The sequence below is a fragment of the Candidatus Viridilinea mediisalina genome, assembly GCF_002532535.1.
GTDB classification, from domain to species: Bacteria; Chloroflexota; Chloroflexia; order Chloroflexales; family Chloroflexaceae; genus Viridilinea; species Viridilinea mediisalina.
On sequence record NZ_NQWI01000024.1, the window covers coordinates 1 to 57,671 of the forward strand.

Genomic DNA, 57,671 nt, shown 5'->3' on the forward strand with positions numbered 1-57,671 from the left:
GGAGTGCCGACTTATGGTGTTCCAGAAATTAATCCGGTGTCGCGGCACGGGCTAGACCTGATAGATATGCCAGATTTGCGAGGTCTGGTTAGCGGATTATTTACTGGAACACCATAAGTCGGCACTCCGTCGGTAAAGCTGGAAGCGCATTTTAGTAACCGTCCCTTACTCTAGTTTATCATGAGGTATCAATGGCAGCAGGAACAACATCCGATTTCCGTAATGGTATGGTCATTCGTTACAACGACGATCTCTTTCAGGTGGTTGAGTTTCAGCATGTTGCCCCGGGCAACTGGCGGGCCTTTGTGCGCGTCAAGCTGAAGAATCTGCGCAACGAGAAGGTGATTGAGGATCGCTTCCGCGCCGGGGCTGATATTGATATTGTGCGGATTGAGCGTCGCACCATGCAGTTCCTCTACCGTGAGGGTGTGGATTTTGTCTTTATGGATCCCAATACCTTCGATCAGATTCAGGTCAGTGAAGCCATGGTTGGTGATGCAGCAAAGTTTCTCAAAGAGAACGACAATGCAGATCTCGTCTATGATGATGAGCGTGAGGAACTGCTCAGTGTTGAGTTACCCATCTTTGTCATCCTTGAAGTTACCGAGACGACCATCGCGGTACGGGGCGACACAGCGACCAACGTTACCAAGCCGGCCACGCTCGAGACTGGTGCGGTCATTCAGGTACCTGGTTTTGTCAATGAGGGTGATAAGCTGAAGATTGATACGCGCACAGGCACCTATATCGAGCGCGCCTAGCTTGGGTGGTAGGGGAGGCTTGGCTTCCCTTGAAGAATTTTGTTCTTTTTGGTAAATGCAAACAAACACCGTATATATACAGTATATATGCGGTGTTTATTTATTGCTTGTTGCATCAAAAGAATCTAGGGCTACGTCAACGTTGTTGGGGCTTCGCCCCCGCCCCCCACCGGATGTAACGTTGACGTAGCCCGATGCAGACAGCATCTGTGTAATCATGAAGCTTCGCCCCATGCCAAAAGCTGTTCCAATCTGCGTTGAAAATTCATGCCTAGTAGTAATACCGAAGCTAAGATCAGCCTTGATATGGCCTAGAATGGGTATTTTAATGATTTCTTACCCTGTTTTCGTGTAATTTCTTGCTATACTTGGGGGGTGCTGTCCAATTGGCATCTAGGGTTGTTGCTCTACAATCCGCTGGCGGGGCAAAGGCTTCCTGCCGGGTGCGAGTGTTGCGTTCCATGCTTGCCAGCGACACCAATGACAGTGTACAATTGACTACTATGATCGGCAAATCGGCGTCATGAAAGGGCGTGCGGTCGGCCTAGCCTCCTATGGAACAAATACTGATTATTGATGATAGTGAGCAGATCACGAGTCTTTTGGCCGACTATGTGTTGCCAGAATTGGGCTATAGCCCGTTGGTGGCCCATACCGGACGGCAAGGGCTCCAGCGCCTACGCTCTGGCTTGCCCGACCTGATCTTGCTCGATCTCCAACTGCCCGATATTAGCGGTCTTGACCTGTTGCGTCTGATCGCGCAAGAGGGCTACGATGTGCCGGTTATTCTAATGACGGCCCATGGCTCTGAGGGGATCGCGGTTGAAGCTTTTCGCTTGGGGGCGCGCAACTACCTGATCAAGCCCTTTTCCGATACCGAAGCCCGCGCGGTGATCGATCAGGCGTTGCGTGAACGGCGTTTGCGCCGCGATAAAGAGCGCTTGACCAACTCGTTGCAGCAGCGTGTCCAAGAGTTGACGGTACTCTACCGCATTGGCAAGTCGGTCACTGGGCTGATGGGCCAAGAGAAACTGCTTGAACGCATTGTTGAGGCGGGGGTCTATATTACGCAGGCGGAAGAGGGCTTCCTGTTGCTGCACGATGCCCAGCAGCACGAACTCTACCTGCGTGCCGCCAAGAATTTGGGCGAGCAGCGTGCCCAAAGTCTGCGCCTGCCGGTTGAAGATTCACTTGCTGGCCAGGTGGTGCGTACCGGCAAGCCGGTGCGCCTCGATCAGGTGCGTTCGGGCGTGGCGCTGAAGGTTAAGACTGGTTTCTTGGTGCGTGCGTTGCTGCAAGTACCGCTGCTGCTTGGTGATCAGGTGATTGGCGTGTTGGCGGTTGATAATCGCCAATCGGATCGCCCCTTTACCGAGAATGACCAGTATCTGCTTGCGGCGCTGGCCGATTATGCGGCTATTGCAATTGAGAATGCGCGGCTCTACGATCAGATCAAACTCTCGGAACAACGCTACCGCGATCTCTTTGCAAATGCCTATGATCTCATCTTTGCCCTCGATGCAGAACTGCGGATTACGAGTATCAATAAGGTTGGCCCCCAATTGACTGGCTATAGCCATGATCAACTGCTCGGTCAGCCCTTGCACCGCTTTGCGACCGAACCCTCGTGGCAGGTTGTGGAACCTTCGTTGCGCGAGTTGCTGTTGGGGCATAGTATGCCCCCCTTTGAGCTTGAGTTGAAGCGCCAAGATGATGAATTGGTCTATCTGGAAGTCTCGGCTCAGGTGATGAACAATGGCTCTGGCTTCAAGGGTGTGCATTGCATCGCCCGTAATTTGACCGAACGACGAAAGCTGGAGCAGAAGTTGATCCATTCTGAGAAGCTTTCGGCGATTGGCCAGTTGGTTGCGGGCGTGGCCCACGAGTTGAACAATCCGCTCACCAGCGTGAGTGGCTATGCCCAGTTGATGTTACGCGACAAGGGGCTGGGTGTTGAGACACGCCAAGATATTGAACAGATCCATACCCAGGCTGAACGGGCCGCAAAAATTGTTCAGAATTTGCTCATCTTTGCCCGTGAACATGAACCCGAACGCCAAATGGTATCGCTCAATGAGGTCTTGCGGAGCGCCTTGGCGCTGCAAAACTATCAGCTTAAAGTTGATAACATTAGTGTTATCCTTGAACTTGATCCTGAACTGCCGTATACTAGCGCCGATCCTCATCAACTTCAGCAGGTCTTTCTCAATCTGATTACCAATGCGCGCCACGCAATGGTGGAACATGGGCGCCCAGGCAAGCTCGTTATCCGTTCAAGTCTCTTCAATGATACCCAATTGGGGCCCACGATTAAGCTCGAGGTGCAAGATTCAGGCAAAGGTATCCCGGAAAAAGATCTTGAGAAGATTTTTAACCCTTTTTATACCACCAAGCCGGTGGGCCAGGGTACGGGTTTGGGTCTCTCGATCTGTTTTGGTATCATCGAAGAGCATGAAGGCCAGATTTGGGCCGAGAGTCAGCTCGGAGCGGGCACACAGGTCTTTGTGACCTTGCCGGTGCGTACCGTGGAACCAAGCGAGAGCGCGAGTAGTGCCACCCCACTGCCGATGGACACCATGGGGGTTGCGCTCAACATCCTCGTGGTGGACGATGAGGAACCCGTGGTGCGGCTGATGGCACGCTTGCTGCGCGATCTTGGCCACCAAGCAACCGTCGTGACCAGTGGCGAGGCGGCGCTGCAAAGCTTAGGACGTGAGATTTTTGATATGATTCTCTGCGATGTGAAGATGCCAGGACTCAATGGCTTTGAATTGGTCGCAGCGATCCGCGAGCGTTCGCCCAAGCTTGCCGAGCGGGTGATCTTTATTACGGGCGATACACTGAGCCCGGTTACGCGAACTGCACTTGAACAGAGTGGCAATCTCTATCTCTCTAAGCCCTTCTCGATTGAGCAACTTCAAGAAGCCTTGCAAAGCCTTGTACAACGCCGTTCCCTTGGAGCGCCGAAATAGGAGGTAGGAAAGTGAGGAAATAGGAAATAGGAAAGGAGAAAATAGTTTTGTTGCATTTATGACACATTGAATACACCCAAATTGTATTTACTGCCTACTACTTACTGCCTACTACTTACTGCCTACTACCTACTGCCTACTATGGATAAACTGACTGCACAGAAACTAGCTGCCATCGTTGATGATAATGTTGCAGGCGCGGTTGAGATTGCCGAGCAGAGTGCCAAGCTGTTGCTGCAAGTGGCTCAAGCCAACGCGATGTTGCCGCGTGAGGATTTGCGCGAAGCGTTGCTTGCGGTGGGTTGGACGCTGATCCGGGCCCACCCCACCATGGCCCCTCTGGTCAATCTGATCAATGGCATGCTGTGGAAGCTTGATGATGCTCATCAGCAGCGCAATGCCTGTCAAGCGGCCATGGAGGCGATTGGTGAATTTCAGCGGCGCTTGCATGTCCACGAGGCGGCAATTGCTGAAACGACCCTACGCCTGATCCCTGAGCATAGCCTGATTGTGACCATCGGGCGTAGCATTACCGTCCGGGCGGCGCTGCGCCATGCCTTGCGGGCGGGTCGGCACCTCAGGGTCATCTGTGCTGAGGGACGCCCCGCCTGCGAAGGGCGCAGTATGGCAGCCGAATTGGCTGAAGCGGGCTTGGCGGTAACCCTGGTGATTGATGCGTTGGCGTTGAGTTTTGTCGCTGAGGCCCGTCTGGTACTGGTTGGGGCCGACCACCTCACAAGCCGTGGTTTGGTCAACAAGGTTGGCACCTACGGCCTTGCGTTGGCTGCCGGGGCTGCGGGCGTCCCGATCTATGCGCTCTGCGGCAGCGAAAAGTTCTTGCCCCCCGGCTACACCCCGCCCGCCCAGGCCCAATGGCCCGCCGAGCAGGTCTGGGCTAATGCCCCAACCAACCTCAAGATTACCAATCTCTACTTTGATACAACACCGCTCAACGCCCTGGCGGGCATTGTCACCGAGCAGGGCGTGCAGCCAACCGTAGGCATCGAAGCATGGCTCGCCGCAACGCACCTGCATCCGGCGTTGCGGCGGTAGAAGAAGGTGGCACTACTCAACCGTGACACTCTTGGCGAGGTTGCGCGGCTGATCTACGTCGCAGCCACGCCGCAGGGCGACATAGTAGGCGAAGAGTTGCAGTGGAATGACGGTGAGGATGGGTTGGAGTAGCGGTAGGGTGGCGGGGATGCTAATGACATGATCGGCTTTGCTGGCGAGCAGTTGGTCGCCGCTGGTGCCGATGGCGATCACCTGGCCATGGCGGGCGCGTACCTGTTCGATATTGCTGATCATCTTGGGGTAGATTTCGTCCTGGGGGGCAATGCAGATGACCGGCATGGTTTCGTCAATCAACGCGATGGGGCCATGCTTCATCTCGCCAGCCGGGTAGCCTTCGGCGTGGATGTAGCTGATCTCTTTGAGCTTGAGGGCACCTTCAAGGGCGATGGGGTAGTTGGCCTGGCGCCCTAAGTAGAGCGCATTCTCAACGCGGTGGTAGTGTTCGGCCAACTCGGCACAGATGGGCATGCTCGCTTCGATCACGCTAGCCGCTTTGCCGGGGAGTTCGATCAGCGCCTGTAGGTGGGGCTGCATCTGGGCTGCGTTGAGCGTGCCGCGCGCTTGGGCGAGACGCAATGCAAAGAGGTAGGCGACTACCAGCATGGAGGTGAAGGCTTTGGTTGAGGCTACACCAATCTCAGGGCCGGCATGCAGGTAGAGTGGGCCGCCGTCGGCAACGCGGGCGGCCTGGCTGCCAATGGCATTGACAATCGCCAGTGAGAAAACCTTCTGATCACGCGCCTCTTCCATGGCCGCGAGGGTATCCACCGTCTCGCCACTCTGGGTAAAGGCGAGCAGTAGCGCATCACCGCCCAGCACCGGCTCGCGGTAGCGAAACTCGCTGGCGTAGTCCACCTCGACGCGCACGCGAGCGAGGCGTTCGATCATGAACTTTGCGACCAGCGCGGCGTGCCAAGCGGTGCCGCAGGCGGTGGCATAGATGCGATCCACTTGGCGCAAGGCGGCATCATCGAGGCGCATGTCTTCAAAATGCACCATGCCAGCCTCTTGGTCAACGCGGCCCCGTAGGGCATCCATCAGCGCCCGTGGCTGCTCGTGGATCTCCTTCTCCATGAAGTGCTTGTAGTCGCCCCGCGCAGCCGCCACCGGATCCCATGGAATACTGATAGGCCGACGCTCAACCGCGTCACCCGCAAGAGTCGTAATGCGAATACCCGCACTGGTAATCACGGCCAACTCGCGGTCTTCAAGGAAGATGAGGTCGCGGGTATAGTCGAGGATCGCGGGCACATCGGAGGCAACAAAGTACTCGCCTTCACCCAGGCCAAGCACAACGCCACCAGCATTACCGAGGCGCGCCGCCACAATCTGGTCGGGCTCGTTGACACAAATGGCAACCACCGCATTACCACCGCGCAACTCGCCGAGCGTTTGGCGCATAGCGGTTGCAAGGCTGCCGCTCTCGGCATAGTAGAGACCGACAAGGTGCGCGATGACCTCCGTATCGGTTTGTGAAACGAAGGTAATCCCTTGTTCAACCAAGCGGGCCTTGAGTTCGAGATAGTTTTCAACAATCCCATTCTGGATGACCACAACCTGGCCACTGGCATCACGGTGGGGGTGGGCATTGATCTCAGTGACCCCGCCGTGGGTAGCCCAACGGGTATGCCCGATACCCAAGTGGCCGCGTGCAGGTTCAAGGTGCAGGCGCGCAATCAGACCAATCAGCTTGCCAACACTGCGGCGCAGTTGCAAACCCTCCTTGGGATCGTAGATTGCGATCCCCGCCGAATCATAACCGCGATACTCAAGCCGTTGTAAACCACCAACAACTACATCGGTTGCGACCCGTGGGCCAAGATAGCCAACAATACCGCACATGAAGACTCCTTCATAAACGAATAAAGACCCCCAATAGATAGAAGCCCGCAATGTTCACCAGCACTATCACGACGGCGCTGATCGTAGCCAAGCGGCGGGCGTGAGCAGCGATGGCAGGCGCACCAGCAAGGGCGTAGTTGCCCAGCATGATCGCGATGATGCTAAAGGCAACGAGGGCGAGAAAGGGGATTTTAATAAAAGACCAGGGGCCAGTGAGGATGGGCGTGAGGTAGTCGAAACTACATGGCACACTGCCGAGACAGGGGGAAGGCGGGAGTACCTTGAGAACTTCGAGGTAGTGGTAGAGTGAAACAGCAATGCCAGCAAGGGCGAGGGGCAGCCCATAGAGGTGGACTCTCCGGTCATCAATGATAATCCCCACAAACAGGATCAGCGCCAGAGGGTACATCAGGATGCGCTGATGCCAGCAGAGCTCGCAGGGAATCCAACGCAGCACTTCGCTAAAAAAGAGGCTACCACAGGTGGCAAGCATAGCAGTGAAGAGCGCAATATGGCGGGTCGAAGCGGTCAGACGGTCAAGCAGATTCATAGGCGTAGATGGGCTAGAGAATTTTCGGCTGAAGCATTCTACCATGCATGAACATCAGGTATACTGTAGGCTATTACCCTTGGAGGGCGTATGTTGAGGCAACCACCATTTCCAGGGATGGACCCCTACCTTGAGCAGCCGAGTCTCTGGCCGGATGTGCATCATCGGCTGATCTCCACCATTGGCGATCAGCTTCAGGCCAAGCTCTCGTCGGGCTATCGGGCGGTGATTACGCCCTATGTGAGCTTTGAGAGTATTGAGATTGCGCCGGTGCGCCGTGTGGTGCCTGATGTGGCGGTGGTGGATCGCGGGCCGTTTGCTGCGCTAAGTGGTGGTGCGGTGGCAGTTGCCCCTGAGCTAACGGAGGCACCGTTGCGTCTGCCAGCCTTCATGACGGTGCCGGTGGAGTATGCACGGATTGAGATCCGCACGGTACGCGACCAGGTGCTGGTGACGGCACTGGAATTGCTCTCTCCAGCCAATAAGCGCCCCGGGGCGGATGGGGCGGATGCCTATGAGCAGAAGCGCCAGGAGATCTTTCGTAGTACGGCGCACCTGATTGAACTCGATCTGCTCCGTGGTGGACGCCGCCCACAGGTGGCGCGCCCGTTGCCTGATGCCCCCTACTTTATCTTTTTGAGCCGCATGGAGGCCCGTCCGCAGCTTGAGATTTGGCCGCTGGCCCTCGCTGCCCCCATTCCGGTGGTGCCGGTGCCGCTGCGCTACCCCGATGCTCCGATTACGCTTGAGTTGGGGCGTGCGATCCACGATGCCTACCAGCGCGCCCGCTACGACCTAGAACTTGACTACTGCGAACCGCCCCCGCCCCCCGACTTGAGCGCGGCTGAAGCGGCGTGGCTCGATAGCCATCTGCGGGCGCAGGGGGTGAGGCGTTGACGAGTAGAGGTACAGAGTCATTCACCACAGAGGCACCGAGGGCACAGAGCGTTTGTATCGAGGGAGTTCCAGTACGGTGAGCTTGCCTTGCTATAAACCTCTCTGTGTTCTCTGTGTCTCTGTGGTGCAATGCTCTGTATCTCTTCAACATTGACGATAAGAAAGTATCTGTATGGCTAACAAACCAAACCAAGGTCTTCCTTGGGATTCAATCAGCCCTACGCTATTGGTGTTGGGCATTCGGAGCTGGCTCTACTTGGGGATTGCGGCCTGCGTTCTTGGTTTGCTGTTCTTCCTGAGTACGGTGACCAGCCTGCTGGTGCCGCTGATCATTGCTACCGTGATTGCGATGCTCTTCTACCCGGTGGTGGATTGGCTCGATGAGCGCGGCGTACCACGCTTGGTAGGGGCCATCGGTGTGATGATCGGGCTGCTGCTGGTGATTGTGGGCGCATTGTGGCTCACCATCTATGGCATTCTGGGCCAGCGTGAACAGATTTTTAAGCTGATCGAGTCGGGCATCAACGCGATGGATGAGTGGTCATCGGCCCTGAGTTTGCCCTTGGGTGTCTTTGATACGATGCTGGAGAATGCGCTCAATACGCTACCCCAGGTGGCAGCGGGGATTGGCAATTTCTTCAGTTCCGGTTTTTCCAGTGCGATAGCACTCTTTGTCGGTCTCTTCCTCAGCACCTTCTTGCTCTACTACCTGCTCACCGATTGGCACGGGATTGTCCATTGGCTGGCGCGCAACAGCAGCTTGGAGACGGAAGTGGGCGAGACGGTGATTGATAACACGACCCGGGCAGTGCGGCGCTACTTCTATGTCTTGACGCTCTCGAGCTTCGTGGTCTCGGTGTTGATTGGCAGCACGATGGCGCTCTTGGGTCTGCCATTGGCCTTTACGATTGGCCTTGTGACCATGGTCACTTCCTATGTGCCCTATTTAGGCGCTGTGGTTGCGGGCATCTTTGCCTGCTTAGTTGCGCTCGGTTCTGGCGGGATCGGTATCGCACTGGTGGTGCTGGTGGTGGTGCTATTGATGCAGAATATTATCCAGACCATCATCCAGAACAAGCTAGCCAGCAACCATTTGCAGTTGCACCCCCTAGCCACCTTCATGGTGACCATTTTAGGTGGTCTGCTGGCCGGAGTGATGGGCGCAATGTTGGCCACGCCTGCCACCGCCGCCGTGCTACGCGCCCGCGAGAGCATCGCCAAGCTACAGGCAGGCAAGGAGCTAGAGACGCCGCCGGTGCAAAAACTGGAGCTTCGCTTGCAGCAATCGGGAGGCGAGCAAGCCAAGGAGGAGTAGTGTGGAGGTACGCGACGTGCTTGAGGATGTCTTCCAAATGCTTCAGAAGCGGAGCGACGAAAAATACAATTGCTTATACAGTTTATGCTTCAGAATACAACTGTATCCCCTGTACAATCACTTCAGCAACTCATGGATGATATGAGTTCTGAAGCACAAGCGCGGGGATTAACCCCTGAGATTCTTGAACAGATCTTGAATGATGATGCATGATCGCTTCGCAGGGAGCGCAGGCGATCTGCCCGCGCTCCCTGCGGAGTGGTTTTGACCAACAGTGCCCCCGCTACCCCTCTTTGAGTGCATTCATAATATCCAAGGCCCCCTTCTTCGCGTCTGCAAAGAGCATGAGGGTGTTCTCGGCGGCGAAGAGTGGGTTGGGGATCCCGGCGAAGCCAGCGCTGAGGCTGCGTTTGATCACAATCACGCTGCGCGCTTTGTCTACATTGAGGATGGGCATGCCCGCAATGGGGCTGCTTGGATTGGTACGCGCCATCGGGTTGACCACATCGTTGGCCCCGATCACAATCGCAACGTCGGTCTGCTCAAATAAAGGATTGATCTCGTCCATCTCCTTCATCTGATCGTAGGGAATGTCCGCTTCGGCTAACAGGACGTTCATGTGGCCAGGCATGCGCCCGGCGACCGGATGGATTGCGAAGCTGACTTCAACCCCCCGCGACTCCAGTTCATGCACGAGGTCGCGTACTGCATGTTGGGCCTGCGAGACCGCCATGCCATAGCCGGGTACAATCACCACGCTGCGGGCGGTCTCCATCATCATGGCCAACTCATCGGCATGGGCCGATTTCACCTTGCCCGCATAGACCTCATCGTCACTGGCGGCCCCTTCATCAACGGGCGCACCGATGCCGAAGAGCACGTTGGGTAGCGAGCGGTTCATGGCCTTACACATGATGCTGGTAAGAATAAGGCCCGACGCACCCACGAGCGAGCCGGTGATAATGAGGGCGTTATTGCTCAACACAAAGCCAGCGGCGGCGGCAGCAACGCCCGAATAGGAGTTGAGCAGCGAGATCACCACTGGCATATCGGCACCGCCAATCGGGAAGACCAACGAGAGACCCAGTAGGCTCGCGGCCCCAATCAGGCCCCAGTAGGCCCAATTGGCCGTGGGGTCAATTGCCAACCAGACGCCAAAAGCAAGCGCAATGGTCAGCAGTGTGGCATTGAGCGGCAGCGCCCCACGGAAACGAATGTCACCAATCAGCCCTTGCAGCTTACCAAAGGCCACGAGGCTCCCCCAGAAGGTGACGGCCCCCACGAGGCCCGAAGCCGCACCCGAAATGGTGAACTGCAACGCGACATTCGCACCATCAAGGGCCACCGCCGTCAGCAGCGCGGCGCCCGCAACGAGGCTCGAAGAGATTCCACCAAAACCATTGAGCAAGGCGACCATCTGGGGCATATCGGTCATCTGAACCCGCGTCGCCATAATAGCCCCGATCGCGCCACCGACAATGATCCCAGCAATGATCCACTCGTAACTCAGCACTTGCCGATCCAGCATAGCGGCCACAACGGCAATCAGCATACCGAGCGCACCCAAACGGTTACCACGAACAGCAGTGCGCGGGTGGGTTAGCCCCTTGATGCCAACAATGAAGAGGATCGCGGCGATCAAGTAGGCTAAGTTGATAAACCAATCGGGCAGCATACATTAGTCCTTCCGGCGGAACATGCCGAGCATGCGATTGGTGACCATGAAGCCGCCAACCACGTTGATCGTTGCAAAGACGATAGCCGTAAAACCAAGGATCGTTGTGAGCAGCGGGGTTGGCGACCCAGTGGCAATGATCGCCCCTACCAGCGTAATACCCGAAATGGCGTTCGATCCCGACATGAGCGGGGTGTGCAGCGTGGGCGGCACTTTGGTGATGATCTCTACACCAACAAAGATCGCCAGCACAAAGACCGTGAGGGCAAGAATGAGCGCTTCCATAATCTATCCTTGTACAACACTACGACGTCGTTACCGCACTCTTCGCTTCCAACAATTCTTGGACGCGCGCATTGCACACTTCGCCCGCGTGCGCAACCATTGACTCGCGTATAATCTCATCGTCGGTGGTCAGATTGAGTTTGCCATCTTTAACCGCAAGCCGAATAATGTTGATAAGGTTGCGGCTATAGAGTTGGCTGGCATGATTGGGCACGGTAGCGGCAAGATTGGTTGGCCCCAGAATCGTCACGCCATGCACCTGTACAAGCTCATCGGCGCGGGTCAATTCACAGTTACCCCCATGTTCGGCGGCGAGGTCAACCACCACCGAGCCGGGCTGCATACCCTGCACCATCTCGCCGGTAACCAAGACAGGCGAGCGTTTACCGGGGATCGCAGCGGTGGTAATCACCACATCGTTGCGGGCAACCACTTCGCCCATAAGCTGACGCTGGCGACGGTAGAAATCTTCACCCTGGGCCTTGGCATAGCCCCCTTTATCTTCGCTATCGCCAGTCTCAAGGGGCAATTCCACAAACTTAGCCCCAACGCTTTCAACCTGCTCTTTGACGGCAACACGCACATCATAGGCTTCAACGCGGGCACCCATCCGCTTGGCTTGGGCACACGCTTGCAGCCCGGCGACCCCCGCGCCAATCACAAAGATACGGGCGGGCGTAATCGTCCCAGCGGCGGTCATGAGCATCGGAAAGATGCGCGGGAGGTGCATCGCAGCCAAGAGCGTCGCCTTATAGCCAACAATCGTAGCCATAGACGAGAGCGCGTCCATACTTTGGGCGCGGCTAATACGGGGCACCAACTCAAGCGCAATAGCGTTCACGCCACGTTGCGCCAGGGCCGCAATCCACTGCGGCTGCCAAAAGGGATCGAGAAAACCGATCACCAATTGACCAGAGCGTAACAATGCGAGATCAGCATCACCTTGGGCCGCACCCGTGGCGCGTACCTGGAAGAGCATATCGGCAGCGGCAAAGAGTCCTTGGCGCGAGGCGGCCACCGTCACCCCTCGCTCCACATAGAAGGCATCAGGGAAGCCTGCGGCCACACCTGCCCCCGCTTCAATCTGCACCTCTAGGCCCAACTTTTGCAAAAATGACACATCATTAGGCACAAGGGCCACACGCTGCTCACCAGGAGCCGTCTCTCTTGGAACGCCAACAATCATTGGGAAAGCCCCCCATGTTCCGTGGTTTTCGCAAGGGAAAACCTTGCGTTTAGGTATGGTACTACTATGCTGCGTTTTAGCGGCGCAGCCGCGCATTAGTATAACATGATCTGGTTACATGGTAGGGGGGGGCTCCAATTCTCCTTCTTTCTGTCGTGTTGGCGGCGAAGCCGCCAACACGACAGAAAGTTCTTCGGGGGAGGCTTCGCCGACCCCGAACATCCACTGGTTTAAGGGCGGACAGAAAATGTGTTCATTATGTTCGGCAATCTACAATCTACAATCTGCAATCTACAATCTACAATCTGCAATCCACAATCTACAATACCCAATCGCTCAGGCTGTCCCAGAGGCGGGCGTTTGACCAGTAGGCCGAGTGGGCGTTGGGGAAGGGTTGGCGGTTGTCTACCTGATGATCTTCGATCCGGTTAGGGAAGATGGCAGCCCCTACGAAGCTGAGGAGATCGCGCTGATCGAAGAAGTTGAGCCAGGGCGGGAAATGCTCTGGCAGTGGTTTGCCGAAGGGCAATCCGGCCAATACGTCCATTTCGTAGAGCAGTGGCGCTTGAGAGCCAGCGGTAATCAAGCCGGCCACATGCCCGCTCAAGTCCTCAAGGCAGAGGAGATCAAAGCAGATGACCCCACCGAGACTGTGGGCGAGGATGTAGACCGGCGCGGCGGCGGTGGTGATGGTGTCACGAATGAATTGGCGGATCGGAGCGCCGTTGCGTTGGTAGCGCAGAATGTCGCCCGAAAAAGGGAAGGCGAAGTGGGTCGCAACAGAGACATCGCGGCGCAGATACCAGGTTGCGCTGTGGCTCAATGCTTGGCTGAGCGACCGCCGCATCCATGCACCAACCCCCCGGTCGGCCCGTACCTCCAGCAACTCTTGGCTAAAACGGGTAAGCAGGCTGTCACGGAGCATGCTGTCGGAGGCGACGCGCACGGGCGTTGCACCAGCTTGAGCTATGGCCTCCGCAACGACGGCCCGCGCCAAGGCACTCGCTAGGAACTCCGGCTCAAGCATGCCATGGGCAACGAGTTGATCCAACGCGGGCGTGGTCGCAACCGCTCGTACTGCTGCGGAAAAGAGGCTTGCGATACCTGCGCTCGTGAGCAGGGTGGTCAGTTCGTTACTGGGGGTAAAGCGGGCCAAGCGCATCTGCATGCGTGCAAGCTCTGCCGTAAAGCTGCCCGGCGCACGCGCTACTTCCGCCTCACCCTCTGGTGGCAGCAGGGTCAAGAGGCGCAGTTCATAGCTGGCATCAGCATAGAGATTGCTCCAGAGCGCAATCTCCAGATCGGCATCACTCGTATCACCGCGCCCGAAGCGCCCAGCGGGCAACGAGGCGCCCTGCTTGCCAAGTTCGGCCCGCAGCCCTTGTTCAGGCGCAGCCCAGTGGCAGGGTGCAACACGATACGTTGGCAGCCGTCTGCCAAGCTCTTCGCGGATCAGCGCAATATCCTCATCAAAACCTTGGCGTACACCCGTACCGTGGACAAACAGGATGGTAGCCATGTGGTGCAATCCTCTGCATCTCTTCAAAAACTCTAGAAACCCTCTGGTTGCCCCCCAACCTGCACACGAACATTGGGATGGGCGTAGAGACTGTAGGCCAGCCATGTCGGATCGCTCGGTCGCTGCTGCTTGATCGCTTGGCGCGCTGCCCAAACCGCCGCCGCTGCCGTCTGCCCCTCGTCGAAGAGTTGGGTGTAGAACGTGGTGGCAAAACTGGCAGCCAGATCGTCGCTCACGGTCCAAGCCGGGGCGAGGAAGAGCCCCGCGCCACGCCCAACCAACTGGCTGGCCCAGCCATTCACGCCACTCAGGGTCGCGCCCTCGCGTCCCAAGTGGCAGGCGTTGAAGACGAAGCCGGGGCGCTGCTGTGCGAGATGGCTGATGATCTCTTGGCCGGTGATCTCCTCACTCGAAAGACTCACCTGGTCTTCGAGCCAGAGGACGCTACTGGTACTGGGGGTGTCGGGTAGGAAATTGCCGTGCGAAACGGCATGCAGCCAGTCGTACTCGCCTGCTTCAAGCAGATCGCGCACGGCATGGAGTGTGGCCCGACGAGGACTCTGGTTCTGCAGATCGTGGCGGGCAATCAGGGCTTCGAGCAGTGCCCGCTCTTGCTTGATCTCCGTCAATTCGCGGTAGCTCTCCGGGGCCAAGAGTGCAACCCGCGTAGCAATGATACGCGTTGCCGGGGTGAACTGTTGCGCCACATTGGGGTGGCGCGGCAGCCAACGGGCAAAGTGGAATGTCTCGCACCAGAAGGACTCCTGCCACTCCTGCCCAAACGGGCGCACCATCTCCCACGGGATGCTGGCCTCATCGGAGATCAGCAGCATGCTGAGGGGGGTTGGGGCATTACGCCAAGCCTGCCGCTCGCGGGCATAGACCTCTTTGAGCCCCGCTGGGATCAACTTTTCCCACAGGCGGCTACCGATACGCCTCAAGGTGCGTTCCAGATCATGCTCACTGAGAAACTGCGCTCCTCGCCCATCAACCTGGACACTATCACGCTCTCGCCGCAGCAGATCGAGATCGCGGTAGAGGCTTGCGGTATAGGCGGCGGGGCCGGGTTCAGCAAACGACGCGCTATACTCCTCGTGGATCACCAGCCCCTCACGCCAAAGCGCAAAGAGCACCCGCGTTGCTTGAGCATCATAGTAGACCCGCAGGGTCAAATCGGGCGCAGCGATGGCGCGGGCCAGGGTCGGATCAACCTGTGCTGGGGCATAGGGCGCAGCCACAAAGGCGACCTCGTGGGCCACTACTTCAATCTGCAGGGCCACAGGCGGGGCAACCAACTGGCCCTCTTGTCGAAACTCCAGCGTAAGCTCAGCCTGACCAAGTTCCTGCGGGAGCAACTGAAAGACCACAGGCGGACTATCGGCCTCAGAGAGGACATTGAGGCGCTGTTCAGCGGGGGTCAACAGGGTCATACGCGGCGCAACCAGCCGCACCTGCACGGCATCGAGGCGCAGATCAAGCGCCTGGGCTACCCGGCTATGCTCCAGCGCCTCCCGCGTGAGCCCCACCGTCACCGTAACCCGCTCGTTGAGCTGGGCGCGCTGCGGGCAAGCGATGTCGGTATAGCGCCGCACAACCGTCTTAGGCACAAGGTTCGCCTCAAAGTTCGCACCGAGCGGCACAGAGGGCACCAACGCCTTCGCAAGCTCTTGGCGCAGCCACGTCTGTGAGGGGGCACCACGCAACGAAAGAACTTGTGAATTGGGCTGTTCAAGCTGCTCAATAAGCTGCAGCAACTCTACATAGAGCGATGGTGCCTCGTGTTGCAGCAGACGCCGCACCTGGCGCGCAACATCACCCTGAGCATCTTCACTATCCAATTCACGATACTGCTGCATCAGCGCCTGGATCTGCGCTTCCAGAGCCACCCACTCAGGCGTATCCTTAGCCGTTTGCCTCAGCATCAACAGCGCCGCAAGGGTTGTTTCACCCGCCATGGGGGATCTCCAAGCTATAGTGGGCCAAGCTACCGTTCATCATACCAGTTATGGGCGACAAGTGACGAGTGACAAGTAGGGTATATCACATAGCACTCCCAGGGGAAGGATGGCGACGCGCTCACCACATTACTGTTACGCTGTTGCGCTAATTGGTATCACACCGCCGCTGCTCCAGATTGAGGTGCAGCGGCAATGGCACATTGTAGCGTTCAATCTCCTGCTGCGTTAGCGGACGCCCGATGCGGCAGGCCGCCGTTGCCAACAGATCCTCCGGTGCGACGAAGTACTGGCGGGCCGTACCATCAGTCGAAGCGGTGAGGATGCGTCGCCCATCGGGCGAGAAGACTACACTCCTGACCGGGCCACTGTGGCCCGTCAGGGTGGCGAGGGGTTTGCCTTGCGCATCCCAAAGGCGAGCAGTCCCATCTTCTGAAGCAGTGACAATGCGTGATCCGTCGGGGGAGAAGAGCGCATGCCAAACCGTATCGGTATGACCAACCAACGTAGTGAGGTATTGGCCGTGCGTGTTCCAGAGATATGCTTTGCCATCCCACGAGGCGGTGAGGATGTGTGAGCTGTCGGGGGAGAAGGCTACGCTAATAGTCGAAGAGGTACGTTTCTCTAGCATGGTAAGGAACTGGCCGTCTGCATCCCAAAGACCGGCGGTTCCATTCAATGAGCCGACGAGGATGTGTGTGCCATCGGGGGAGAAGATCGCGTTGTAGAGGTTAGTAACAGTATCGCTCTCTAGCATGGCTAGATGTTGACCGTTAGCCCACCACAAACGAGCAGTGCCATCCCGCGAGGCAGTGAGGATACGCGCGCCGTCGGGGGAGAAGCGTGCGCTCCAAATCGCATCAGTATGGCCCTCTAGGCGAGCAAGGGATTGACCACTTGTATCCCAGAGGCGGGCCGTACCATCACTTGATTTGGTGAGAATACGCGAGCCGTCGGGGGAGAAGCGTGCGCTCCAAAACGCATTGGTATGGCCCTCTATGGTAGCAAGGGGTTGACCATTTGTATCCCAGAGGCGGGCCGTGCCATCCCACGAGGCAGTGAGAATACGCGAGCCGTCGGGCGAGAATACTGCGCTCGAAACCGCTTCGGTATGGCCCTCTATGGTAGCAAAGGGTTGACCATTTGCATCCCAGAGGCGGGCCGTACCATCACTTGATGCGGTGAGAATACGCGAGCCGTCGGGCGAGAATACTGCGCTCGAAACCGCATCGGTATGGCCCTCTAGGGTAGCAAGGGGCTGTTCCACCGCCTGCCACAGCCGAGCGGTGCGATCAGCCGAAGTAGTGAGGATGCGTGTACCATCGGGAGAAAAGATGGCGCTGTTGATCCAACCCATATGACCTACTAGGGTAGCAAGATGCTGACCATCCGCATCCCAGATCTGGGCAGTGCGATCAAACGACACTGTGAGGATGCGTCTGCCATCGGGCGAAAAGACGGCGCTGTTGAGCTTATCTGTATGGCCTGTCAGGGTAGCATGCGGCTGGCCCTCCATATCCCACAGACGGGCGGAGCCGTCTTGTGATGTAGTGAGAATGTGCGTGCCATCGGGCGAAAAGACGGCGCTGTTGAGCTTATCTGTATGGCCTGTCAGGGTAGCATGTGGTTGGCCCTCTGCATCCCACAACCGAGCAGTGCCATCGTGTGATGCGGTGAGGATGTGTGTACCGTCAGGTGAAAAGACGGCGCTTACCACCGTATCGGTATGGCCCATCAGCATGGCAAGAGGTTGTCCATCTGTATCCCACAACCGGGCAGTGCTATCCGATGAGATGGTGAGAATACGTTGTCCATCGGGGAGGAAGATGGCGCTGTTGACCCAACCCACATGACCTACTAGGGTAGCAAGGAGTTGCCCCTCCACATCCCACAGCCGAGCGGTGCGATCAGCCGAAGCAGTGAGGATGCGTGTGCCGTCGGGCGAAAAGACGGCGCTGTTGACCCAACCCATATGACCTACTAGGGTAGCGAGACGCTGACCATTCGCATTCCAGAGCAAGACGATTCCGTCCTTTGAGGCGGTAATGATGCGCTGTCCATCGGGCGAGAAGCCTGCGCTTATGACTGCATCTGTATGACCCATCAGGGTAGCAAGAGGTTGACCGTCTAAGCCCCAAAGCCGGGCGGTGCGATCATCCGAACTGGTAAGGATGCGCGTGCCATCAGGAGAAAAGATGGCATTGTTAACACCTTCGGTGTGGTCTACGAGACTCGTAACCTGCCAAGGGTGCTGATTTATTCGTTCGCGCAGAATAGACTCAGTGGCGATATTTTGATCAATGGCATATGCTTCGTAGGCCAATTGAAGTGCTGGCTCGACTGGCAATGATTGCGTTATAAAAGCGAGATAATGCGCGTTGGTGATCCGCAACTGATTTGCTGCGTCAGCCTCCGCCGTCCTTGCCATACTCGATTCGCGTGTCGCCACACCCGTCTGCACCCAAGCAACTCCGGCCAGGATCAAGGCTAAGACGAAGCCTACCATTGCCGCTGTCGAAAGTATCTGTTTGACCTTTGCGGCATCACGGGCTTTGCGACATGCCGCAAGAAAATCCCGCTCAACCTCGTTCAACGCTTCACTCTCCGCCTCGGCTTGGCGCAGGGCTGTGCCGCGCAGCAGCAGTCCCTCCGCACGGCGCTGGCTCGCCCAGAGATCGGCTTGGCGCTGCAAGGGGCTCAGGTTGGCTTTGCGCCACGCGGCATTACTGTTGCGTACGGGTACGATGAGGCGGTCGTGGGCTAGTTCGTACCAGATGGCACCGCGCCGCTCTTCGGCCCTTAGCAGGTGGGCATCTACTAGCACCTGAATGGCCGCATTGGGCATCCCGGCGGTCGTTTCGGCTTGTCGCAGCACTTGGCCACGCATGCCATCGCTGCTGATCAACTCTTGCTCAAGCCAGGCGCGTACGCTGCGTTCGTTCGTGGTCGCCACTTGGCCCGCCGCTGCTACCCGCTCGGCGTAGTAGCTCGCCAGTGCCTCGTCTACACTGCCCGCAGCCTCGAGGTCGGTTAGATCAATGTGGATACTTTGGATGGCAGGTGGCGCTGGATAATCCTCAGCCCCCGGCCCTCTCTCCCACGTTGTGTGCGAGGGAGGTAAGATCGTTTGGCTGCTGGGGTCTCCTTCTGGCTCTTGTGCAGAGACGCTGCCCGCTTCCTGCTGCCCGCTTCCTGCACTTGCACTTTTTCTTTCCCACAGTCGAAAACAGACCACCTGAAGCTGCACAGGTTCAATGGCGTTGCCTAGGATAGTTTCACTCGTACCGTCGGGGCGCTGTACCGTCGTCTGGCGCAAGTCGTCTACAAGGCGTTGGGCTGCTGCAGTGCTGAAGTCGCCACCGCCGAGCTGTGCGGGTGCTTGGATGGCCTGTAGCGCCTGATTGGGGGTGAGCAGGTCGAGACGGTAGGTGGCGGCGAGGCGTGTGGGAATCGGCAACAGGTAGGGACGCAGCGCACCCAAATAGTCTTCGCGGATGGCGAAGAGCGCCCAACGGTGCGGGGCTTCGAGGGCGCTGCCGAGTTGGGCGAGGAAAGCCAGTTTTGCTTCGCGGTCGGTCGGATCAATCGTCAACAACTCCTCAAACTGGTCGAAGATCAGCACCATATCTTGCTCGACCACGTCGCGCCGTGTGGCCAGATAGTCGTTCAGGCTGAGTTGAGCCAGTTCGTCGGGCGTGCGCTGCAACTCAGGGGCCACCTCATCATTGAGGGTGGCAAGGGTGGCAAAGAGGTAGCGGTTGGGCACAGTGCCATCGTTTGCCAGCGGCGGGCGGGCATTGACACGAATGGGCCGATGGACAAAAAAGCCCTCGGCGCGCAAACGGGGCATGAGGCGTGCTTGCACGAGCGACGTTTTGCCCGCCCCCGAAGGCGCGTGGAAGAGTACCAGGCGTCGGGCGATCAGCAGATTGAGCAACTTTGCTACTTCGCGCTCGCGCCCGAAGAAGCGGTCGCCCTCAGTCTCCTCGAAGGCCCGTGGGCCGACGTAGGGATTTGTGGGGAGTGTTTGCTGCGTCATGGTTTTTCAGTGCCTCACTACTCTGTGGGGCTTCGACAAGCTCAGCCACCGCACCGATGGCTGAGCTTGTCGAAGCCAAGCGGTGCGACCCAGGACTTCTTCGCGCTAACAAGAGTCTTTCAGAGAAGGATTCGCCTACCCCAAACCTCCACCGGAAAGGTTTTTTTCGGAAGCCATGCTCTCGATCCCCCGCCCGAGGGTGGCTTCGCCGCCAAAGGGAACTTATACCATTTACGATTGTAGATTGCAGATTGCCGAACATGGCGTCCCAATGGGCTTTCGCGTTCTTGCTAATGCGGCATGTTCAAGGGTAATCGGTATTAGTTCCCTCACTCTACCGTACTCCGCGTCACACGCAACGACAACTCGCGTAGAAAATCTTCAGCACTGCCCCAATAGACGCTAATATTCGCTTGGTAACTCTGGACTGCCGCTGGACCAAAGTAGTCTTTGAGGTATTGGCGGGCCGCTTGTGGATTCAGGGTGGTCTCTTCCTGCGGATCGATCTGTACGGCGACGTGAGCGTACTGGTTGCGCCGTTGCCCGCCCGAGATGCGTAGCATGCTCTGCAACAAGGCGCGGAAACTCCAGTCGTCGAAGCGAAAGCCGACAAAGAGCAGTGCGGTATCGGCGAGGGCGCGTTGCACTTCGGGCGGGATCAATCCAACATTGGCTCGCACGCCGATCAGGTAGCGGAAGTAGTCATCTTCGGTAATCACCAGCGAGTCGGGATCGGCGAAGCTACCGAGCAGATGGAAGACGAGGGGTGCTTCGTCTGTGGGTGCTTCAATCTCACTCTCGGTGGCGTACTTCTCTTCAAGATGCCACGGGCAGACGATCACCTGGGGGGTGCGCTGCGCCTCTTCCAGTGCCTCCGCTAGCAGCGGATCGGAGTTGGCCGTTAGGTAGATGGGTAGCCGCAGCGATGCAAGGATCCGGTGGGGTTCGTCTGCATGGGTGGCACGTCGTGCAGCACCGACGGCGCTGAGCAGTTTGGCAAGCGGAGTGCGCAGCGGCACTTGAGCGACCGTGGCGGGATCGCGTTCGCTCATGGCTGCACGCAACGTCTCTTCCACCTCATCGCGCATAAAATCCACCGCCTGGTTGACCGCGAGGTATTGGGCCACCTGGGGCAGATCATCGCGGGCGTTGGGGGCGAGCGGAAAGTGATGTTTTTCAGCGAGGCGCTGCGCCATATCGCGGGTGGAACCGAGCAGACCCTCAAGCAGGCCCGGGCCGAGGATGGGCGTACATTTGCCCCGCTCAATACTGCGTATCAGTGCTGGCCACTTGGCAAAATCGTTGGGATCAAAGCCCGGCTCGTACCAGATGCGCCCGCTGCGTAGGCGTGTAAAGAGCGCAGGTTGCCACCAATCGTTCTGTTGGCTCAACTCCTGCCGCGCCGCAGCCAGTGCACGATCAACCCGTCCGTCGCGCTGCAACTCGCGGAAGAAGGCGGGCGTAAAGCGTGCATTGGTGTCCATTGCCAACAAGCCCTGCATCGCCAATACCGCCGGAATACCCGCCAGCGCCAAACGCGGGCCAAGGGCAGCCAACGCCGCAGGCGTGCCAGCACCAGCACTCTGACAACTTGCCAGCAGCACCAGTCGGGGGCGGGCAGGCAGATCGGCCATGCGCTCACTCAACTCCCGCCCCGCCACCCGCGTCACCTCACCCTGCTCATCAGCCAAGAAGAGATAGGGCTCATCATCCACCAGCAGTCCGTGGGCAATGATGTAGCAGATGTCGTAGCCCTCGCGTAACTGCGCGATCATCAAATTCAGCGTTGCCTGCGTCGCCTCTGCCAACACCGTCGTTGTGATGCCAGCCAAGCCACGCAGCGCCACTTCACGCTCCTGCGCCACATCAAGTGGTACCAAGTTGTAGGTAGTAAGGCCAACGGGGTTGGCAATCACCACCAAGGCGCGCAACGTCCCTTTCGCACGCAACTTTACTGGCTGCCAATCGGTACTCGCCAGTGAGCGCGTCAGCAACACCTGCTCACTCAGTGCCAATACCTGATCGTATTGCGGATCGTGCAGCGTCTCCCAGTGTAAGGCATGCAACTCCGACGCATCGGCAGCAATAGCAAGCCGCAGACGTAGCGAGCAACCCTGACTCTGCGCGGCAGCGCGGGCTGCCGCAAAGGCGCTCACCAGCGACGCATCGGCAAAGAGCATCTGTGTGAGCGCCTGCCCATAGGCCACCGGATCGGGCATCTGTGCGAGCAACGTCTGTGGATCAAACGCCACACTCACCACATGCTGTCCCAACGGACGCACCTCCGCCTCACTGCCGGGCAGGTTCAAACGCAATTCCACCCCGTAACGCAGGGCGTCTTTGCGACGTAACACTAATTCAAGATCAGCAGGTTCATGCATTGGCCTATAGTTTTCGTGAGGTACACAAGCAACGTGATAATGATCTAATGCTACAATTATAACATGCTTTGGGGCGCAAAACCAATTGAATACTACTATGAATAGGATGTTTTAAAAGCCTGAATTTCTGTGATTTTTTCTAATGCTGACTGGGCATCGTCAACATAATGAACTAAATGGTTAGGACAAGAATCTGGTAATGTTAGATCGGGCCAGTCTAGTATAATTACATGCTTTCCAGCTTTTAGTGCTAGAGCAATCTCGGACAGGGTGCCTGCGCCACCACATAGCGCAACCACAACATCTGAAGACGTAACATTTATGACATTTCTGGCATCTCCCATTCCAGTAAAGATTGGGATATGGACGTAAGGATTAGGGTAACGGCCTTGAATGAATTTGGGATCTGTCTCATGCTCAGAAGGTAGAATGCCCACGACTAAGCCACCCGCATCGTGGGCCCCTTGCGAGGCTAGATGCATTACTCCAGCCCCTCCGCCTGTTAAGAGGACAAAGCCTGCGAGTGCGATTAAAGTTCCTAGTTCGTAGGCATGAGGATTATAGCCGTGAACTTGTCCATCTCCCATAACGCCGATAATTGTCATTCTATGCTTGGGATTGACAGACTGCGCATCCATGCTGGCCTTGATTCTTCTGAGACCATTTACGATTGTAGATTGCAGATTGTAGATTGTAGATTGCCGAACATGGCTTCCCAATGGGCTTTCGTGTTCTTGATCATGCGGCATGTTCAAGGGTAATTGGTATGAAGCAGAGGGCTTTCAGAAGGGCACAGAGATGCTAACGGAAGGAGTGCCAATCTACAATGGTGGTTGGCACTTCCTCCTCGGTGTTCTCTGTGCCTCTGTGGTGCAACCCTCTGTATCTCTGCAAAAACTCTGTACCTGAAAGGAACCCTACGCCCCCAACGGCTCGGCGGGGGATTTGCTCTCGATGGCAATCACACCACCTCGGTGAAAGACCAGTTCGCCCTGTTCGAGGTCAACTTCAATCGTATCACCGGCTTTGAAGCCACCCCGCAGCAATTCGCGTGAGATCGGGGTTTCAATTAGGCGTTGCACGGTGCGGCGCAACGGGCGCGCCCCGTAGACCGGGTTGAACCCCTCGATCACCAGATGCTCTTTGGCGGCTTGGGTTAGGCTGAGGGTGATCTTTTGCTCGTGCAGCCGCAGCACCAACTCACCTACCTGGAGATCGATGATGCGCGTCAGATCCTCCATGCTGAGCGGGTGGAAGAGGACGATGTCATCAATGCGGTTGAGGAATTCGGGCCGGAAGGCTTGCTTGAGCGCATCGTCCACTTTGCGCCGCGCTTCCTTCAGGTCAACCTGTTTGGCATCGCTGGGCTTTAGTTTGGTGGCAAAACCAATGCCGCCCCCTTGGAGGTGTTCCGTGCCCGCATTGCTGGTCATAATGATCACCGCATTGCGGAAGTCCACCGTGCGCCCGTGGCCATCGGTGAGCCGTCCGTCGTCGAGTACCTGGAGCAGCGCGTTGAAGACATCGGCGTGTGCCTTTTCGATCTCGTCGAAGAGGACGACCTGGTAGGGACGGCGGCGGATGCTCTCGGTGAGCTGGCCGCCCTCGTCGTAGCCAACATAGCCCGGCGGGGCGCCAATCAGGCGGCTGACGGTATGACGCTCCTGGAATTCACTCATGTCCACGCGGGTCATGGCCTCTTCGCTATCGAACATGAACTCGGCGAGCGCTTTGGCCAGTTCCGTCTTGCCAACCCCGGTTGGCCCCACGAAGATAAAGCTGCCAATGGGCCGCCGTGGATCGCGCAGACCGCTGCGGGCGCGGCGGATGGCGTCGGAGAGGGCTACAACCGCTTCGTGCTGACCAATCACCCGCTCGTGGAGCCGCTCTTCCATTTGTACCAGTTTTTCGCGCTCGGTTTCGAGCATGCGACTGACTGGCACCCCCGTCCAACTTGAGACAATCTGGGCGACATCTTCATCATCTACAATTTCGTCGAGGTTGGCTGAAGTGAGCCACGCCGTGCGCTCCTGCTCGAAGGCGGTCTGAAGCGCAAGGAAGCGCGAGCGCAGCATCGCGGCGCGTTCATACTCGCGGCGCGCCCCGGCCTCCTCCTCTTCGTGTTGCAGTTGACGCAACTCGGCCTCTTTAGCCTTCAGGGCTGGCGGCATCGCAAAGATGTCAATCCGCAGCTTGGCGCTCGCCTCATCAATCAGGTCAATTGCCTTATCGGGCAGGAAGCGGTCGTTGATATAGCGGCTCGACAGTTGCACCGCAGCACTGAGCGCATCATCGCTAATCGTCAACTGGTGGTGATCTTCATAGCGTTTACGCAAGCCACGCAGCATCTCAATCGTCGTATCTTGATCAGGTTCTTCAACAAAGACCGGACTAAAGCGTCGTTCGAGGGCGGCATCTTTTTCAATATGCTTACGGTATTCATCGATAGTTGTAGCGCCAACCACCTGAATCTCACCGCGGCTCAGGGCCGGCTTGAGCATATTGCTGGCATCAATGCTGCCAGCGGCGGCACCCGCACCAACCACGGTATGAAGTTCATCAATGAAAAGGATGACCTTGCCCTTCGCATTGCGTACTTCATCCATCACCGCCTTGAGGCGCTCCTCAAATTCGCCCCGGAACTTCGAGCCAGCAACCATACCAGCGAGATCAAGCGCCAGCAACTTGCGGTCGCGCAGCGTCGGCGGCACATCGCCGGTCGTGAGCCGTTGGGCCAAACCTTCAGCCACCGCCGTCTTCCCGACACCCGTCTCGCCAACGAGCACAGGATTATTCTTAGTACGGCGCGAGAGAATCCGAATCACACGTATAATCTCCGACTCACGCCCAATCACCGGATCGAGTGCGCCATCCTGAGCCAACTGGGTCAGATCGGTCGAATACTTCTCCAGAATCTCATAGCGGCTCTCGGCCCCAGGATCATCAGAGCGCTGCGAGCCACGGATTTCGAGAAGCGCCTGATAGAGCCGTTCTTGGTCAACATGGAAACTATGCAGAATCCGGGCCGAAGCCCCCTCACGCTCACCACTCAACGCAATCAGCAGGTGGTCAATGCCCACATACTTATCATCAAGCCGATTAGCCTCATCTTCAGCCCGTTTCACCAAGCGCTGGGTGCGCGGCGTAACATAGACCTGATTACTGAAACCATACTGGCCATAGACCTTCGGCGACTTTTCAAGCTCACGTTCAACCCGTTGAGCAATCAACTCCGGGTCAACATTCAGGCGCATCAAAGCCCGCGCAGTAACGCCATCACGTTGGCGCAACATCGCCAGAAAGACATGCTCCACATCCAACTGAGTGTGATGCTGCTCTTGCATAATCTCCTGGGCGTTCTGAAACGCATCCTGCGCCTTCTCGGTAAAGCGCTCAAGTCTCATCTGCATCCCTCATTTCTGGCGTAACGGCCAGCCCATGGTAGTTTCGTATTGGTGCGGCAACATTGCCGCGTTGCACATAGCTACCCTTATTGTAGCACAGGGCTTGGTACGTGCAGAGGATGATTTAGTATCAAAGCCAAAAACACGATAATTTTCTCTTCTTACCACGGTGCGTGCTATAATTGAGCGACTCATGATCTGGCCCGTTGCAGCTACGAGGAGATGTGGTATGACGAATAGTTTTGGGGCCCGTGCGACCCTCCAGGTCGGTGAACGTGCGTACGAGATTTTCCGTTTGGATGCCTTAATTCAGCATGGCGTTAATTTGAGCCGTTTGCCCTATTCGTTGCGAATTTTGCTTGAAAATTTGTTGCGGAACGAAAATGGGCGCTCGGTGACGGCTGATGATATTCGGGCGTTGGCCAATTGGGATGCTCAGGCTGAACCGGATAAGGAGGTTGCGTTTACGCCCGCGCGGGTGATTCTGCAAGATTTTACCGGCGTGCCATGTGTGGTTGACCTCGCCGCAATGCGTGATGCGATGGCTACGATGGGTGGCGACCCCGCGCTCATTAATCCCCTCCAGCCTGTTGAGTTGGTGATTGACCATTCGGTGCAGGTGGATGCCTTTGGCTCCGCTACGGCCCTGTTGATCAATAAGGAATTGGAGTTTGAACGTAATAAAGAGCGCTATGCCTTTTTGCGTTGGGGCCAGACCGCTTTCCAGAATTTTAAGGTTGTTCCCCCTGGTAATGGGATTGTGCATCAGGTCAACCTTGAATATTTGGCCCGCGTGGTCTTTACGAGCGATGAGAATCCTCGTGCTACTGGCTCGGTTCAAGCCTACCCCGATACGCTTGTGGGTACCGATAGCCATACGACTATGATTAATGGTGTTGGTGTTCTCGGTTGGGGTGTCGGTGGGATTGAGGCTGAGGCCGCTATGCTTGGCCAGCCGGTTTCGATGCTGATTCCGCAAGTGGTGGGCTTTAAGCTCTTTGGGACGTTGCCCGAAGGTACCACTGCGACCGATCTGGTGCTGACTGTCACCGAGCAACTGCGTAAGTTTGGCGTTGTTGGCAAGTTTGTTGAGTTCTTTGGCCCGGGCCTCGCTGCTCTGCCTCTGGCCGACCGCGCCACGATTGCTAATATGGCCCCTGAGTATGGTGCGACCTGTGGTATCTTCCCGGTGGACGAAGAGACTCTGCGCTATTTGCGTTTCTCGGGTCGCAGTGAGGAGCGGATTGCGCTTGTGGAAGCCTATATGAAGACCCAAGGGCTTTTCCATGATGCCGATACGCCTCAAGCGGAGTATAGCGCCATCTTAGAGCTTGATCTGAGTACGGTTGAACCTAGTGTCGCTGGGCCGCGCCGTCCGCAGGATCGCATTACCCTTGGTAATGTTGCGCCAGTCTTTGGCTCGGCCCTGCCCGCGATCCTGAGCCCCAAGGGCAGCCCTGAACCCGCTGCGCTCCAGTCCACCGCAACGCTCACGTTGGAGCAGGAGGAGCATGAGTTGCACCACGGTTCGGTTGTGATTGCGGCGATTACCAGTTGTACCAATACCTCCAACCCCTCGGTGATGCTCGCCGCTGGCCTTGTGGCCAAGAAGGCGGTTGAGGCGGGCCTCCAGACCCAAGCCTGGGTCAAGCCTTCGCTTGCGCCTGGCTCGAAGGTGGTGACGGAGTATCTCGATCAGGCTGGCTTGACGCCCTACCTCGATAAGCTGCGTTTCAATACGGTGGGCTATGGCTGTACGACTTGTATCGGCAATTCTGGCCCGTTGCCGGTGGAGGTGAGTGCGGCGATTGAGCAGGGCAACCTTGTGGTTGCTTCGGTGCTTTCGGGTAATCGCAACTTCGAGGGGCGCGTCCAGAGCGAAGTGAAGGCCAATTTCCTCATGAGTCCCCCGCTGGTGGTGGCCTATGCCCTGGCCGGACGGGTGGATATTGATTTGCATAACGAGCCATTGGGCACTGGGGCCAATGGTCAGCCCATCTTCCTGCGCGACATCTGGCCGAGCCAGGCTGAGGTGCAGCAGGTGATGAGTACGGCCATTAAGTCCGAGATGTTCCAGCGTAGCTATGCTTCGGTCTTTGAGGGCGATGAACAGTGGCAGCAGATTGCGGTGCCCGCCGGCGACCGCTTCGCTTGGGATGGGGCGAGTACCTATGTGCGTCGTCCGCCCTATTTCGAGGGGATGAGCGCTGAGGCACCCACGGCGGTTGCTGAGATCCAGGGGGCGCGTGTGCTGGCCGTCTTGGGCGATAGTATCACCACCGACCATATCAGCCCGGCTGGGAGCATCAAGGCTAGTTCGCCCGCAGGCAAGTATCTGTTGGAACGCAGCGTTGAGACGAAGGACTTCAACAGCTATGGGTCGCGGCGCGGCAACGATGAGGTCATGGTGCGCGGCACCTTTGCCAACGTGCGCCTACGCAACAAGCTGGCCCCGGGCACCGAAGGCGGCTTTGCGCCCTACTTGCCCACCGGCGAAGTGCTGCCGCTCTACGATGCGGCTATGCGCTACAAGGCCGACGGTACCCCCCTGCTGATCATCGCGGGCAAAGAGTATGGCTCTGGCTCCTCGCGTGACTGGGCCGCCAAAGGGCCATACCTCCAAGGCATCAAGGCGGTTATCGCCGAGAGCTACGAGCGCATCCATCGCTCCAACTTGGTTGGTATGGGCATCCTGCCGCTCCAGTTCCTACCCGGTCAGAGCGCCGAGAGCCTGGGGCTGAGTGGCACCGAGATCTACAACATCGTCGGGCTTGCCGATGCGATTGCCAGCGGCTTCGCCACCGGGCGCACCCTCACCATTCACACGACTGCCAGCGACGGTAGCACCAAAGCGTTCCAAGCGCTGGCTCGCATTGATACCCCCCAGGAGATCCAGTACTACATCCACGGCGGGATCTTGCAGTACGTGTTGCGCCAGTTGCTGGCAGAGAATCGGTAGGAAGAACAGAGGAACAGAGAACAGGGAACAGGGAACAGAGGAACAGGGAACAGAGGAACAGGGAACGATGCCGCAAAAGAGCGTAAAGGAACGCAAGAAAACTGCGGTGCCTTCGCCCCTCTCCCACCACGTGGGAGAGGGGTAGGGGGTGAGGGCCATCCAGGGCATCCCAAAGCTCTATTCGTGGCTTTAGGAGCAAATGTTTTGTTTGCCCATGAACCGCATTTGAGGGTGTGGGAGAACCGGGTTCTCCTACCGCACCCTCTGCTTGAGGGCGTGGCAGAACCGGGTTCTCCCACCGCACTCTCTGTTCAAGATTTGGAGGGTGTGGGAGAACCGGGTTCTCCCACCGCACCCTCTGCTTGAGGGCGTGGCAGAACTGAGTTCTCCCACCGCCCCTCCAATAGAGTAACATAGAAGGAGTATTTCATGAAACGCTTTGTTTCACTCATGACCCTCATGGCGCTGGTTGCGCTGCTGCTGGCTGCCTGTGGTGGCCAGACGCCGCCGCCGGTGGTTGATGTCCCGCCAACCACCGAACCTGATGCGCCAGATGCCGAGACCCCCGCAGATGCAGATGCTTCCTCGGAGGATGCGACGCCAGAGCAGCCTACCCCAGCGCCGCCAACGGCAGTCCCCGATCCGGTGACGATTACGATTTGGCACAATTGGGAGGGCGAATACTACACTACGATTGAAGCGCTCTTCAATGAGTATGGTGCAGCTAACAATGCCGAGATTGAGTTCGTGCGTGTGGCAGACGACATGCATGAGGCCTTGCTGGCCGCAGTGCCGGATGATCAGGGGCCGGACATTGTTGCCTGGACGAACGACCAGATTGGGAAGAATGTGTTGGCCATGTTGATTCAGCCGGTCAATCGTCGGGGTATTGATGATGACTACTTGCGGGCGAATTTTAGCCCGGTGGCGGTGAATGGCTTGAGCTTTGAGGCTCAGACCTGGGGCGTGCCTGAGTCACTCCAGACGCTGACCTTGATTTACAACCGTGATCTGATCAGCACAGAGGAGTTGCCCCAGGATACCGATGAATTGATCGCCCTGGCCCGCGAGTTCAACACCGACGAGCGTTACCTCTTTGTCTACAATGGGCGCGGCGATGTTCACGCCTCGGCAGCCTGGTGGCAAGGGGCGGGGGTGAGCTTGGTGAACCCCAATGGAACCACGGGCATCAATAGCCCTGAAGGGCTCGCGGCGGGCCAACTGATTGCCGAATTGAGTACGATTATGCCCCAAGAGCTTGATGCCACCATGGCCGACACGCTCTTCCGGGAGGGCAATGCGGCGATCATTCTGCAAGACCTCGCGGCTGTTGAGGAGTATGTGGCCGCCGGGATTGATGTGGGCCTAGCGACCATTCCGGTCGTGAGCAGTTCCGGCCAGCCGGGTGCGCCCTTTGTGCAGGTCAACATGCTCATGCTCGCCCATAATGCCCACGAGCCTGCGGCAGCCGTCGAACTGATGAAGTTCTACGGCACGCCTGAAGTCCAACTGCGCTTGGCTGAGGTCAATCGGCAGGTACCGGCCAACCTTGAGGCCCAAGCCCAAATGGCCGATGACCCGATCATTGCTGGCTTCCTTGCCCAAACTGAACAGGGAAAGCCGCTACCCAACAATGAATTCATTGCAGCCATGTGGGAGTCGGTGAGCCAAGCGGTTGAAGCCATCTGGACGGGTAGCGCGACTCCAGAGGATGCTATTGAACAGGCGGAGGCGCTCTTTAATGAGAAGGCGTTGGAATTGCGCTAAGCGGCTGTCTGAAAAGTCTATGAACTGGCGTTGGAGTGCCGGCTTCAGCCGGCTAAAGCCGGCACTCCAACGCGTGCCAACTAGCTTTCCAGATAGCTTCTAAATTGGCAGCAATGCTCCACCCCTTCCCTAAGCCTAGAGTGAAAAACTTCACTTGACAAGCTTATTGAGGCACCGCTATACTCCCTCGCAAGGTAGGGGAGTAGCCACTCGCTCACGAGCGAGACGCGGTATCGTCATTACGGGGCTTGTGCCCCCGGTGCCGCGAACGTGCCCTGGTATGGTACGCATGGCGAGACCACCACGACCGAGGCCGTGGTGGTCTCTTTGTTTGCCTATTGCACGTTGTTAGTTCGGGTTGGCGGTGAAGGTGCTAACCCGAACCAACAACGCGCTTCGGGAAAGTAAGGAAGCAAACAAACCTATGGATCCGGTAACCATTGGACTCCTCATTGCTGGGCTGGTACTGCTGACGCTGGGGGGCGAATTGCTGGTACGTGGTTCTTCGGCGCTCGCAGCGATTGCCGGTATTTCGCCCCTGGTGATTGGCCTGACCGTTGTGGCCTTTGGGACAAGCGCCCCCGAGTTGGCTGTGAGTGTCCAAGCCGGGCTCACTGGTGCCTCTGATCTTGCCATTGGGAATGTAGTCGGCAGCAATATTTTCAATATCCTCTTTGTTTTGGGCACGTGCGCCCTCGTTGCCCCGCTGATCGTCTCGATCCAACTGGTACGCCGCGAAGTACCCATCCTGATAGTCGTCTCGTTCATGATGTTCTTTATGGCTCTCGATGGCACGATTGGGATCATTGATGGGCTCATCCTGACCCTTGGGATCATTATCTATGTTGCATGGTCGGTGATCAGTAGCCTGCGTGAGACCGCCGCCGCTGAGGCTGAGGCGGGGGGCCGCGATCCAACGACTGATCGCAGCCTGCGTACCCTCATGCTCAACCTGACCCTGCTTGTGGGTGGCTTGGGCCTCTTGGTTCTCGGCTCACGTTGGCTTGTGGATGGTGCGGTTGGCCTTGCGCGTGCCCTCGGTGTGAGCGATGTCATCATTGGCCTTACCATTGTCGCCGCAGGTACCTCACTGCCCGAAGTGGTCACCTCGGTGGTTGCCACCCTACGCAACGAACGGGACATCGCCATTGGTAATGCGATTGGCAGCAGTATCTTCAATGTTCTCTGCATTGTCGGCATCGCCTCGCTCGTCACCCCCGGCGGCTTGAATGTGCCAACCTCGGTGATCAACTTTGACATGCCCGTCATGCTGGCCGCCACGATTGCATGTTTGCCCATCTTCTTCAGCGGCATGACCATTGCCCGTTGGGAGGGGGCGCTCTTCTTTGGCTACTATATCGCCTATACGACCTACCTCGTGCTGGCCGCCACCCAACATGACGCCCTGCCCGCCTACAGCACCGCCATGATTACCTTTGTTATTCCGCTCACCGTGATCACACTCGTGGTAACGGGAGGGCAAGCTTTGCTGCGCCACCGCCGTGGCGAGAATGGATGCTAGGGAAAGGTTCGTAGCCGCTTTACAGCTTGCGAGGATGCGAGGACGCGAGGACGCGAGGACGCGAAGCCCTCGCCTCTTCGCCTCACGCATCCTCGCAAGAGGACGCGAGGACGCGAAGCCCTCGCCTCTTCGCCTCACGCATCCTCGAATTTGATCCACTTGATCACTCCCCGTGAATAACCAAGACACCTTCCGCCTCACGATCCTGCACCGAAGTATAGAAACGAAACGTGCCCGCATGACGCGCTGGGAAACTCATGAGCGCATCAACCCCCACATCTGCCGCAATGAAGCGCGTGCCTGTGGGCAACTCAAGGTTGAGATTTTGGCCAATGGTGTCACGGTTCCGCAGACGAATGATCACCATCTCGCCCACTTGGGCCTCCAGCCGCGCTGGTTCGTAACCAGCTTCCGTAATGGTCACTTCAAGGGTTCGTTCGGGCGGCAAGGTCGTCTCACAGGCGCTTAACCCCAGGGTAGCGCCAAGCAACAACAGCAGCATCCAAACACGCAGGAGCACACGATGAGACAAATAAGACATAGCTGAGACCTCAACTGTTGCAAAGTGATACCGAAAAAGTGTAGTATAATGAAAAAAATCCCAAAGTTACGGCAATGACGGGCAGAGAAGATTGATGCAGATCGTCCCAAGACCATTGGGGCTTGGTTTGGCTGCGTCCGGTAGCATACCCGCAGGGAAGCACTATGCTCTTATCCATGGTACTGTTTGCGTTCGCTACGTCGCCTCTGGGCCTGTTGGCCCGCCGCGAACCACGCGCACTGGTGGGGTGGGGGCTCGCCCTGCTGCCATTTGCGCTCTTTGTGGTGCTTTGCACCCAGATTCCAACGGTGGTGGGTGGCCCGCCAATTGTTGAGACGCTCTCATGGGTACCTGCCCTGGGCCTAGAGTTGCGCTTTAGCCTTGATGGCCTGAGCCTGCTCTTTGGATTGATTATCACTGGCATTGGAACATTGATTGTGGGCTATGCCGGTGCCTACATGGAGAAGGACATCGGACTTGGGCGTTTCCTGGTCTATATGTTTCTCTTCATGGGGGCCATGCTTGGTGTCGTGCTGGCCGGTAACGTGCTGACCATGTTCGTCTTCTGGGAACTCACGTCGGTCACGAGCTACTTGCTGATTGGCTATAAGCATGATTATCCCGATGCGCGCCGTGGAGCGCAACATTCGTTGTTGGTCACGGGCTTTGGGGGCTTGGCCCTGCTTGTGGGCCTGCTGATGCTCGGTGCTGCCGCGCAGCAGGTGGGGGTACCCGCCGATCAAGCCTATAACTTTGATACGATGCTGGCGGCAGGTAGCCAGATTGCCCAGACGTCGCTCTATGGCCCGGCGATGGCCTTCGTCTTCCTAGGGGCCTTCACCAAGTCGGCCCAGTTTCCTTTCCACTTCTGGTTGCCAGGGGCGATGCAAGCGCCTACCCCCGCCAGCGCCTTCCTCCATTCGGCCACCATGGTCAAGGCTGGGGTCTACCTGCTCGCCCGCATGGCCCCTGGGTTTGGTGATACGCCTATCTGGAATTATACTCTGGTTGCGGTGGGAGGCTTCACCTTCGCCTTCGGTGCCTTCGTCGCCTTCCGCCAGTACGATATTAAGGCGCTCTTGGCCTACACCACCCTCAGCCAGCTTGGTGGCCTTGTGCTAATGATTGGGCTTGGGGGCAAGTATGGCGCTGAAGCGCTGGTTACGCTCATTTTGGCCCACGCGCTCTACAAGTCGGCCCTCTTTATGACTGCCGGCATTATTGATCACGAGACCGGCACGCGCGATCTGAATCGCCTCGGTGAACTGCGGAGGCTGATGCCGCGCACCATGGTGATTGTGGGCATTGCGCTGCTCTCGCAGATGGGCATCCCGATTATGCTTGGCTTTGTGGCCAAGGAGTGGGCTCTGAAGGCTGCTTTAGAGAGCAACCTTGCCGCTCCGTGGCCGATGGTTGGCTTGGCCGCCATTATGGTAGCCGCAATCTGCTATATCATTGCGGCGTGGCGCTTCTTCAAGAATGCCTTCCTTGGCACCGCCCATCCCGATGTGTTGCAGCGTAACGTCCATGATCCCAAGCTGGCGATGCTGATCAGCCCGGCAATTCCGGCCCTGCTCTCGATCCTGCTGCCCTTCGCGCTGCCCTTGGTAAGTACCTTCCTCAGCCCGGCGGCTTCAGCCGTCTATGGCCAGAGCTTTACGTTTGATCTCTACCTCTATGGTGGGATCAACCAGGCGCTATTGCTCAGTTTGGGCGCGATTGTTATTGGTGGTGCGCTGGCAACCCAAGAGCGCCGCCTGGCCTCGCAACGCATCATAGCCTCGATTAGCGGTGCCCAACTCTTCGACCGCCTGATTGAGGGTATGCTGGCGGTGGCTACCGGCATGACCCGCCAGATTCAATCGGGGCGCTTACGCACCTACGTCCTCTACACGGTGCTGGCCTTCTTTGTGTTTGTCGGCATACCCTTCATCTTCTATGGCTTGGGCGATGTGCGTACCATCCAGAACGATACCTTCTACTTCTATGAAGTGGTCGTTATTGGACTCATTCCGGTAGGGGTGATTGCAACTATTACTGCACGTTCGCGCTTAGGGGCGATTATTGCGGTGAGCATGGTTGGGGCCATGATGGCGCTGGTCTTTGTCCTCTTTAGCGCCGCCGATCTCGCGCTCACCCAATTGCTCATTGAGGTCCTCTCGACCGTCTTTCTGCTCTTCCTCTTCTCGGTGATGCCGGCGCGCTTTCGCAACTTCTCGCCCACATGGGTGCGCTGGCGCGACGCGGTGATCGCCGTGTGCTTTGGGGTCTTGATGAGCGGCTTGGTACTTGCCTCAGTCAGTACGACCCTCTTCCAACCCCTGGCCCCCTACTACCTCGAACAGAGCGTGCCCGGCGGCAAAGGGGCCAATGTGGTCAACGTGATCCTGGTAGACTTCCGCAGCCTTGATACGCTCGGCGAGATTGTAGTACTCTTTGTGGCCGTCCTCGCCATCTTTGGGCTGCTGCGCTTCCGTAAACAGCGCAACGATGTTCGTCCTAGTGGTCGTACATTGCAAACCATTCTGCCTGGTGAAGCGGGCTTTCTGACGGGCAATGCTGCTCATGAAGGGGACAGCAGTACGCCAGTTGGCAAGGCGAAGGAGAATATGCCATGAGTAAAACTGTCAACTACGATTCCATTGTCCTCCGCACCGTCTCGCGCCTTATGATGCCGCTGCTGCTGCTGCTCTCGGTCTTTATGCTGATCCGCGGCCACAACCTGCCCGGTGGTGGCTTCATTGGCGGGTTGGTTGCTTCCTCGGCGATCATTATGCAGATGATCGCCTTTGGGCCAACCTATGCCCGTGATGTAATCAGGGTCAACTACCTTACCCTCGCCAGCATCGGCATCCTCATTGCGGTGGTCTGGAGCATGCCCGCCCTCTTCTTCGGGATGCCCTTCATGGCCGCCTTCTGGATGTCCGCACCAATCCCTGGCGTGGGCACCATGGGCACCCCGGTTGCCTTTGATGTAGGCGTATTCCTGACGGTCATTGCCGTTACCACCAAGATCGCACTGCTGCTCTCCGAAGAACCTGATCTCTTCCCCCTTGACATGGAGGATGACGAAGAGCCTGAAGCGGGCGCTCCTAGGGTGTAGGTGTTTAGGAAGTAGGAAGTAGGAAATAGCGCAAACGTAACTGCGGAAATAGGAACAGTCATGATCTTTCTGCTCTCGATTGCAATCGGATCACTCTTTGCCGGTGCTATCTTCCTCATGCTGCGCCGCAGTGTGATCAAGCTGATTCTCGGCCTCATCCTCCTCGCCCACGGAGCGCACCTCTTGATGTTTACGATGGGTGATGGCGGGGTGCGGCGCGGGGCACCACCGATTGTGGATTATGAGACTGGCGCAGTGGCACCGGGCACCGCCGATCCACTGGTGCAGGCGCTCATCCTGACAGCTATCGTGATTAGCTTTGGCATCACCGCCTTCATTATCGCCCTCGCCTACCGGGCGACCCAGGCGGTCAAGAGTGACGACCTCGACGATATGGCCACGACAGATAGGCTCTAAACTCATGGCAAATCACCTCTTTCTCCCGCTCATTTCGCCGATGTTGGCATCCGCACTGGCCCTGCTCTTTGCACGGGACAAGACGCGCATGGTTGCGCGTGTGATCGTGCTGGCCAGTATCATCTTCAACCTGATCTATAGCATCTGGCTGCTTTGGGTTGTGGGCAATGAAGGCATTCAGGTTACCCAGGGGGCTGGTTGGGAAGCTCCCTTCGGTGTTACGCTCGTTGCTGATGGGGCGAGTGCGTTGATGCTCTGCGTGGCCACACTGCTCATGCTGGTTACGGTGAGCTATAGCTTCGCATCGCTCGATCCTGGCTACGAGAACTTCTTCTACTATCCGTTGTTGCTGCTGCTGCTGCTCGGCGTGAGTGGTGCCTTCCTGACGGGCGACATCTTTAACCTCTATGTCTGGTTCGAGATTCTCTTGCTCGCCTCATTTGGCCTGATGACTCTGGGCGGCTCGCGGCCTCAACTGGAGGGCGGGCTCAAGTATGTGGTACTGAACCTTTTTGGCAGCACCGCCTTCTTGGTCGCCTGTGGATTGATCTATGGCACAGTGGGCAGCCTCAACATGGCCCACGTTGCCGAGCGCATGAGCAGCGTTACCAATCCAGGCATCGTGACCGTTATTGCCTGTCTCTTCTTCTTTGCCTATGGCGGCAAGGCGGCGATTCTGCCGCTCTTCTTCTGGTTGCCAACCAGTTACCATACGCCCCCTGTGGCGGTAACTGCCATCTTCAGCGGCCTGCTCACCAAAGTGGGCGCCTATTCGCTCTACCGCGTGCTTGGCTTGGTGCTGCAGGATGAGTTGATCCGCCTTGCGCCCTTCGTTCTTGCTGTGGCAGGCTTGACCATGGTGGTGGGCGTGTTTGGCGCTATGGCCCAAATGAACGTGCGGCGGATTCTTAGCTTCCATATTATCAGCCAGATAGGCTATTCGCTGATGGGGCTGGGCCTCGCCAGCGCAATTGGCCTGGCTGCTGGATTGCTCTTTACGGCTCACGTCATGATTGTCAAGACGGCGCTCTTCTTCATTGGCGGTGCCGCCGAGCAGGTCTATGGCACCGGCGACCTGAAGAAGATGGGGGGCATTGCACGGCGTGAGCCGCTACTGTCCATCTTCTGGTTCTTGGGCATCCTCTCACTGGCCGGCATTCCACCCATGAGCGGATTCTTCGGCAAACTGGCCCTGTTGCAAGCGGGGATCAACCAGGGTGCCCTGCTGATCAGCGTGGTAGCCGCCTTTACCGGCATCCTCACCTTCTTCTCCATGCTCAAGATCTGGAATGAGGTCTTTTGGAAGAAATCTTACGGCGACATGAGCAAACTCCCGCGTGTTACGCCGGGGTTGCTCTGGCCCGGTGCCATCCTGGTGATCATCAGTTTCGCCTTGGGGATTGGTGCGGGTGGTTTGGTGGATTATAGCCAAATGGCGGGGGCGCAACTCTTCGACCGAGCGGCCTATATCAGCAGTGTCTGTGGGAGCAATGGCTGCGAAGCGGTTGTTGATCTGGCCCTGCGTTAGAAGGAGATCCATGTGCTTACACTCAACTTCTTTTTGGCCATTACATGGATGACCCTCCAGCAGAGTTTCACCTTTAGCGACTTCTTGGTGGGCTTTCTGCTTGGCTTTGGGATCATCACGCTGAGTCAGCGGGCCATTCGCGAACAGGTTGTCGAGACGGTGCGCTTGCAGCGCAAGCAGGATATTGGCCAATACCCGCAGCGCGTCTGGAAGTTGTTGAGTTTCACCAACTTTGCCTTCTGGAGCATCCTCAAGGCCAATATTGATGTGGCGCGGATCCTGTTGCGCCCTCGGCTCAACATCAACCCTGGCATTATCGCCATCCCGCTGGATGTACGCAGCGAAATCGGGATCACCGTTCTCTCCAACCTGATCACCCTCACCCCCGGCACCGTCTCGATGGATGTCTCGGCTGATCGCAGCACGCTCTATGTCCATTGTATCGACATCCAAGACCCCGATGCGCTACGGGATGACATTAAGCAGAACTTTGAACGACGGGTGTTGGAGTTGTTTCCCTAGCGGGGCGCTTTAGGTCCCTGAGAGGCTGTCTGAACAGTCTATGAACTGGCGTTGGAGTGTCGGCTTTAGCCGGCTAAAGCCGGCACTCCAACGTGTGCCCACTATTTTCAGATAGCCTCTGAAGCCTCCTAGCAAGGCATGATTGGTTTACAAGCCCTCCTAGAGGGTTAGGGAGGACATGGTTCTCCCTAACCCCCAAAGGTTCCACCATGTCCCCTCTCTTTGAAATGCTCATGAATGGATTGTTGGCCCTCACGGCCATCTCCCTGGCAATGACGACAGGACGGCTGCTGCTCGGCCCGAGTATTCCTGATCGGGCCATGGCCTTTGACCTCGTGATGATCCATACGGTTGCCCTGATTGCCCTCTATGCAATCATTGTGGATCAGAATTTGCTCGTTGATGCGGTACTCGTCGTTGCGGTACTCGGCTTCCTAGGTACCGTCGCGCTGGCCCGTTATATCGAGAAAGGTGGCAATTGATGACCATCCTAGAGACCATTACCTTCATTCTCTGTCTCATGGGCGTCTTTTTCATGCTACTCTCTTCGTTCGGGCTATTGCGCCTACCCGATGTCTACACCCGGGGCCACTCGGCAGGCAAAGCCGGGACGATCGGGGTGATCGGGGTATTGCTGGGGGTTGGGCTCTACCATGCGGATCCATTGGCCACAGCAAAGATGCTGGCGCTGATTGTCTTCTTTTTGCTGACATCGCCAGTAGCGGCTCAGATCATCGAACGTGCCGCCTTTGTGACTGAAGTCGAGATGCTGGAGAACGACGCCCCCAACGATCTCAAAGGCCGCTACGATGAGCATGGCAACCTGCGTTGAGGTTTGGCGCGGGTGCGGGGGCGGCGTAGGCGCTCCGAAGAATTTGTTAACGCGAAGAAGTCCTGAGTTGGCAGGCGGCCCCGCGGTGGCTTCGACAGGCTCAGCCACCGCGTCACCGCGTCATTTGACGCTCCTAGAGCAAGCTGCTATAATGAGCGCCGTCGCGCCGAAGTGGCGGAATGGCAGACGCGGCGGTCTCAAAAACCGTTGGGCTAATCACCCGTGTGGGTTCGACTCCCACCTTCGGCACATGCCATAGTTTATGGCACCAGCGCAAACAACCTTGTCGGGGCGTGGCTCAGCCCGGTAGAGCGCCGCGTTCGGGTCGCGGAGGTCGGAGGTTCAAATCCTCTCGCCCCGACCATTTGGATGAGCGCCCGTGCCTTTTTTTGCACGGGCGCGTGTTTTTTTATCTAATTGCTCCCATAGGCATTACGTGTAGGGCTACCGCCCTAAGAGGCTGCTGTTTTTTTCTTCGGGGGAGGCTACGCATCCCCCGAACCCCCGCCGGAAGGCGTAGCGTACTGCGTATGGGCATTGCCCCACACCCTGGCTCGTTGCAGGGCTGCGGGGGAACTTGAGTTCTCACGCCCCCCCTGCTGACTATGGATTATCGTATTCCACTTCGTCTGGTCATTGTGACCATAAGCTTGGCGCTGATCTTGGCCGCATGTGGTGATCTCGAAGCGGCTCTGCCTGAGCGCCCAACGCCAGTGCCTACACTGCCGCGCTTGCCGAGTGTGACGCCCATTACGCCGAGTCCCACGCCGGCCCCCACGTTCACCCCTACGCTCACCCCGACTCCGCGCCCGCTCGTTGCGACAGTGGTGCGTGCTGCTAATGTTCGCGCTGGGCCAGGGACGAGTTTTGCGATTGTTGGCACGATGGAAGCAGGGGTGACCGTTACCCTCCATAGTCAACGCGACGATTGGTTTGCTATTGAAACGACGGACATCACCGGCTGGATGTTCCGCGATCTGCTTGAACTTGATCCGGCCACCGAACGGGCTGTGCCGATGGATTTACCTTAAGGGATGGTTTCAGACTACGTTGCCGCTTGCTAGGATGCGAGGACGCGAAGAAGCGAAGAAGCGAAGCCCGCGCAGCTTCGCCTCACGCATCCTCGCAGGATGGGAAAGCAACCTTGCGCTCTTCTGAAACCATCACTAAGTATCAGGTGCAAAGCGGAGACATCCGACGATGCTATTCCAGGCCCGTAGCCGTATGAGCATCACCGACCGCTTACGCTGGTCTTACCTTGTTTCCTCAACCTTACCGCTCATGCTGGTAGGGGCTCTGCTGATTGGGACGCTCTTCCAAGTGCAGCAGCGTAATGCGTTGGCGAGTCAGCAAGCGCTGGCTGACCAGATCTCTGGCTCGATTGCCTCTTTTCTCTACGATATTGAACAGATTTTGCTGCGCGCCGGGCGTGAGTTGCAGACTGACCAATCTGCTGCTGATCTGCTTACGGCAGCGCAACGTTTAGCGGTCAGTTCACCCGATCTGCGTACCATCACGGTGCTGAATGGCGAAGGTGAACGGATTGTATGGGCCAGTAGCGACCAACTCGTCAATCAAGGCCCCCAGCCCAATAGCCTCCCTGAGGCACTGATCAGTGCGGCGCTGAATGTGGGCCAAGGCGGGCGCAGTAGTATTACGACGAGTGTGGGTGGACGCCCCATCTTCATGGTTGTCATCCCCATCCGTGATCTGCAGGGCAACCAGATTATTGGCGTCCTGGTGGCTGAAGTGAGCGCCGCTCGCATCGAGCAGATTCTACGCCTGACAGTGCAGGGCACGGGTAAGGTGGCGTTTCTGGTTGATCCCCAACAGCAGATGTTGCTCAATGATGGAACGCTGGGTTGGCAAGCACCGCGTGATCTCAGCCCGATTTTTGAGCAAGGTACAACCGTCGGGCGTTACATCGGTGGTGATGACCAACAGATGATTGGTGCCCGCTCGCCCGTTGCGCCGGTAAATGCGGCCAGTTGGTCGGTAGTGGTTGAACAGCCCACCAGCGAACTCTTTGTGGAGGTCTATCGCAGTGTCTTGTTGCTCGCTGGCCTCGTTGCCCTCGTGGGCATCTTAGCCCTCACATGGGCCTTCCACCAAGCTCGTCGCATCGTCGAGCCCATCGGTAAACTCTCGGCGGGTGCCAATGCCCTCGCTGAGGGTCAGCTTAACCATCGCATTGAGGTGGCCTCGGTGGACGAATTAGGCCATTTGGCAACGACGTTCAACGCAATGGCCGAACGGCTACAGAAGAGCCAGCGTAAGATCGAAGAGCAGAATGAACGGCTGCGGAGCGGCTTGGCTCTCGCCCGTGACATCCAGCAAGGGCTGCTGCCAGCAGTGCCGCCTTGGCGCAGTGAGTTGCTCAGTATCTACGGGCGCTCGCTGCCCGCCAGTGAGGTTGGCGGCGACTTCTATAGCTATATGGCGCTGCCCGATGGGCGCGCCGCCGTTGCCATTGGCGATATTTCGGGCAAAGGGGTGGCTGCCGCCCTGCTTATGGCGCTCACCAGTTCCACACTTGAATCGCAGGCCCACTTCCTCGATCATCCAGCGGCGATGCTCAAAGCTCTGCATGAAGCGTTGCGGCCACGGCTGCAAGCCAATCATATGAACGCGGCCATTATGGTGGCCGTCTTCAGCGCCGATGCCCGCTCGGTCACGATTGCGAATGCCGGCATGATCGCTCCGCTGCTGGCCCGCCGTGCCCCCGCTGAACCGGTAGGCTGTAGCTTCATTGAAGTGGGCGGCTTGCCCATTGGTACCCCCCTCAGCAGTTTCTACCAGGAAGTTACGATCCCCCTGGCCCCCGGCGATACGCTGATTTTGCTCAGCGATGGCATCGTTGAGGCCCATAACGATCTTGGGCAGATCTATGGCTTTGAACAGCTCGAAGCGCTGGTTGCGGCCCTCCCGCCAGACCTCGAAGTCTTTGAAATGGTTGAACAGATCATCAGGTCTGTCCTCGAATTTGCTGGCAACGCCGAACCTCACGACGACATTACGATCATTGCAACCCGCCCAGTTGCCCGTATGTCGCTCGCAGTCGGTGATGGCCCGGCTGCGGACGCGCTTGCCGAAGTGGGGTAGCAAATAACTCCATGCTATAATACCGTTTCCGATTGTAGATTGTAGATTGTAGATTGTAGATTGTAGATTGTAGATTGTAGATTGTAGATTGTAGATTGTAGATTGTAGATTGCCGAACATGGTGTCCCAATGAGTTGTAGTGTTAGTGATGATGCGGATTGTTCAATACTCTTATGATCATTCGCGTACCATTGATTGCAAGCGGGCCATTGACCGAGGCTACCTTTGTGGCTCGGCCTAATCAGTTGTTGGTTGAGGCGCGGATCAATGAGCGTTTGGTGCGGGCCCATTTGGCCGACCGGGGCAGGCTGCTTGATCTGCTGGTTCCCGGTGCGCGCCTGATCCTGGCCCCCCGCGATGAATTGGGACGGAAGACGATGTTTCAGGTGGTGGGGGTCTATAGTGGCGCTGAATTGGTTTCGCTCGATACCCAACTACCCAATCGGCTCGTCGTTGCGGCACTAACACACGGTGCTTTGCCCCAGTTTGCACGCTACCATCGGATGCAGCGTGAAGCGACGATTGGCAACCATCGCTTCGATTTCCGCTTGGGTGAAGGCTTGCATACATGCATCCTTGAGGTGAAATCGGTAGGCAAAGTGGTGGAGAGTTTGGCCTATTTCCCTGATGCGCCGAGTGAACGGGCCCGCAAGCATCTTGAACTCCTCGCCCAAATGGCGCGCAGTGGTCAACGTTGTGCGGTCGTGTTCATCATTCAGCGCCACGCGGCTCAGGCTCTCGTCCCCGATGAAGACGTTGATCCGGCCTTCGCCCGCGCCATGCGTCAAGCGCTCGCCTCTGGGGTCGAGATGTACGCCTATCTCTGCCCGCTCACGCTTGAAGGGATCACCCTTGGTGCCCCTGTGCCGATCTATACCTCACCAGCGGCGCTGCCGCAGAGCAAATGGGGGGAGTGAAGTACGGTTGAGTATTTCGTGTATTAATAACGCTAAGGGATGGTTTGTAGCTACTTTACCGTTTGCGAGGATGCGAGGATGCGAGGACGCGCAGCTCGCGCCTCTTCGCCTCACGCATCCTCGTAAAGCAACCTTTCGCGTTTCTGAAATCATCCCTAAGAAGCTGTCTGAAAAGCCAGTTGGCACACACTGGAGTGCCGGCTTTAGCCGGCTAAAGCCGGCACTCCAACACCAGTTCATAGACTTTTCAGACAGCCTCTAAGAGTTAGGTAGGAGCGGTGCAAGAGACAACCCAGAGCAAACTGGCCCATACGATCGCGTTGGCTAATCAGAAGGGCGGCGTTGGTAAGACGACTACCGCTGTGAGTGTGGCCGGTGAGTTGGCGAACCGTGGTCTGCGCGTCCTTTTGGTGGATTGCGATCCCCAAGGTAATGCGACGACGAGCTTGGGTTTGGCTAAAGATACGTTGGACAATACGACGTATGATCTGTTGATGGAGACGGCTCATGCGTCTGAGACTATTCAGATGAGTGGCCGCACCCGGCTCGATCTTGTCCCCGCTGACCAGGATTTGGCTGGGGCGGCGGTGGATCTGACCAATGCCGAACGGCGTGAACGACGCCTGTTGGATGCGCTTGCACCGCTACGGGCCTCCTATGACTATGTCCTGCTCGATTGCCCCCCCTCCCTTGGCATCCTGACGATTAATGCCCTGCGTGCCGCTGATAGTGTCATTATCCCGCTGCAGTGCGAGTATCTGGCGCTTGAAGGCTTGGCCCAACTCAAGACGACGCTCGACCGGGTGCGCGAACGGCTTAATCCAACCCTCCGGATTGCGGGTGTGGTGATGACCATGTACGATGGCCGGACCAATCTGGCGCAACAGGTAGTGCATGAGGTTCAGCGCCACTTTCCGCGCCTGATCTTCAAGACGCTCATTCCCCGTAGTGTGCGCCTTTCGGAAGCACCGAGCCATGGGCAGATGATCAATGAGTATGATCCGCAGAGTCGTGGTGCGCGCGCCTATGCCGCCTTGACCGATGAACTGCTGCAGCGCGAGGAGCGATCCCTATGAGTATGCGCCGCCGTGGGCTTGGCAGTGGCCTTGATGCGCTCATGGCCAGCGGTGATGCGCCTGAGCGTGCAGTGGTGCGCCAGCTTCCCGTTGGGGCTATCCGGGCGAATCGTAGCCAGCCACGTACCCAGTTTGATCAACAGGCGCTTGATGAGTTGGCCGCTTCGATCCGTGAACATGGCCTGATCCAGCCGATCATTGTGAGCGAAGATGCCGCCGGGGGCTATGAACTGATTGCGGGCGAACGACGCTGGCGTGCGGCCCAACTGGCCGGGCTAGAGGATGTCCCCGCCCTGGTGAAGCATACGACGCCGCAGCAATTGCTTGAGTTGGCCCTGGTTGAGAATGTGCAACGGGCCGACCTCAATGCGCTTGAAGAGGCAATGGCCTACCAGACGCTCAAGGATGAGTTTGGGCTGAGTGATGACAAGATTGCCCAACGGGTGGGTAAGAGTCGTGTGGCGGTGGTCAATACGCGCCGGCTTATTCGTTTGGCCCCCAACGCTCGCCAAGCCCTGCTCGATGGCGCGATCAGTGCGGGCCACGGGCGGGCGCTGCTGCGCTTTGAGCAGCCCGATGAGCAGCATGTCGCGCTCGAACTGCTGTTGCGCCGCGACTTCTCGGTGCGCGAGACGGAGCGTTTGGCTGAGTTGCTCCAGAGTAAGCAGCTTGCCCCTGGTGTGCGTGCTGCCCTGCTCAGTGGCAGCATTGGCCTGGCCCAAGCCCAAGCGCTGCTGCGCGTGGAGGATGGCCAGCAACAGGATGAGTTGCTTGAACGGACCCTGACCCTTGGGCTGAACCTGCGCGAAACCGAGCAATTGGCCGAGCGTGTTGTGGAGGGTGCGCCGCTTGAGGGCGCACTTGCCAATCTGCGTGAGCGTGCGCCAAACGCCGCAGCACCAGCGCCTACTGCCCGCTCCTCGCGTCCCCCCACCCCAAGCAACCGCCCTGCGCCCGACGATGAGGCAACGCAACGCATGTTTGAAGCAATGCTGGCTACCCCCGTGCAATTTACGCGCAACGAACGCGAGTTGCGTCTGACGATCACCCTCTTTAGCGACGAACAACTGCAAGAACTCTATGATCGCTTGGCGCGTGAGTAATACCATTTACGATTGTAGATTGCAGATTGCCGAACATGGCGTTCCAATGGGCTTTAGCATTCTTGATAATGCGGCATGCTCAAGGGTAATTGGTATAAGGTGGGGCTGCGCCCTTCAACCCATTTGGGTGTAACCAACATGTGTAGGTAGGGTGTGCGCGGGAACCAGGTTCCCGCGCGCTCCCCTTTCGTATCGAAGGGTTGATTTTGATCACACCCAACCTATTTTTTGTTCCGTGTGGGCGGCAAAGCCGCCCACACGGAACAAAAAGAGTTTTCTAATGGTATCGAGAAAGCTAGAAGAGAAAATTCGCAGCCTTAGCGAACGGGCTGCGCTCTCGCTGTTGGGTAAGGTGCAAGTCACTCCCGACTTTTTTACGCTCATGAGCCTCTTGCTCACCTGCATTGTGGTCTGGTTATTGGCCCAAGGGTTGCTTGGCTGGGCTGGGTTGCTCTTTCTCTTTGCTAGTGCCTTCGATATGGTTGATGGGGCTGTAGCGCGCAGCAAAGGGCTGGTGCGCCCCTTTGGGGCTTTTCTCGACTCAACGATTGATCGCTACTCTGAGATGTTGGTCTTTTTTGGCCTGCTGCTCTATACCTACCTGCATACGAGCGCCTTTAGCCCGCTCTATGCACTGCTGATCTTCATTGCCTCACATGGCTCGCTGCTGACCAGCTATATCCGTGCGCGTGCCGAAACGTTGGGTTTTGATGGGCGTGGGGGCATCATTGAACGCCCCGGGCGCGTTATCATTCTAGCGTTTGGTATGCTCTCTGGTTGGCTGACGGTCGCCCTGGTGAGCCTGGCTATCCTTACCCAAGTCGCAGCCCTGCAACGCTTTGCCTTTGTCTGGCGGCAGAGCCGCACTGACTATTTGTAGATTGCAGATTGCAGATTGTAGATTGCAGATTGCAGATTGTAGATTGTAGATTGCAGATTGTAGATTGTAGATTGTAGATTGCAGATTGCAGATTGCAGATTGTAGATTGCAGATTGTAGATTGTAGATTGTAGATTGCAGATTGTAGATTGTAGATTGCAGATTGCAGATTGCAGATTGTAGATTGCCGAACATGGCTTGGTATCTGATCACGTTCCTCCGCCCCCATGTTGCACTCCAAGCGGTACTCTATGCCCTGCTGGGGAGTATGCTCAGTAGCATGGATGGCCCGCAGGATGGCTCCGTTACATGGTTGGCTCTGCTTGCGTTGATGGCGATTGTTAGCTTTGGTTTTGTTATCAATGATTATGTTGATCTTGAATTGGATCGGCGCAATAAGCCGACCCGCTTTCTGCCAGCCAAGTTGGTGAGCCCTGGGGCGGCTCGCTCTGTGGGTATGGTGCTTGTGGCAACGGTGCTTAGTTTGGCGCTCTGGCTGCCCCTAGCGTTGCAAGTTCTCGTTGGCTTTAATCTGATGCTCACGGCAGCCTACTCGCTCTGGCTCAAGCGTACCGTCCTGCTGGGCAACCTGAGTATTGCCTACCTGAATAGTTCGATTTTGTTCTATGGAGCTCTGCTGGCCGCCGGCCCCACGCTGTTGGTCTGGTTGGTTGCCCTGAGCAGCATGCTCTACTCGCTGGCGCAAGAAGTGTTGTACACTGTGGAGGATTACGCGGGCGACCGCGATGCCGGGATTGTGACCACGGCGATCTATTTGGGCTTGCCCCATGCGCTCAGCTTGGTGCAAGGACTATTGCTGCTGGCCCTGCTCAGTACCCTGTTGCCGCTCGGCTTGCAGTTGGTCTCATTCTGGTACGCTTTGCTCTTGCTGGTCTGTGTGCTACTTCCGCTGGGCCTCTGGATTATGCCCAATCTCCGCAGTGCGGACGCAGCACGGATTACGCGGGCATGCCGGGCGGTCAAGTGGGTGCGTGTGAGTTCGTTGGTGCCTTTTGTGAGTTTGGTTTGGTTATAAGCTAAGAGGAGGCGAGGACGCGAGGAGGCGAGGACGCGAGGAGGCGAGGACGCGAGGAGGCGAGGACGCGAGGACGCGAGGAGGCGAGGAGGCGAGGACGCGAGGACGCGAGCATGCGAGGAGGCGAGGACGCGAGCATGCGAGGACGCGAGGACGCGAGGACGCGAGGACGCGAGGACGCGAGCATGCGAGGACGCGAGGACGCGAGGGCGCGCAGCTTCGCCTCACGCATCCTCGAAAGATTATAGAGCAACCCCTAAGGAGGAGTCCCCATGGCCCTTTCAATCCAAGAAGTTGCCCATGTGGCCCAATTGGCCCGGATGCGTTTGAGTGATGAAGAGTTGGAGTTGATGCAGAGCCAACTCTCTAATATCCTGGAGTATATTGAGCTGTTGCAGGAGGTTGATGTTACTGGGGTTGAAGCAACGGCCCAAGTGACCGGGTTGAGTAGTGTGCTGCGCCCCGATCTGGTGACGGGTGCGCTCAGCCGCGAGGAGGTGCTGGCGAATGCGCCCGATCAGGCTGCGGGGATGTTTCGGGTGCGGGCGGTCTTTGATGAGTAATCCCAACTACCGTTGAACGTGCCGCATGAGCAAGAACGCGAAAGCTCGTTGGGACGCCATGTTCGGCAATCTGCAATCTGCAATCTACAATCTGCATTGGGACGCCATGTTCGGCAATCTGCAATCTGCAATCTACAATCTGCAATGGTAGAAAGCGAAGCTGCAACAATTGTGAGTGGGCCTACGTCATAGCGGTAGCAAACACAACCAGCGAGGCGAAAGGACACTCCAATGTATAACGGCAACAATGGCGGCAGCGGCTACACGCGCATCGGTAGCTTCTATGTCAAATCAATCTACCTCTATATCGCGGCGATCATCGCGGTGGTGGTGGCGATCTTCTTTGTGATGCGCTTCCTCAACACCAGTCTGGTGATGCACTTCGGGGCTTATGCGGGGGCATTGCTGCTGATCGGCAATTTGCGCGAACTGATCGGGCAGTCCTATGGCGAGCGTGGCAGCATTGCGCTGCTCAATGTGATGGTTGGTGGCGGTCTGATCTTCGCGTGGCTGGCCCAGTTCTTTGGGGCACTCTTCTGGCTCCCGGCGCTCATCCTGGTTGCCATTGCTACGCCGCTGATCTTTGGGCGTGGCAGCGTCTACCGTGGCTACATCACGGCGGCCCGTGGCGCGGTTGATTCGGTGCGGCGCACGGTGGGGCGTTAAGAGGCTGTCTGAAAAGTCTATGAACTGGCGTTGGAGTGCCGGCTTCAGCCGGCTAAAGCCGGCACTCCAGCACGTACCCACTAGCTTTTCAGACAACTTCTAAGGGCATGGCATGGGAACGCTTTTTCTGGTCGCAACCCCGATTGGAAACCTGGAGGATCTCACGCTGCGCGCACTGCGCGTGCTGCGTGAGGCGCGGCTGATTGCGGCTGAGGATACGCGCCATACGCGGATTTTGTTGCAGCGTTATGAGATTACGACGCCCTGTATCGCGTACCACGAGCATAATAAGCTGACGCGCCAGGCTGATATTCTGGCCGCGCTGGCCCTCGGTGATGTAGCACTGGTCTCTGATGCGGGCACCCCAGCTTTGGCCGATCCTGGCTTTGAGTTGGTGCGTGCCTGTATCGAGGCCGGTTTTGCGGTGAGCCCTATTCCGGGGCCGAGTGCCCTGCTGGCGGCACTGGTTGCCTCGGGGTTGCCGAGTGATCGCTTTGTCTATGTGGGCTTTTTGCCGCGCCAAGCGAGCGAGCGCCGCGCGCTCGTGAGCGCCATGGCCGACTTTACGATGACGATGGTCTGCTTCGAGACGCCCCATCGCCTGCGTGAGAGCCTTGTGGATCTTTTGACGATCCTCGGTGACCGCCGTGTGGTTGTGGCGAGTGAGTTAACCAAACGCTTTGAGGAGTTGCGGCGCGGTAGTTTGAGTGAACTGGTGGCCCACTTTGAGCAGCACAATCCCCGGGGTGAGTATACCCTAGTACTTGAGGGCCGTCAGGTGGGCCAGCGTAAACGTGACCGCACCAAGCTTCAGGCGACACCTGCCGATAGCGTTGCGCCCAGTGAGGCTGAGATTCTCCAACGCCTGAGCGTACTGCGCGACCAAGGGCAGTCTGGTAGCGCAGCGGCGCGGATGGTGGCGCGTGAACTCGGCTTGCAGAAGAGTCAGGTCTATGCCCTGTGGTTGCAGCAGGATGCAGAAATGAGAAAATAGAAATGAGAAAATAGAAAATAGTTTGGAGGTTAGACCTGCTGTCTATTTTCTATTTTCTCGTTTCTGTATTCTTTCCTAGTACAAGGAGCATCAGAGTGTCGTTGCTTGAACTCCCGCTGGAGCTACCGCAACTGGGGCAGTTGGTGTATCTGCGGGCGCGGACGTGGCTTGTCGATCAGGTGGTGCCGCCGGCACTGCCTGGTCAGACCTGTCGCGTGCGCTTGGCCTGCGCCGATGATGATGCCCAGGGTTTGACGCTTGAGGTCTTGTGGGATTGTGAGCTGGATCGCCAGATTCTGCGCGCTGAGGGGTGGCACGACCTGGCGCAACGTGGTTTTGATCCGCCGTTGCGTTTTGCGGCGTTTCTGCATACGCTGCGCTGGAGTTGTGTGACGGCAACCGATCCGACGCTCTTTCAGGCGCCTTTTCGGGCGGGAATTCGTATTGATGCCTATCAGATGGAGCCGCTGCGTAAGGCGTTGCGGCTGCCACGGGTGAATCTCTTTATCGCCGATGATACCGGCCTGGGCAAGACGATTGAGGCGGGCTTGATTGTGCGTGAGTTGCTGCTGCGTAAGAAGGTGCGTACGGTGGTGGTGGCGGCGCCGCCCTCGGTGTTGGAGCAGTGGCAGGCGGAGTTGGAGGAGCGTTTTGGCCTCATCTTTGTGCTGCTCGACCGCGCCTATCTGGCGCGCATGCGCCGCGAGCGTGGCTTTGGCGTGAATCCGTGGCGTACCCATAGCCGCTTTCTCGTGTCGCACCATTTGTTGGCCGATCCCACCTACGCGGACCCGCTGCGTGAGTGGCTGGGCAGTCTGCTGCCGGGCAGTCTGCTGGTGCTCGATGAGGCGCACCATGCGGCACCCGCTTCCGGTGGGCGCTATGGGATTGAGTCGGGTTTTACCAAGGCGGTGCGCGATCTGGCTGGGCGCTTTGAGCATCGCCTCTTTCTCTCGGCGACGCCGCACAATGGCCATTCCAATAGCTTTGCGACGCTGCTGGAGTTGCTCGATCCGCTGCGCTTTACCCGCGGGGTGAAGGTGAGTGGCAAGCATGCCCTGGATGAGGTGATGGTGCGGCGGCTCAAGGAGGATATTCGGGCGGTGCAGGGCGGTTTTCCGCTTCGGCGTGTTGAACGGATTGTGCTGGATAATCTGCCCGCCAATGCGCCGGAGTTGCGCCTGTCGCAGTTGCTCGATGCCTACCGTACGCTGCGCGAGCAGCGTTTTGCCCTGGCACCGCGCCGCGCGCAGGTGGCCGCCAGTCTGCTGACGGTGGGCTTGCAGCAGCGGCTACTCTCTTCGCTTGAGGCGTTTGCGCGGAGCCTCAAGGTGCATCGGGCGACGGTCGAACGCGAGTGGGCCGCGCAAGAGCGCAAAGAGGCGCAAGAGAGCGGCGTTGCCTTCGCCCCGATCCCACAACGTGGGAGAGGCGGTGCCATGCCCTTCGACAAGCTCAGGGGCCGCTTGTCGAAGGGGGTAGGGGGTGAGGGCCATCCCGGGCTGCCCACGAGCCTCTCTGCAAGCGAGGAGCCGGGGGGTGAGGGCCAACTCTTCACCCAGCCGCCCGATGCCGATGATGAGCGTAGTCAGTGGAGTGCGGCTGAGGATGAGGCGGCGGAGGCGGCGGAGATTGCCGAGGTGACGGCGACGAGTGAGGCGGCGCTGCCCCGTTCGCTACAGGATGCCGCGTTGCTCCAGCAGGAGCGGCAGTTGCTGGATGAGATGGCCCAGCTTGCTGAACAGTATCGTACGCTGCCTGATGCGAAGACGACCTATTTGATCGATTGGATTCGTGCGAACCTTTGCCCCGACCTGCCCCCCTTTGGTATGCCGGTGAGTGGCCCCGCGCCGCGCTGGAATGAGCGCCGTGTCCTGATCTTCACCGAGAATCGTGAGGGGACGAAGCGTTTTCTTTTCAATCTGCTCTCGCAGGCGATTGAGGGGAGTGAGCGGGCGGCGGAGCGCATTGAGGTGATTGATGGTTTGACCAGTAGTACGCGCCGTCAGGAGATTCAGCGCCGCTTCAATAGCCCTCCCGCCCTCGATCCGCTCCGTATTCTGTTGGCGACCGACGCCGCCCGCGAGGGGCTCAATTTTCAGGCCCATTGTGCCGATCTCTTCCACTTCGATCTGCCCTGGAATCCGGGGCGCATTGAGCAGCGTAATGGGCGGATTGACCGTAAGCTTCAGCCGGAACCTGAGGTGCGCTGCCACTATTTTGTGCTGCCGCAGCGCGCCGAGGATCGGGTGCTGGAGGTGTTGGTCCGCAAGACGGAGACGATTAAGCGTGAGTTGGGCAGCCTCGCGCAGGTGATTGATGATGATGTTGAACGACGGCTCCGTCAGGGCATTCGCCATCGTGAGGTGGCGACGCTGCTGGATGAGTTGGCGCAGGTCAGTCTGGGGCCGCAACAGATGCAGCGGGTTGCTGATGAATTGGAGGCGGCGCGCGAACGCGAGCAGGATCTGCTTGCACAGGTGAGCCGTTGCCAGTCGCTCTTGGCCAAGTCGCAGGCGTGGACCGGCTTTGATGAGCTGGCGTTTCGCCAGACGCTCTCGTCGGCACTTGAGTTGCTCGGTGCTCCGCCGCTTCAGCCAACACAGGCGGTGCATGGTCAACCAGCGTGGCAGATGCCGGCGCTGCACGAACGGGCCGCCGCCGATCCGAGTTGGCATGCGACGCTCGATACGCTGCGGGTGCCGCGCACGGCCAAGCAGAGTGTGACCGAGTGGCGGCGTGAAGCGCCGCTCCGTCCGGTGGTCTTTGCCGATGCCGGGCTGCTCAGCGATGCGACGGTGCATCTCCATCTGGAGCATCGGGTGGTGCAGCGCCTCTTGGCCCGTTTTCGCGCCCAGGGCTTTAGTGAGGAGCTATCGCGGGCCTGCCTCTTGCTCGCGAGTGACACGATTCCACGGGTGCTGCTGCTGGGCCGTTTGGCGCTCTACGGCCAAGGGGCGGAGCGGCTGCACGAGGAGTTGGTGATGGTGACGGCGCGTTGGATTGATCCGACGCAGCGCAGGGGGCCGTTGAGCGCCTATGGACGTGATGGCGAGGAGCGTACCTTGGCGGTACTAGATGCTGCGCTGCAACAGGTGGCGCAGCAGCAGCCGAGCCCGGTGACGCAGCAGCGCCTCTTGGCTAGTGCCGCCCGTGATGTCGCCGATCTGCTGCCGCTCTTGCTGCCCCGTGCGACCCAGGCTGCCGCTGCGGCGGTCGAGAAGTTGCGGCAACGCGGCGAGCAGGAGGCGCACGATCTCCAGCGCACCATTGAACAACAGGCGCGCCGCGTGCGTACGCAGCTTGAACGTAGCCAGACGGAGTATCAGCAGCTTACGCTCGCCTTCGACAAAGAGGAGAAGCGCCAGTTTGAGCTGGATCAGCGGGCGTGGGCGCAGCGCCTCGCCTCGTTTGAACAGGACCTAGCGCACGAGCCGCAGCGCGTGCGCGCCTTCTATGAGGTGCGGGCGCAGCGCATCGAGCCGGTTGGCTTGGTCTATTTGTGGCCGGAGACGAATTGAGGGGGGGGGAAAGGAATGGTGTCATGAGTAGTATCTCAATCGAACTATCTACCGAGCAGCTTCTACAGGCGGTCGAACGCTTGTCTGCCCAAGAACTGGCTGCTTTTGCTGCGCGCGTCAATGCGCTACACGAACAACGTGTTACACGACGCTTAGATCAAACTGAGACGAATCTGCTGCTTCGGATCAACCGCCCATCTCTTACACCAGAAGAGCAGTCCCGTTTTGATCATTTGGTGGCTAGACGCCAGAACGAGACTATTAGTGTTGATGAATTGCAAGAACTTATTGCACTTACCAATAAGGCAGAAGCTTCTGATGTGGTGCGCCTACAAGCGATCCAGAGCCTAGCCCAGTTGCGTAGTACGAGCGTTCAGGCGCTGATGGCTACGCTGGGGATCAAAGCGCCTCGTTATGGTTAAATCCCCTCGTATTAGTGAAATCGTTCGCAGGCAGGTGGCAGCACGCGCTGGTGAGCGTTGTGAATATTGCCTGAGTCCGGCGCACTATGCCACGCAACGCTTTTCTATTGAACATATCATTCCACGCGCAAAAGGAGGAACACAGAGCCTAGACAATCTTGCTCTGGCATGTCAGGGCTGCAATAACTATAAGTACGACCGTGTGGAAGCAGTTGATGCCCTCAGTGGTGAACTGGTTCCTCTCTACAATCCGCGCCGTGATCATTGGCATGAGCATTTTGCTTGGAGTGCTGATGGACTCTTGATCATTGGCCTTACGCCAACTGGTCGTGTAACGGTAGATACGCTTGACCTCAATCGCTCCGGTGTGGTCAATCTGCGTACCCTGATCAACGCGTTCTATGCCCATCCTCCCAACATGGATGAGTAGTTTCAGAACGAAATAGCTATACTTTCACCTCTCTCTGCGCTCTTTTGCGACACTAGCCTAGCGGATCTTCCCTATGCTCAACTCTGCGCTTGCTGCTCACCTGGAATGGCTCGGTTTTCTCCGCCCGACGGGGTTGGTCGTTTCGGCGCCGGCTCTGGTGCGCGCCGGGGCGCTCTTGCCGCAGCATGATATTGCTGGTCAGCGGCTCTTGTTGGCCTGCTGTGATCCCGCTGCGCCGGAGGGGCAGCCGCGCCTTGCCGATTTCTTTCAGTTTGCCCGTGAGGTGCTGGGCTGGAGTTTTGTCGCCCAGGGTTATGCTGGCAGCGCTGTCGCTGATGCCCCGCTGCCGCCGGAGCTGCAGGTGACGCTGCTGGAGTATGGTGAGACGCTCGCTCCCGATCTGGCGGTGCGCGAGCGCGATCCTGCGCCTGGTGCCCCGCCATGGCAGTTGTTGGTGCTGCTCTTGCCGCCTGGTCAGGATTTGGATCAGGTGGCGGCTGGCGCTGGTCAGTTGCCCGCTTCGCCCCACGGGCGTATGGAGCGGCTGCTGCGTCAGACCGGCGTGGGCGCTGGGTTGCTCTGCAATGGTACGACGCTGCGCCTCGTCTCGGCGCCGCGTGGCGAGAGTTCCGGCTGGCTCGATTTTCGTCTGGCGGAGATGGTGCAGACCGCCGGTAGGCCGCTGGTGGCGGCGCTGCGTCTGCTGCTCAGTGAGCAGCGGCTGCTGGCGCTGCCGCGTGCCGAACGGCTGGCGGCGCTGCTTGAGGAGAGCCGGAAGTTTCAGAATGAGGTGAGTGAGCGCCTCGCCGAGCAGGTGCTGCACGCCCTCTATGCGCTGGTGCGTGGCTTCCAGACGGCCCACGCCGAATCGAATGGTACGCTGCTGCGTGAGGTGCTGCGCGATGATCCCGATCTCGTCTATCGCGGGCTGCTGACGGTGGTGCTGCGTCTCGTCTTTCTGCGCTATGCCGAGGAGCGCGATCTGCTGCCCGCTGATGAGACCTTTCTGCGGAGCTATGGCCTGGCCGCGCTCTATGAGCGGCTGCGTGAGGATGCCGCGCTCTATCCCGATACGATGGATCAGCGTTTTGGCGCGTGGGCCCAGGTGGTGATGCTCTTTCGGATGATCTACGATGGCGTTGAGGCGGGCGATTTGCGCCTGCCACGCCGCCACGGTGTCCTCTTCGATCCCGACCGCTTCCCCTTTTTGGAGGGGCGCACGAGTAGTCTGCCGCGTCAGCAGCAGCAGCGCCTCGTGCCGCCACGCGTGCCCGATGGGGTGGTGCTGCTGGCGCTCGAGAAGTTGCTGCTCCTCGATGGCGAGCGTATCTCCTACCGGGCGCTCGATGTCGAACAGCTTGGCTCGGTCTATGAGACGATGATGGGCTTTCGCCTCGAGACGGCGCGTGGGCAGTCGCTGGCCATCCGCGCCGCGAAGCGCAGCGGCGCGCCGACGACGATCAATCTGGAGGAGTTGCTCCAGACGCCGCCCGCCCAGCGCCTCCGTTGGCTCCAGAGCGCGACGGAGCGCAAGGTGGCTGAGGGGGTGGCGAAGAGCGTGCAGGCGGCGCAGACGATTGCCGATCTGCATGCGGCGCTGCTGCCGCTAGTTGATCAGGCGGCCACCCCCGATCTCGTACCGCCCGGTGGCCTGGTGCTTCAGCCGAGCGCCGAGCGGCGGCGCTCCGGTTCGCACTATACGCCGCGTGCGCTGACCGAGCCGATTGTCCGCACGACGCTTGCGCCGCTGCTCGAACGGCTCCACACGGCTGATGGCCGCCCGCCGCGCCCGGCGCAGATCCTCGAACTCAAGCTCTGCGACCCGGCGATGGGTTCGGGCGCCTTTCTCGTCGAGGCGTGCCGCCAGTTGGCCGAGGCGCTGCTCGCGGCCTGGCATGCCCACGCCGCCCGCCCGCCGCTGGCCGCCCACGACGATGAACTGCTCCTGGCGCGGCGGCTGGTGGCGCAGCGCTGCCTCTACGGCGTTGACAAGAATCCCGTTGCGGTAGACTTGGCCAAGGTCTCGCTCTGGCTGGTGACGCTCGCCAAAGAGGAGCCCTTCACCTTTGTGGACCACGCGCTGCGCCACGGCGATTCGCTCGTCGGCTTGCAGCAGGCGCAGATCGAGCGCTTCCATTGGCAGACGGGCGGCGCGGCGCTGCAAGACGACTTCTACACCAGCACGATCCGCAGCCAGGTGCAGCAGGCGGCAGAGCTACGCAGCCAGATCCGCCACGCCACCGCAGCGCAGAGCGACGTGGCGCTGCATACGCTCTGGGGCGCGGCGCAAGACGCCCTGAGCCGCGTGCGGCTCTATGGCGACCTAGTGCTGGCCGCCTTCTTCGCGGGCAGCAAGCCCAAAGAGCGCGAAGCGCAGCGCCTCGCCTACGCCGAGGATGTGCGCGCCGAACGGAGCGCAGCGCACCAGGCCCGCCTTGAGGAGTGGCGCCACGCCGACCTGCCGCTCGTCCCCTTCCACTGGGAGATTGAGTTCCCCGAGGTCTTTCAGCGCGCCAACGCGGGCTTTGATGCTGTGATGGGCAATCCGCCGTTTGCGGGCAGTGTTGCGATTGTAGAAGCCAATCTGAATGGATACACCGAATGGCTGCGAGAAATTCACCCTGAAAGCGGTGGCAAATGTGATCTGGTGGCCCACTTCTTCCGGCGCGGCTTCAACCTGATTCGTCAGGAGGGCGCGTTGGGGCTGATTGCGACCAATACGATTGCCCAGGGCGATACACGCAACAGCGGTCTGCGCTGGATCTGCGAGCATGGCGGCACAATCTACCGAGCTGATCGCCGACTCAAATGGCCTGGCATGGCAGCAGTGATTGTGAGTGTTATCCATATTGCCAAGGGCGCTGCTCTCATGCCGCCAATGCTTGATCATCGGCAGGTTGAGCGGATTACGGCATTTCTTTTTCATACCGGGGAGCATAGTGATCCTAAACCGCTACAGGCAAATCGCCTCAAGAGTTTCAATGGCACAAAGGTGGATGGCGTTGGCTTTCTCTTCAACGATACCGATAGAGCAGAGGTCTCTACGCCAATTGCAGAGATGCATCGGTTGATTGCAGAGAATCCCGACAATAGCAAGGTCATCTTTCCGTACATCGGGGGTGAAGAGATTAACACGAGTCCTAGCCACAGCCATCACCGCTATGTGATCAACTTTGGTGAGCGTAGTGAAGAGGAGTGCCGTACCAATTGGCCCGATTTGATGAAGATTGTAGATACAAAGGTAAAATCTCTGCGTCTGGCATCAGCAGCTTCGAGTAAGTCTAATTATAGTAGTGCTGCACAGATCTATTGGCGTTTTGCAAGACATTCAAAAGATTTATATGCAGCTATTGAAGGGATGCATCGGGTTTTAGCATGTTCTCGTGTTAGCCAACATATCTCCTTTGTTTTCTTGAGCACAGGATTAGTTTATTCTGATGCTACAGTCATCTTCCCCCTCACCACCTACGCCGCCTTCTGCGCCCTCCAGTCGCACACCCACGAAATCTGGGCACGCTTCTTCGCCTCATCGCTCGGCGACGGACTGCGCTACACCCCCTCCGACTGCTTCGAGACCTTCCCCTTCCCGCAGGGCTGGGAGGCGCATGCGGGGTTAGAGGCGGCGGGCCAGGCCTACTACGAATATCGGGCGGCGCTGATGGTCGAGCGCAACGAAGGGCTAACCAAAACCTACAACCGCTTCCACGACCCGTATGAGCAGGAGGGAGCAATTGTGCGGCTACGCGAACTCCACAGCGCGATGGATCGGGCGGTGCTGGCGGCCTATGGCTGGGACGATCTCGCAACGGAGTGCGAATTTCTGTTGGACTACGCGATTGACGAAGAGAGTTGGGGCAGCAAAAAGAAGCCCTACCGCTACCGTTGGCCCGACGCGGTACGCGACGAAGTCTTGGCG

At 58.1% G+C, this 57,671-nt stretch carries 44 protein-coding genes and 2 tRNA genes (1 of these 46 running past the window's edge); 32 read left to right on the plus strand and 14 right to left on the minus strand.

Annotated elements, in window-relative coordinates:
* Positions 1-191 precede the first annotated feature (191 nt).
* From efp to CJ255_RS07460, 3 genes are all read left to right on the plus strand, one after another.
* On the plus strand, positions 192-761 hold the full coding sequence (efp, locus tag CJ255_RS07450) for an elongation factor P (protein ID WP_097643460.1): 570 nt from the start codon (positions 192-194) through the stop codon (positions 759-761).
* Between the two features lie 554 nt (positions 762-1,315).
* A complete protein-coding gene (locus tag CJ255_RS07455; protein WP_097643461.1) occupies positions 1,316-3,733 on the plus strand; it encodes a hybrid sensor histidine kinase/response regulator in 2,418 nt (805 codons plus the stop codon).
* A 141-nt stretch (positions 3,734-3,874) separates the two neighbouring features.
* The gene (locus CJ255_RS07460; RefSeq protein ID WP_097643462.1) at positions 3,875-4,786 is read left to right on the plus strand and encodes an eIF2B alpha/beta/delta subunit family protein; all 912 of its coding nucleotides are present in this window, start codon (positions 3,875-3,877) and stop codon (positions 4,784-4,786) included.
* 12 nt (positions 4,787-4,798) lie between these two features.
* Here CJ255_RS07460 and glmS read toward each other — a convergent pair whose 3' ends face one another.
* Both glmS and CJ255_RS07470 read right to left on the minus strand, forming a co-directional pair.
* Positions 4,799-6,649, minus strand: coding sequence for a glutamine--fructose-6-phosphate transaminase (isomerizing) (gene glmS / locus CJ255_RS07465; protein WP_097643463.1), 1,851 nt, complete (start codon positions 6,647-6,649; stop codon positions 4,799-4,801).
* Positions 6,650-6,659: 10 nt separating this feature from the next.
* Positions 6,660-7,199: a disulfide bond formation protein B gene (locus CJ255_RS07470; protein ID WP_245863243.1), complete on the minus strand. Its 540-nt coding sequence runs from the start codon at positions 7,197-7,199 to the stop codon at positions 6,660-6,662.
* 90 nt (positions 7,200-7,289) lie between these two features.
* Here CJ255_RS07470 and CJ255_RS07475 point away from each other — a divergent pair, with 90 nt between their 5' ends.
* Together CJ255_RS07475 and CJ255_RS07480 are read left to right on the plus strand one after the other, a co-directional pair.
* Positions 7,290-8,096 (plus strand): DUF4058 family protein, encoded by an 807-nt coding sequence (locus tag CJ255_RS07475; RefSeq protein ID WP_097643465.1) that lies wholly within the window; start codon positions 7,290-7,292, stop codon positions 8,094-8,096.
* Between the two features lie 172 nt (positions 8,097-8,268).
* On the plus strand, positions 8,269-9,411 hold the full coding sequence (locus CJ255_RS07480) for an AI-2E family transporter (RefSeq protein WP_097643466.1): 1,143 nt from the start codon (positions 8,269-8,271) through the stop codon (positions 9,409-9,411).
* A gap of 283 nt (positions 9,412-9,694) precedes the next feature.
* Here CJ255_RS07480 and CJ255_RS07485 read toward each other — a convergent pair whose 3' ends face one another.
* The 9 genes from CJ255_RS07485 to CJ255_RS07525 form a co-directional block, all read right to left on the minus strand.
* The gene (locus CJ255_RS07485) at positions 9,695-11,086 is read right to left on the minus strand and encodes an NAD(P)(+) transhydrogenase (Re/Si-specific) subunit beta (RefSeq protein WP_097643467.1); all 1,392 of its coding nucleotides are present in this window, start codon (positions 11,084-11,086) and stop codon (positions 9,695-9,697) included.
* Positions 11,087-11,089: 3 nt separating this feature from the next.
* Positions 11,090-11,371, minus strand: coding sequence for an NAD(P) transhydrogenase subunit alpha part 2 (locus CJ255_RS07490; RefSeq protein WP_097643468.1), 282 nt, complete (start codon positions 11,369-11,371; stop codon positions 11,090-11,092).
* 19 nt (positions 11,372-11,390) lie between these two features.
* On the minus strand, positions 11,391-12,557 hold the full coding sequence (locus CJ255_RS07495) for a Re/Si-specific NAD(P)(+) transhydrogenase subunit alpha (RefSeq protein WP_097643469.1): 1,167 nt from the start codon (positions 12,555-12,557) through the stop codon (positions 11,391-11,393).
* A gap of 319 nt (positions 12,558-12,876) precedes the next feature.
* The gene (locus CJ255_RS07500) at positions 12,877-14,076 is read right to left on the minus strand and encodes a lipase family protein (protein ID WP_097643470.1); all 1,200 of its coding nucleotides are present in this window, start codon (positions 14,074-14,076) and stop codon (positions 12,877-12,879) included.
* A gap of 32 nt (positions 14,077-14,108) precedes the next feature.
* Positions 14,109-16,031: a CHAT domain-containing protein gene (locus CJ255_RS07505; protein WP_097643471.1), complete on the minus strand. Its 1,923-nt coding sequence runs from the start codon at positions 16,029-16,031 to the stop codon at positions 14,109-14,111.
* Positions 16,032-16,179: 148 nt separating this feature from the next.
* Entirely contained in the window at positions 16,180-20,070 is a 3,891-nt protein-coding gene (locus CJ255_RS07510; RefSeq protein ID WP_097643472.1) for an NACHT and WD repeat domain-containing protein, read from the minus strand.
* A gap of 329 nt (positions 20,071-20,399) precedes the next feature.
* Positions 20,400-22,451: a CHAT domain-containing protein gene (locus CJ255_RS07515; RefSeq protein WP_097643473.1), complete on the minus strand. Its 2,052-nt coding sequence runs from the start codon at positions 22,449-22,451 to the stop codon at positions 20,400-20,402.
* Between the two features lie 95 nt (positions 22,452-22,546).
* Positions 22,547-23,200, minus strand: coding sequence for a TIGR00725 family protein (locus CJ255_RS07520; RefSeq protein ID WP_217352422.1), 654 nt, complete (start codon positions 23,198-23,200; stop codon positions 22,547-22,549).
* Between the two features lie 168 nt (positions 23,201-23,368).
* Positions 23,369-25,855, minus strand: coding sequence for an ATP-dependent Clp protease ATP-binding subunit (locus CJ255_RS07525; RefSeq protein ID WP_097643474.1), 2,487 nt, complete (start codon positions 25,853-25,855; stop codon positions 23,369-23,371).
* A gap of 229 nt (positions 25,856-26,084) precedes the next feature.
* Here CJ255_RS07525 and acnA point away from each other — a divergent pair, with 229 nt between their 5' ends.
* The 3 genes from acnA (at position 26,085) to CJ255_RS07540 (ending at position 32,103) form a co-directional block, all read left to right on the plus strand.
* Complete coding sequence (gene acnA / locus CJ255_RS07530; RefSeq protein ID WP_097643475.1) at positions 26,085-28,814, plus strand: aconitate hydratase AcnA; 2,730 nt, start codon at positions 26,085-26,087, stop codon at positions 28,812-28,814.
* Positions 28,815-29,243: 429 nt separating this feature from the next.
* Positions 29,244-30,581: a sugar ABC transporter substrate-binding protein gene (locus CJ255_RS07535; RefSeq protein WP_097643476.1), complete on the plus strand. Its 1,338-nt coding sequence runs from the start codon at positions 29,244-29,246 to the stop codon at positions 30,579-30,581.
* A 424-nt stretch (positions 30,582-31,005) separates the two neighbouring features.
* On the plus strand, positions 31,006-32,103 hold the full coding sequence (locus CJ255_RS07540) for a calcium/sodium antiporter (protein ID WP_097643477.1): 1,098 nt from the start codon (positions 31,006-31,008) through the stop codon (positions 32,101-32,103).
* Positions 32,104-32,266: 163 nt separating this feature from the next.
* On the opposite strand, the gene CJ255_RS07545 is transcribed toward CJ255_RS07540, so the two are convergent.
* On the minus strand, positions 32,267-32,644 hold the full coding sequence (locus tag CJ255_RS07545; RefSeq protein ID WP_097643478.1) for a cupredoxin domain-containing protein: 378 nt from the start codon (positions 32,642-32,644) through the stop codon (positions 32,267-32,269).
* 164 nt (positions 32,645-32,808) lie between these two features.
* On the opposite strand from CJ255_RS07545, the gene mbhE reads away from it, so the two are divergent.
* The 11 genes from mbhE to CJ255_RS07600 all read left to right on the plus strand — a co-directional run bounded on the left by mbhE (position 32,809) and on the right by CJ255_RS07600 (position 42,148).
* Entirely contained in the window at positions 32,809-35,262 is a 2,454-nt protein-coding gene (gene mbhE / locus CJ255_RS07550; RefSeq protein ID WP_097643479.1) for a hydrogen gas-evolving membrane-bound hydrogenase subunit E, read from the plus strand.
* A complete protein-coding gene (locus CJ255_RS07555) occupies positions 35,259-35,747 on the plus strand; it encodes a Na+/H+ antiporter subunit B (RefSeq protein WP_097643480.1) in 489 nt (162 codons plus the stop codon). Before mbhE ends, CJ255_RS07555 begins: the two co-directional genes overlap by 4 nt.
* A 60-nt stretch (positions 35,748-35,807) precedes the next feature.
* On the plus strand, positions 35,808-36,164 hold the full coding sequence (locus CJ255_RS07560) for an NADH-quinone oxidoreductase subunit K (protein WP_097643481.1): 357 nt from the start codon (positions 35,808-35,810) through the stop codon (positions 36,162-36,164).
* A 4-nt stretch (positions 36,165-36,168) separates the two neighbouring features.
* Positions 36,169-37,692, plus strand: coding sequence for a proton-conducting transporter transmembrane domain-containing protein (locus CJ255_RS07565; RefSeq protein ID WP_097643482.1), 1,524 nt, complete (start codon positions 36,169-36,171; stop codon positions 37,690-37,692).
* A gap of 12 nt (positions 37,693-37,704) precedes the next feature.
* Positions 37,705-38,214: a Na+/H+ antiporter subunit E gene (locus tag CJ255_RS07570; RefSeq protein WP_097643483.1), complete on the plus strand. Its 510-nt coding sequence runs from the start codon at positions 37,705-37,707 to the stop codon at positions 38,212-38,214.
* A 209-nt stretch (positions 38,215-38,423) separates the two neighbouring features.
* Positions 38,424-38,696 carry an MrpF/PhaF family protein gene (locus CJ255_RS07575; protein ID WP_097643484.1) on the plus strand — a complete coding sequence of 91 codons (273 nt, stop codon included), beginning with the start codon at positions 38,424-38,426 and terminating at the stop codon, positions 38,694-38,696.
* On the plus strand, positions 38,696-39,046 hold the full coding sequence (gene mnhG, locus CJ255_RS07580; protein ID WP_097643485.1) for a monovalent cation/H(+) antiporter subunit G: 351 nt from the start codon (positions 38,696-38,698) through the stop codon (positions 39,044-39,046). Before CJ255_RS07575 ends, mnhG begins: the two co-directional genes overlap by 1 nt.
* 165 nt (positions 39,047-39,211) lie before the next feature.
* Positions 39,212-39,295: transfer RNA gene (locus CJ255_RS07585), tRNA-Leu, on the plus strand.
* A gap of 38 nt (positions 39,296-39,333) precedes the next feature.
* Positions 39,334-39,410: transfer RNA gene (locus CJ255_RS07590), tRNA-Pro, on the plus strand.
* Positions 39,411-39,651: 241 nt separating this feature from the next.
* On the plus strand, positions 39,652-40,077 hold the full coding sequence (locus tag CJ255_RS07595) for an SH3 domain-containing protein (RefSeq protein ID WP_097643486.1): 426 nt from the start codon (positions 39,652-39,654) through the stop codon (positions 40,075-40,077).
* 169 nt (positions 40,078-40,246) lie between these two features.
* Entirely contained in the window at positions 40,247-42,148 is a 1,902-nt protein-coding gene (locus tag CJ255_RS07600; protein ID WP_097643487.1) for a SpoIIE family protein phosphatase, read from the plus strand.
* Between the two features lie 14 nt (positions 42,149-42,162).
* On the opposite strand, the gene CJ255_RS23425 is transcribed toward CJ255_RS07600, so the two are convergent.
* Positions 42,163-42,438 (minus strand): hypothetical protein, encoded by a 276-nt coding sequence (locus tag CJ255_RS23425; protein ID WP_165774604.1) that lies wholly within the window; start codon positions 42,436-42,438, stop codon positions 42,163-42,165.
* Between CJ255_RS23425 and sfsA the strand changes: the two genes are divergently transcribed.
* The 4 genes from sfsA (at position 42,322) to CJ255_RS07620 (ending at position 46,124) form a co-directional block, all read left to right on the plus strand.
* Positions 42,322-43,065 (plus strand): DNA/RNA nuclease SfsA, encoded by a 744-nt coding sequence (gene sfsA / locus CJ255_RS07605; protein ID WP_097643488.1) that lies wholly within the window; start codon positions 42,322-42,324, stop codon positions 43,063-43,065. The two genes, CJ255_RS23425 and sfsA, sit on opposite strands and share 117 nt — an antisense overlap.
* 278 nt (positions 43,066-43,343) lie before the next feature.
* On the plus strand, positions 43,344-44,141 hold the full coding sequence (locus CJ255_RS07610; protein WP_320410731.1) for a ParA family protein: 798 nt from the start codon (positions 43,344-43,346) through the stop codon (positions 44,139-44,141).
* Positions 44,138-45,244, plus strand: coding sequence for a ParB/RepB/Spo0J family partition protein (locus tag CJ255_RS07615; RefSeq protein WP_245863245.1), 1,107 nt, complete (start codon positions 44,138-44,140; stop codon positions 45,242-45,244). Before CJ255_RS07610 ends, CJ255_RS07615 begins: the two co-directional genes overlap by 4 nt.
* A gap of 280 nt (positions 45,245-45,524) precedes the next feature.
* A complete protein-coding gene (locus tag CJ255_RS07620) occupies positions 45,525-46,124 on the plus strand; it encodes a CDP-alcohol phosphatidyltransferase family protein (RefSeq protein ID WP_097643489.1) in 600 nt (199 codons plus the stop codon).
* On the opposite strand, the gene CJ255_RS23430 is transcribed toward CJ255_RS07620, so the two are convergent.
* Positions 46,115-46,318 carry a hypothetical protein gene (locus tag CJ255_RS23430; protein WP_217352423.1) on the minus strand — a complete coding sequence of 68 codons (204 nt, stop codon included), beginning with the start codon at positions 46,316-46,318 and terminating at the stop codon, positions 46,115-46,117. The two genes, CJ255_RS07620 and CJ255_RS23430, sit on opposite strands and share 10 nt — an antisense overlap.
* Between CJ255_RS23430 and CJ255_RS07625 the strand changes: the two genes are divergently transcribed.
* From CJ255_RS07625 to CJ255_RS07670, 9 genes are all read left to right on the plus strand, one after another.
* The gene (locus CJ255_RS07625; RefSeq protein WP_097643490.1) at positions 46,317-47,159 is read left to right on the plus strand and encodes a UbiA family prenyltransferase; all 843 of its coding nucleotides are present in this window, start codon (positions 46,317-46,319) and stop codon (positions 47,157-47,159) included. The genes CJ255_RS23430 and CJ255_RS07625 overlap by 2 nt on opposite strands.
* A 272-nt stretch (positions 47,160-47,431) precedes the next feature.
* Positions 47,432-47,722, plus strand: a complete 291-nt coding sequence (gene gatC, locus CJ255_RS07635; RefSeq protein ID WP_097643492.1) for an Asp-tRNA(Asn)/Glu-tRNA(Gln) amidotransferase subunit GatC — start codon at positions 47,432-47,434, stop codon at positions 47,720-47,722.
* 25 nt (positions 47,723-47,747) lie between these two features.
* Positions 47,748-47,873 carry a hypothetical protein gene (locus tag CJ255_RS24640; protein WP_281257194.1) on the plus strand — a complete coding sequence of 42 codons (126 nt, stop codon included), beginning with the start codon at positions 47,748-47,750 and terminating at the stop codon, positions 47,871-47,873.
* An 80-nt stretch (positions 47,874-47,953) separates the two neighbouring features.
* A complete protein-coding gene (locus CJ255_RS07640) occupies positions 47,954-48,388 on the plus strand; it encodes a hypothetical protein (RefSeq protein ID WP_097643493.1) in 435 nt (144 codons plus the stop codon).
* Between the two features lie 112 nt (positions 48,389-48,500).
* A complete protein-coding gene (rsmI, locus tag CJ255_RS07645) occupies positions 48,501-49,382 on the plus strand; it encodes a 16S rRNA (cytidine(1402)-2'-O)-methyltransferase (protein ID WP_097643494.1) in 882 nt (293 codons plus the stop codon).
* A 95-nt stretch (positions 49,383-49,477) separates the two neighbouring features.
* Entirely contained in the window at positions 49,478-52,903 is a 3,426-nt protein-coding gene (locus CJ255_RS24390) for a DISARM system SNF2-like helicase DrmD (protein ID WP_245863247.1), read from the plus strand.
* Positions 52,904-52,926: 23 nt separating this feature from the next.
* A complete protein-coding gene (locus CJ255_RS07660; RefSeq protein ID WP_097643495.1) occupies positions 52,927-53,325 on the plus strand; it encodes a hypothetical protein in 399 nt (132 codons plus the stop codon).
* Complete coding sequence (locus CJ255_RS07665) at positions 53,318-53,755, plus strand: HNH endonuclease (RefSeq protein WP_097643496.1); 438 nt, start codon at positions 53,318-53,320, stop codon at positions 53,753-53,755. Before CJ255_RS07660 ends, CJ255_RS07665 begins: the two co-directional genes overlap by 8 nt.
* 73 nt (positions 53,756-53,828) lie before the next feature.
* On the plus strand, positions 53,829-57,671 hold the 5' portion of the coding sequence (locus CJ255_RS07670) for an Eco57I restriction-modification methylase domain-containing protein (RefSeq protein WP_097643497.1). Its footprint extends 114 nt past the window's final position; 3,843 of the gene's 3,957 nt are visible here — the first part of the coding sequence; it begins with the start codon at positions 53,829-53,831; its stop codon lies off the right edge, out of view.

What these genes read in the sequence shown, in the direction of transcription:
- efp (WP_097643460.1), top strand. Translation starts at nt 192, where the DNA reads ATGGCAGCAGGAACAACATCCGATTTCCGTAATGGTATGGTCATTCGT.
- CJ255_RS07455 (WP_097643461.1), top strand. Translation starts at nt 1,316, where the DNA reads ATGGAACAAATACTGATTATTGATGATAGTGAGCAGATCACGAGTCTT.
- CJ255_RS07460 (WP_097643462.1), top strand. Translation starts at nt 3,875, where the DNA reads ATGGATAAACTGACTGCACAGAAACTAGCTGCCATCGTTGATGATAAT.
- glmS (WP_097643463.1), bottom strand. Translation starts at nt 6,649, where the DNA reads ATGTGCGGTATTGTTGGCTATCTTGGCCCACGGGTCGCAACCGATGTA.
- CJ255_RS07470 (WP_245863243.1), bottom strand. Translation starts at nt 7,199, where the DNA reads ATGAATCTGCTTGACCGTCTGACCGCTTCGACCCGCCATATTGCGCTC.
- CJ255_RS07475 (WP_097643465.1), top strand. Translation starts at nt 7,290, where the DNA reads ATGTTGAGGCAACCACCATTTCCAGGGATGGACCCCTACCTTGAGCAG.
- CJ255_RS07480 (WP_097643466.1), top strand. Translation starts at nt 8,269, where the DNA reads ATGGCTAACAAACCAAACCAAGGTCTTCCTTGGGATTCAATCAGCCCT.
- CJ255_RS07485 (WP_097643467.1), bottom strand. Translation starts at nt 11,086, where the DNA reads ATGCTGCCCGATTGGTTTATCAACTTAGCCTACTTGATCGCCGCGATC.
- CJ255_RS07490 (WP_097643468.1), bottom strand. Translation starts at nt 11,371, where the DNA reads ATGGAAGCGCTCATTCTTGCCCTCACGGTCTTTGTGCTGGCGATCTTT.
- CJ255_RS07495 (WP_097643469.1), bottom strand. Translation starts at nt 12,557, where the DNA reads ATGATTGTTGGCGTTCCAAGAGAGACGGCTCCTGGTGAGCAGCGTGTG.
- CJ255_RS07500 (WP_097643470.1), bottom strand. Translation starts at nt 14,076, where the DNA reads ATGGCTACCATCCTGTTTGTCCACGGTACGGGTGTACGCCAAGGTTTT.
- CJ255_RS07505 (WP_097643471.1), bottom strand. Translation starts at nt 16,031, where the DNA reads ATGGCGGGTGAAACAACCCTTGCGGCGCTGTTGATGCTGAGGCAAACG.
- CJ255_RS07510 (WP_097643472.1), bottom strand. Translation starts at nt 20,070, where the DNA reads ATGACGCAGCAAACACTCCCCACAAATCCCTACGTCGGCCCACGGGCC.
- CJ255_RS07515 (WP_097643473.1), bottom strand. Translation starts at nt 22,451, where the DNA reads ATGCATGAACCTGCTGATCTTGAATTAGTGTTACGTCGCAAAGACGCC.
- CJ255_RS07520 (WP_217352422.1), bottom strand. Translation starts at nt 23,200, where the DNA reads ATGCCGCATGATCAAGAACACGAAAGCCCATTGGGAAGCCATGTTCGG.
- CJ255_RS07525 (WP_097643474.1), bottom strand. Translation starts at nt 25,855, where the DNA reads ATGAGACTTGAGCGCTTTACCGAGAAGGCGCAGGATGCGTTTCAGAAC.
- acnA (WP_097643475.1), top strand. Translation starts at nt 26,085, where the DNA reads ATGACGAATAGTTTTGGGGCCCGTGCGACCCTCCAGGTCGGTGAACGT.
- CJ255_RS07535 (WP_097643476.1), top strand. Translation starts at nt 29,244, where the DNA reads ATGAAACGCTTTGTTTCACTCATGACCCTCATGGCGCTGGTTGCGCTG.
- CJ255_RS07540 (WP_097643477.1), top strand. Translation starts at nt 31,006, where the DNA reads ATGGATCCGGTAACCATTGGACTCCTCATTGCTGGGCTGGTACTGCTG.
- CJ255_RS07545 (WP_097643478.1), bottom strand. Translation starts at nt 32,644, where the DNA reads ATGTCTTATTTGTCTCATCGTGTGCTCCTGCGTGTTTGGATGCTGCTG.
- mbhE (WP_097643479.1), top strand. Translation starts at nt 32,809, where the DNA reads ATGCTCTTATCCATGGTACTGTTTGCGTTCGCTACGTCGCCTCTGGGC.
- CJ255_RS07555 (WP_097643480.1), top strand. Translation starts at nt 35,259, where the DNA reads ATGAGTAAAACTGTCAACTACGATTCCATTGTCCTCCGCACCGTCTCG.
- CJ255_RS07560 (WP_097643481.1), top strand. Translation starts at nt 35,808, where the DNA reads ATGATCTTTCTGCTCTCGATTGCAATCGGATCACTCTTTGCCGGTGCT.
- CJ255_RS07565 (WP_097643482.1), top strand. Translation starts at nt 36,169, where the DNA reads ATGGCAAATCACCTCTTTCTCCCGCTCATTTCGCCGATGTTGGCATCC.
- CJ255_RS07575 (WP_097643484.1), top strand. Translation starts at nt 38,424, where the DNA reads ATGTCCCCTCTCTTTGAAATGCTCATGAATGGATTGTTGGCCCTCACG.
- mnhG (WP_097643485.1), top strand. Translation starts at nt 38,696, where the DNA reads ATGACCATCCTAGAGACCATTACCTTCATTCTCTGTCTCATGGGCGTC.
- CJ255_RS07595 (WP_097643486.1), top strand. Translation starts at nt 39,652, where the DNA reads ATGGATTATCGTATTCCACTTCGTCTGGTCATTGTGACCATAAGCTTG.
- CJ255_RS07600 (WP_097643487.1), top strand. Translation starts at nt 40,247, where the DNA reads ATGCTATTCCAGGCCCGTAGCCGTATGAGCATCACCGACCGCTTACGC.
- sfsA (WP_097643488.1), top strand. Translation starts at nt 42,322, where the DNA reads ATGATCATTCGCGTACCATTGATTGCAAGCGGGCCATTGACCGAGGCT.
- CJ255_RS23425 (WP_165774604.1), bottom strand. Translation starts at nt 42,438, where the DNA reads ATGGGCCCGCACCAAACGCTCATTGATCCGCGCCTCAACCAACAACTG.
- CJ255_RS07615 (WP_245863245.1), top strand. Translation starts at nt 44,138, where the DNA reads ATGAGTATGCGCCGCCGTGGGCTTGGCAGTGGCCTTGATGCGCTCATG.
- CJ255_RS07620 (WP_097643489.1), top strand. Translation starts at nt 45,525, where the DNA reads ATGGTATCGAGAAAGCTAGAAGAGAAAATTCGCAGCCTTAGCGAACGG.
- CJ255_RS07625 (WP_097643490.1), top strand. Translation starts at nt 46,317, where the DNA reads ATGGCTTGGTATCTGATCACGTTCCTCCGCCCCCATGTTGCACTCCAA.
- CJ255_RS23430 (WP_217352423.1), bottom strand. Translation starts at nt 46,318, where the DNA reads ATGTTCGGCAATCTACAATCTGCAATCTGCAATCTGCAATCTACAATC.
- gatC (WP_097643492.1), top strand. Translation starts at nt 47,432, where the DNA reads ATGGCCCTTTCAATCCAAGAAGTTGCCCATGTGGCCCAATTGGCCCGG.
- CJ255_RS24640 (WP_281257194.1), top strand. Translation starts at nt 47,748, where the DNA reads ATGAGCAAGAACGCGAAAGCTCGTTGGGACGCCATGTTCGGCAATCTG.
- CJ255_RS07640 (WP_097643493.1), top strand. Translation starts at nt 47,954, where the DNA reads ATGTATAACGGCAACAATGGCGGCAGCGGCTACACGCGCATCGGTAGC.
- rsmI (WP_097643494.1), top strand. Translation starts at nt 48,501, where the DNA reads ATGGGAACGCTTTTTCTGGTCGCAACCCCGATTGGAAACCTGGAGGAT.
- CJ255_RS07660 (WP_097643495.1), top strand. Translation starts at nt 52,927, where the DNA reads ATGAGTAGTATCTCAATCGAACTATCTACCGAGCAGCTTCTACAGGCG.
- CJ255_RS07665 (WP_097643496.1), top strand. Translation starts at nt 53,318, where the DNA reads ATGGTTAAATCCCCTCGTATTAGTGAAATCGTTCGCAGGCAGGTGGCA.